This window comes from Chroococcidiopsis cubana SAG 39.79 (assembly GCF_003991895.1).
Taxonomy (GTDB): domain Bacteria; phylum Cyanobacteriota; class Cyanobacteriia; order Cyanobacteriales; family Chroococcidiopsidaceae; genus Chroococcidiopsis; species Chroococcidiopsis thermalis.
This window is the reverse complement of record NZ_RSCK01000007.1, coordinates 115,344-173,014: the sequence shown is the minus strand read 5'-3', so window position 1 is coordinate 173,014 and position 57,671 is coordinate 115,344. Positions and strand designations below refer to the sequence as shown.

At 43.0% G+C, this 57,671-nt stretch carries 54 protein-coding genes and 1 pseudogene (2 of these 55 cut by a window edge); 35 read left to right on the top strand and 20 right to left on the bottom strand.

Annotated features, from left to right (window positions below; all coding sequences use genetic code 11):
• Positions 1–521: the start of a CTP synthase gene (locus tag DSM107010_RS07275; protein ID WP_015156635.1), read on the bottom strand. It extends 1,117 nt beyond the left edge of the window; 521 of the gene's 1,638 nt are visible here — the first part of the coding sequence; it begins with the start codon at positions 519–521; the stop codon falls past the left edge of the window.
• A gap of 265 nt (positions 522–786) precedes the next feature.
• On the opposite strand from DSM107010_RS07275, the gene DSM107010_RS07270 reads away from it, so the two are divergent.
• The gene (locus tag DSM107010_RS07270; protein WP_199755431.1) at positions 787–2,634 is read left to right on the top strand and encodes an N-acetylmuramoyl-L-alanine amidase; all 1,848 of its coding nucleotides are present in this window, start codon (positions 787–789) and stop codon (positions 2,632–2,634) included.
• Between the two features lie 63 nt (positions 2,635–2,697).
• On the opposite strand, the gene DSM107010_RS07265 is transcribed toward DSM107010_RS07270, so the two are convergent.
• From DSM107010_RS07265 to DSM107010_RS07230, 8 genes are all read right to left on the bottom strand, one after another.
• Positions 2,698–3,516, bottom strand: coding sequence for a glucosamine-6-phosphate deaminase (locus DSM107010_RS07265; protein WP_106166533.1), 819 nt, complete (start codon positions 3,514–3,516; stop codon positions 2,698–2,700).
• A 52-nt stretch (positions 3,517–3,568) separates the two neighbouring features.
• On the bottom strand, positions 3,569–3,943 hold the full coding sequence (locus DSM107010_RS07260; protein ID WP_106166532.1) for a hypothetical protein: 375 nt from the start codon (positions 3,941–3,943) through the stop codon (positions 3,569–3,571).
• 195 nt (positions 3,944–4,138) lie between these two features.
• Positions 4,139–5,026, bottom strand: a complete 888-nt coding sequence (locus DSM107010_RS07255) for a hypothetical protein (RefSeq protein ID WP_106166531.1) — start codon at positions 5,024–5,026, stop codon at positions 4,139–4,141.
• Between the two features lie 83 nt (positions 5,027–5,109).
• Positions 5,110–5,625, bottom strand: a complete 516-nt coding sequence (locus tag DSM107010_RS07250) for a hypothetical protein (protein ID WP_015156630.1) — start codon at positions 5,623–5,625, stop codon at positions 5,110–5,112.
• A 70-nt stretch (positions 5,626–5,695) separates the two neighbouring features.
• Positions 5,696–6,340, bottom strand: a complete 645-nt coding sequence (locus tag DSM107010_RS07245; protein WP_015156629.1) for a class I SAM-dependent methyltransferase — start codon at positions 6,338–6,340, stop codon at positions 5,696–5,698.
• Between the two features lie 82 nt (positions 6,341–6,422).
• Entirely contained in the window at positions 6,423–6,725 is a 303-nt protein-coding gene (gene ureA, locus DSM107010_RS07240; RefSeq protein WP_015156628.1) for an urease subunit gamma, read from the bottom strand.
• 12 nt (positions 6,726–6,737) lie between these two features.
• The gene (locus DSM107010_RS07235) at positions 6,738–7,604 is read right to left on the bottom strand and encodes an urease accessory protein UreD (protein WP_106166530.1); all 867 of its coding nucleotides are present in this window, start codon (positions 7,602–7,604) and stop codon (positions 6,738–6,740) included.
• Positions 7,605–7,607: 3 nt separating this feature from the next.
• Entirely contained in the window at positions 7,608–8,765 is a 1,158-nt protein-coding gene (locus tag DSM107010_RS07230; RefSeq protein WP_106166536.1) for a metal ABC transporter substrate-binding protein, read from the bottom strand.
• Between the two features lie 160 nt (positions 8,766–8,925).
• On the opposite strand from DSM107010_RS07230, the gene DSM107010_RS07225 reads away from it, so the two are divergent.
• The 3 genes from DSM107010_RS07225 to DSM107010_RS07215 all read left to right on the top strand — a co-directional run bounded on the left by DSM107010_RS07225 (position 8,926) and on the right by DSM107010_RS07215 (position 11,079).
• Positions 8,926–9,681, top strand: coding sequence for a metal ABC transporter ATP-binding protein (locus DSM107010_RS07225; RefSeq protein ID WP_106166535.1), 756 nt, complete (start codon positions 8,926–8,928; stop codon positions 9,679–9,681).
• A complete protein-coding gene (locus tag DSM107010_RS07220) occupies positions 9,681–10,547 on the top strand; it encodes a metal ABC transporter permease (RefSeq protein ID WP_015156624.1) in 867 nt (288 codons plus the stop codon). Before DSM107010_RS07225 ends, DSM107010_RS07220 begins: the two co-directional genes overlap by 1 nt.
• 130 nt (positions 10,548–10,677) lie before the next feature.
• A complete protein-coding gene (locus DSM107010_RS07215) occupies positions 10,678–11,079 on the top strand; it encodes a fasciclin domain-containing protein (RefSeq protein WP_015156623.1) in 402 nt (133 codons plus the stop codon).
• 38 nt (positions 11,080–11,117) lie between these two features.
• Here DSM107010_RS07215 and DSM107010_RS07210 read toward each other — a convergent pair whose 3' ends face one another.
• The 5 genes from DSM107010_RS07210 to DSM107010_RS38220 all read right to left on the bottom strand — a co-directional run bounded on the left by DSM107010_RS07210 (position 11,118) and on the right by DSM107010_RS38220 (position 15,764).
• Positions 11,118–12,155 carry a threonine aldolase family protein gene (locus DSM107010_RS07210; protein ID WP_106166529.1) on the bottom strand — a complete coding sequence of 346 codons (1,038 nt, stop codon included), beginning with the start codon at positions 12,153–12,155 and terminating at the stop codon, positions 11,118–11,120.
• Positions 12,156–12,170: 15 nt separating this feature from the next.
• The gene (locus DSM107010_RS07205) at positions 12,171–13,613 is read right to left on the bottom strand and encodes a RecQ family ATP-dependent DNA helicase (protein WP_106166528.1); all 1,443 of its coding nucleotides are present in this window, start codon (positions 13,611–13,613) and stop codon (positions 12,171–12,173) included.
• A 157-nt stretch (positions 13,614–13,770) separates the two neighbouring features.
• A complete protein-coding gene (locus DSM107010_RS07200) occupies positions 13,771–14,841 on the bottom strand; it encodes a 3-deoxy-7-phosphoheptulonate synthase (RefSeq protein ID WP_127022663.1) in 1,071 nt (356 codons plus the stop codon).
• A gap of 221 nt (positions 14,842–15,062) precedes the next feature.
• Positions 15,063–15,341, bottom strand: coding sequence for an acylphosphatase (locus tag DSM107010_RS07195; protein WP_015156618.1), 279 nt, complete (start codon positions 15,339–15,341; stop codon positions 15,063–15,065).
• Positions 15,342–15,536: 195 nt separating this feature from the next.
• On the bottom strand, positions 15,537–15,764 hold the full coding sequence (locus DSM107010_RS38220; protein WP_015156617.1) for a hypothetical protein: 228 nt from the start codon (positions 15,762–15,764) through the stop codon (positions 15,537–15,539).
• 71 nt (positions 15,765–15,835) lie between these two features.
• Here DSM107010_RS38220 and DSM107010_RS07190 point away from each other — a divergent pair, with 71 nt between their 5' ends.
• Both DSM107010_RS07190 and DSM107010_RS07185 read left to right on the top strand, forming a co-directional pair.
• Positions 15,836–16,093, top strand: coding sequence for a hypothetical protein (locus tag DSM107010_RS07190; RefSeq protein ID WP_106166526.1), 258 nt, complete (start codon positions 15,836–15,838; stop codon positions 16,091–16,093).
• Positions 16,094–16,175: 82 nt separating this feature from the next.
• Complete coding sequence (locus DSM107010_RS07185) at positions 16,176–17,435, top strand: MFS transporter (RefSeq protein WP_106166525.1); 1,260 nt, start codon at positions 16,176–16,178, stop codon at positions 17,433–17,435.
• A 3-nt stretch (positions 17,436–17,438) separates the two neighbouring features.
• Here the strand turns inward: DSM107010_RS07185 and DSM107010_RS07180 are convergent, their stop codons facing one another.
• Both DSM107010_RS07180 and DSM107010_RS42855 read right to left on the bottom strand, forming a co-directional pair.
• The gene (locus DSM107010_RS07180; protein ID WP_106166524.1) at positions 17,439–17,780 is read right to left on the bottom strand and encodes a polyribonucleotide nucleotidyltransferase; all 342 of its coding nucleotides are present in this window, start codon (positions 17,778–17,780) and stop codon (positions 17,439–17,441) included.
• 169 nt (positions 17,781–17,949) lie between these two features.
• Positions 17,950–19,989 (bottom strand): annotated as a pseudogene (locus DSM107010_RS42855) (aconitate hydratase).
• Positions 19,990–20,158: 169 nt separating this feature from the next.
• Between DSM107010_RS42855 and DSM107010_RS07170 the strand changes: the two are divergent.
• From DSM107010_RS07170 to DSM107010_RS07090, 17 genes are all read left to right on the top strand, one after another.
• Entirely contained in the window at positions 20,159–20,386 is a 228-nt protein-coding gene (locus tag DSM107010_RS07170) for a hypothetical protein (RefSeq protein WP_127022660.1), read from the top strand.
• Between the two features lie 2 nt (positions 20,387–20,388).
• Complete coding sequence (gene codB, locus DSM107010_RS07165; RefSeq protein WP_015156612.1) at positions 20,389–21,681, top strand: cytosine permease; 1,293 nt, start codon at positions 20,389–20,391, stop codon at positions 21,679–21,681.
• A gap of 452 nt (positions 21,682–22,133) precedes the next feature.
• Positions 22,134–24,350 carry a GumC family protein gene (locus tag DSM107010_RS07160; RefSeq protein ID WP_127022657.1) on the top strand — a complete coding sequence of 739 codons (2,217 nt, stop codon included), beginning with the start codon at positions 22,134–22,136 and terminating at the stop codon, positions 24,348–24,350.
• 11 nt (positions 24,351–24,361) lie between these two features.
• Positions 24,362–25,702: a flippase gene (locus DSM107010_RS07155; protein WP_106168343.1), complete on the top strand. Its 1,341-nt coding sequence runs from the start codon at positions 24,362–24,364 to the stop codon at positions 25,700–25,702.
• Positions 25,699–26,910, top strand: a complete 1,212-nt coding sequence (locus DSM107010_RS07150) for a hypothetical protein (RefSeq protein WP_106168342.1) — start codon at positions 25,699–25,701, stop codon at positions 26,908–26,910. The genes DSM107010_RS07155 and DSM107010_RS07150 overlap by 4 nt, the downstream gene beginning before the upstream one ends.
• On the top strand, positions 26,907–27,809 hold the full coding sequence (locus DSM107010_RS07145; RefSeq protein ID WP_106168341.1) for a glycosyltransferase family 2 protein: 903 nt from the start codon (positions 26,907–26,909) through the stop codon (positions 27,807–27,809). Before DSM107010_RS07150 ends, DSM107010_RS07145 begins: the two co-directional genes overlap by 4 nt.
• Positions 27,810–27,840: 31 nt before the next feature.
• Positions 27,841–28,791, top strand: coding sequence for a polysaccharide pyruvyl transferase family protein (locus DSM107010_RS07140; RefSeq protein WP_015156607.1), 951 nt, complete (start codon positions 27,841–27,843; stop codon positions 28,789–28,791).
• 9 nt (positions 28,792–28,800) lie between these two features.
• A complete protein-coding gene (locus tag DSM107010_RS07135) occupies positions 28,801–29,622 on the top strand; it encodes a class I SAM-dependent methyltransferase (protein ID WP_015156606.1) in 822 nt (273 codons plus the stop codon).
• Positions 29,623–29,683: 61 nt separating this feature from the next.
• Positions 29,684–30,931, top strand: coding sequence for a glycosyltransferase family 4 protein (locus DSM107010_RS07130; RefSeq protein WP_015156605.1), 1,248 nt, complete (start codon positions 29,684–29,686; stop codon positions 30,929–30,931).
• A 51-nt stretch (positions 30,932–30,982) separates the two neighbouring features.
• A complete protein-coding gene (locus DSM107010_RS07125; protein WP_106168340.1) occupies positions 30,983–32,263 on the top strand; it encodes an O-antigen ligase family protein in 1,281 nt (426 codons plus the stop codon).
• A gap of 32 nt (positions 32,264–32,295) precedes the next feature.
• Entirely contained in the window at positions 32,296–33,327 is a 1,032-nt protein-coding gene (locus tag DSM107010_RS07120; RefSeq protein WP_158631746.1) for a glycosyltransferase family 2 protein, read from the top strand.
• Positions 33,328–33,437: 110 nt separating this feature from the next.
• A complete protein-coding gene (locus DSM107010_RS07115; RefSeq protein ID WP_106168992.1) occupies positions 33,438–34,532 on the top strand; it encodes a glycosyltransferase family 4 protein in 1,095 nt (364 codons plus the stop codon).
• Between the two features lie 152 nt (positions 34,533–34,684).
• Positions 34,685–35,575, top strand: coding sequence for a glycosyltransferase (locus DSM107010_RS07110; protein WP_106168991.1), 891 nt, complete (start codon positions 34,685–34,687; stop codon positions 35,573–35,575).
• Between the two features lie 51 nt (positions 35,576–35,626).
• Positions 35,627–36,784: an ISL3 family transposase gene (locus DSM107010_RS07105; protein WP_106168993.1), complete on the top strand. Its 1,158-nt coding sequence runs from the start codon at positions 35,627–35,629 to the stop codon at positions 36,782–36,784.
• Positions 36,762–37,073, top strand: coding sequence for a glycosyltransferase (locus DSM107010_RS07100; RefSeq protein ID WP_322506032.1), 312 nt, complete (start codon positions 36,762–36,764; stop codon positions 37,071–37,073). Before DSM107010_RS07105 ends, DSM107010_RS07100 begins: the two co-directional genes overlap by 23 nt.
• A gap of 567 nt (positions 37,074–37,640) precedes the next feature.
• Positions 37,641–39,077 (top strand): sugar transferase, encoded by a 1,437-nt coding sequence (locus tag DSM107010_RS07095; RefSeq protein ID WP_106168989.1) that lies wholly within the window; start codon positions 37,641–37,643, stop codon positions 39,075–39,077.
• 232 nt (positions 39,078–39,309) lie between these two features.
• Positions 39,310–39,663: a DUF6464 family protein gene (locus DSM107010_RS07090; protein ID WP_015156599.1), complete on the top strand. Its 354-nt coding sequence runs from the start codon at positions 39,310–39,312 to the stop codon at positions 39,661–39,663.
• Positions 39,664–39,683: 20 nt separating this feature from the next.
• Here the strand turns inward: DSM107010_RS07090 and fmt are convergent, their stop codons facing one another.
• Together fmt and DSM107010_RS07080 are read right to left on the bottom strand one after the other, a co-directional pair.
• Positions 39,684–40,676: a methionyl-tRNA formyltransferase gene (fmt, locus tag DSM107010_RS07085; protein WP_106168988.1), complete on the bottom strand. Its 993-nt coding sequence runs from the start codon at positions 40,674–40,676 to the stop codon at positions 39,684–39,686.
• A gap of 142 nt (positions 40,677–40,818) precedes the next feature.
• Positions 40,819–41,343, bottom strand: a complete 525-nt coding sequence (locus DSM107010_RS07080) for a DUF937 domain-containing protein (RefSeq protein ID WP_106167500.1) — start codon at positions 41,341–41,343, stop codon at positions 40,819–40,821.
• Between the two features lie 222 nt (positions 41,344–41,565).
• On the opposite strand from DSM107010_RS07080, the gene purH reads away from it, so the two are divergent.
• Positions 41,566–43,149, top strand: a complete 1,584-nt coding sequence (gene purH / locus DSM107010_RS07075) for a bifunctional phosphoribosylaminoimidazolecarboxamide formyltransferase/IMP cyclohydrolase (RefSeq protein ID WP_106167501.1) — start codon at positions 41,566–41,568, stop codon at positions 43,147–43,149.
• Between the two features lie 149 nt (positions 43,150–43,298).
• Complete coding sequence (clpB, locus tag DSM107010_RS07070) at positions 43,299–45,926, top strand: ATP-dependent chaperone ClpB (protein ID WP_106167502.1); 2,628 nt, start codon at positions 43,299–43,301, stop codon at positions 45,924–45,926.
• Between the two features lie 78 nt (positions 45,927–46,004).
• On the opposite strand, the gene DSM107010_RS07065 is transcribed toward clpB, so the two are convergent.
• A complete protein-coding gene (locus DSM107010_RS07065) occupies positions 46,005–46,649 on the bottom strand; it encodes a helix-turn-helix domain-containing protein (RefSeq protein ID WP_015156594.1) in 645 nt (214 codons plus the stop codon).
• A gap of 152 nt (positions 46,650–46,801) precedes the next feature.
• On the opposite strand from DSM107010_RS07065, the gene DSM107010_RS07060 reads away from it, so the two are divergent.
• The 9 genes from DSM107010_RS07060 (at position 46,802) to DSM107010_RS07025 (ending at position 56,548) form a co-directional block, all read left to right on the top strand.
• Positions 46,802–48,043: an FAD-dependent oxidoreductase gene (locus DSM107010_RS07060; protein WP_106167503.1), complete on the top strand. Its 1,242-nt coding sequence runs from the start codon at positions 46,802–46,804 to the stop codon at positions 48,041–48,043.
• 2 nt (positions 48,044–48,045) lie between these two features.
• Positions 48,046–48,303 (top strand): sarcosine oxidase subunit delta, encoded by a 258-nt coding sequence (locus tag DSM107010_RS07055; protein ID WP_127022654.1) that lies wholly within the window; start codon positions 48,046–48,048, stop codon positions 48,301–48,303.
• A gap of 12 nt (positions 48,304–48,315) precedes the next feature.
• On the top strand, positions 48,316–51,216 hold the full coding sequence (locus DSM107010_RS07050; RefSeq protein WP_106167505.1) for a 2Fe-2S iron-sulfur cluster-binding protein: 2,901 nt from the start codon (positions 48,316–48,318) through the stop codon (positions 51,214–51,216).
• A complete protein-coding gene (locus tag DSM107010_RS07045; protein WP_106167506.1) occupies positions 51,213–51,866 on the top strand; it encodes a methylglutamate dehydrogenase in 654 nt (217 codons plus the stop codon). The genes DSM107010_RS07050 and DSM107010_RS07045 overlap by 4 nt, the downstream gene beginning before the upstream one ends.
• A gap of 56 nt (positions 51,867–51,922) precedes the next feature.
• Complete coding sequence (gene glnT, locus DSM107010_RS07040; RefSeq protein ID WP_106167507.1) at positions 51,923–53,251, top strand: type III glutamate--ammonia ligase; 1,329 nt, start codon at positions 51,923–51,925, stop codon at positions 53,249–53,251.
• A gap of 216 nt (positions 53,252–53,467) precedes the next feature.
• Positions 53,468–54,358 (top strand): class II glutamine amidotransferase, encoded by an 891-nt coding sequence (locus DSM107010_RS07035; protein WP_127022651.1) that lies wholly within the window; start codon positions 53,468–53,470, stop codon positions 54,356–54,358.
• A gap of 2 nt (positions 54,359–54,360) precedes the next feature.
• The gene (locus DSM107010_RS07030) at positions 54,361–55,041 is read left to right on the top strand and encodes a GltB/FmdC/FwdC-like GXGXG domain-containing protein (RefSeq protein WP_127022666.1); all 681 of its coding nucleotides are present in this window, start codon (positions 54,361–54,363) and stop codon (positions 55,039–55,041) included.
• Entirely contained in the window at positions 55,025–55,150 is a 126-nt protein-coding gene (locus DSM107010_RS42090; RefSeq protein WP_277871316.1) for a hypothetical protein, read from the top strand. Before DSM107010_RS07030 ends, DSM107010_RS42090 begins: the two co-directional genes overlap by 17 nt.
• Positions 55,151–55,183: 33 nt before the next feature.
• Complete coding sequence (locus tag DSM107010_RS07025; RefSeq protein ID WP_106168076.1) at positions 55,184–56,548, top strand: FMN-binding glutamate synthase family protein; 1,365 nt, start codon at positions 55,184–55,186, stop codon at positions 56,546–56,548.
• Between the two features lie 17 nt (positions 56,549–56,565).
• Here DSM107010_RS07025 and DSM107010_RS07020 read toward each other — a convergent pair whose 3' ends face one another.
• A complete protein-coding gene (locus tag DSM107010_RS07020) occupies positions 56,566–56,985 on the bottom strand; it encodes a fasciclin domain-containing protein (RefSeq protein ID WP_015156585.1) in 420 nt (139 codons plus the stop codon).
• Positions 56,986–57,132: 147 nt separating this feature from the next.
• Here DSM107010_RS07020 and DSM107010_RS07015 point away from each other — a divergent pair, with 147 nt between their 5' ends.
• Positions 57,133–57,671, top strand: partial view of an ABC transporter substrate-binding protein gene (locus DSM107010_RS07015; RefSeq protein ID WP_106168077.1) — the beginning only. It continues 721 nt past the right edge of the window; 539 of the gene's 1,260 nt are visible here — the first part of the coding sequence; its start codon is at positions 57,133–57,135; its stop codon lies off the right edge, out of view.

The window sequence follows — 57,671 nt, the reverse complement described above, 5'->3', positions numbered from 1 at the left end:
TGCATGTACAAGACGTTTTGTCGCCCTACATCCTTACGAAACTGGCGAATTGCTTCGAGAAATGGTAGCGATTCGATGTCTCCCACCGTACCGCCAATTTCGGTAATGACGACATCGGGATTCGTATTTTTGGCAACGCGCTGAATCCTTTCTTTAATTTCATTCGTAATGTGGGGAATGACTTGTACTGTTCCCCCCATGTAATCACCACGCCGTTCTTTATTAATTACTGCCTGATAAATTGAACCAGTCGTGACGCTATTGAGGCGCGACATGGAAGTATCAGTAAAGCGTTCGTAGTGTCCTAAGTCTAGATCTGTTTCCGCGCCATCTTCGGTGACAAAAACTTCCCCATGTTGAAAGGGACTCATCGTACCTGGATCGACATTAATATAGGGGTCGAGTTTGAGAATAGAAACTGAATAATCTCGCGATTTGAGCAGCCGTCCCAAGCTTGCCGCTACAATACCCTTACCAATGCTGGAGACTACGCCACCAGTCACAAACACAAATTTAGTCATAGTAGTTTTTCTTAATCTTGGGCAACTTCCAGCCATTCACCCCGATAATTGTGACATATTCTTGAGGGGGAAGGGAGAAGTTAAAAGTCAAAAGTTGAAAGTCAAAATCCCCGACTCCCCACTCCTGTACAGGCGGATTTATTAAGCATACTTATTAGATAACAGGTATTCTAGGTAAACCCGCCCCTACGATACCCTATTCTCCTATTTTGGCGTGAAAAAACTTTTCGGATTATTCTTTCTCGGAACTATCTTTGTCCTGCTTATGGTACGTCCAGTTGGGGCAGAACAGCAACTATCAGTAGTGTATCCCCCTGCTAACCATCAAACAGTAGCCGATCGCATCTTTTTGGTAGGAACAGCGCCGCCAACGGGTAAAGTTTTGGTTAACGGTAAACCGATAGAACGCAGTCGCGCCGGACATTTTGCCCCTAGTTTTCCCTTGCGAGTCGGGGAGAATACTTTTATATTGCAATATCAAGATCGACAGGTGCAACTAAAGGTACAGCGACAAGATACAACCCCCGTACCACCTGTAGGATTGGCATTTGGTAAAGATTCCTTGACTCCTAATGTCGATATTGCCAGAATGCCAGGGGAACTGGTTTGTTTTAGCGCGATCGCACCTCCTCAATCTACAGTTTCCGTTCAATTAGGCAAAGATAACATTCGCCTTTTCCCTCAAATACAACAAGTCCAACTGCCTGCTAACTCTGCACTTTTAACCGGACGAAATCAGCCAACTCGACAATTAACATCTGGGCAATATCAAGGTTGTACCACTCTACCAGAATTAGGGAATTTCGTAGATGGCAATAATACTATTACTAGCGGTTTCACTCCTAGTTCTGGAATTCAACCACAGTTTCAACTAATATTAAACGGTCAAACCGTGACTCAACCAAGTCCAGGTAAAGTTACAGTTCTCTCACCTGCAAATTTAGAAGTCGTCGAAGTCACGGCAAATGAGGGAGTAGCGCGAACTGGTGCGAGTACCGACTACTCTCGCCTCACACCTTTACCCAAGGGTACGCGGGCAGCAGTTACAGGGAAAGAAGGAGAATGGCTGCGCTTAGATTATGGCGGTTGGATTAATAGTAAGGAAACCAGAACTATACCAGGAGCAATCCCACCGCGATCGCTCATTCGGAGTGTCAGCGCCCGTCGCGTACCTGGGGCAACAGAAATCGTATTTCCGCTACAAGTCCCCGTACCCGTAAGCATACAGCAGGGCGATCGCACCTTAACACTAACTCTATATAATACCACCGCTCAAACAGATACAATCCGCCTCGACGACGATCCCACAATCTCTCGCCTCGATTGGCAGCAAGTCACACCCAATCGCTTGGAATATATTTTTAACCTCAAATCCCAACAGCAATGGGGTTATAAATTGCGCTACGAAGGAACGAGTTTGGTGTTGACACTGCGTCATTCTCCTAAAATTCAAAATTCAAAATTCAAAATTCAAAATTCAAAATTCCAAGTTTCCGACTCCCGACTCCCCTGTACGGGCGCACAGCAGTGCGCCCCTACCGACTCTCCTCTTTCTGGAATCAAAATTCTCCTCGATCCCGGACATGGAGGGAAGGAAACTGGGGCATTAGGACCAACGGGTTATCCTGAAAAAGATATCAATTTATTAATCTCTAAATTAGTTCGGGAACAGCTAGAAAAACGAGGCGCGGAAGTTTACCTGACGCGGGAGGAAGACGTAGATTTATCGTTACCAGATCGAGTAGACATAATCGATAAAATTGAACCCGCGATCGCAATTTCTCTACATTACAATGCTCTACCAGATGCAGGTGATGCCATGAAAACGCAAGGATTAGCTGCCTTTTGGTATCATCCCCAAGCACACGATCTCGCCAGTTTTTTACATAGTTATTTAGTCCAAAAACTGAACCGCCCAGACTACGGACTGTACTGGAACAATCTCGCTTTAACTCGTCCCGCTTCAGCCCCAACAATCTTATTAGAGTTAGGCTTCATGATTAACCCCCACGAATTTGAATGGATCGTCAACCCGCAAGCACAACAACAACTAGCCAGCGCGATCGCCCAAGGAATAACACAATGGTTTAGTAATATTGAGATAAACTCTTAGCCTTCTTCTTTGCGCCTCTGCGTCTTGGCGCGACAAAAAAACTAAAACTTAAGTTTTTAACTTTTAACTTTTAACTTTTGACTTTCCCAAAAGGCTTGCTGAATCCGCATCTAAAAACAATGTTGCCTGAGCTTGACTTCTAAGTATAGTAGCAGGACAACTCGTAGCGATCGCACCTTCTAAAGACTGCTGTACTGCTTGAGCTTTATGTTTCCCAAGAGCAAAACAAAATATCTTGTGTGCTAAACAAATTGCTGGAATTGTTAATGTAAAAGCGTATTGCGGTACGGCTGCAATATTATTAAAATAACCTTGGTTAACTTGTTGCTGACGAGTAGATAATTCTAACTTTACAAGTTTTATATAGTCAGGATCTTGAAAATCTGCTACTGATGGTTCGTTAAAAGCTAAGTGTCCGTTGCCTCCCATTCCCAAACAACATAGATCGATAGGCTGAGACAATAATAACTTAGTATAGCGATCGCATTCTGCTAGCGGTTGTACGGTATCGCCATCAATATAGTGAAATGCTGCTGGATGAACTTTCTCTTCGACTCTTTCGCACAAGTAACGCCGAAAACTCGCCGGATGGTTAGCATCAATTCCTAAGTATTCATCCAGATGGAAAAAGACAATTCGTGACCAGTCTATCTCACCTAAATTTACCAATTTTGAGAGAAATTCAATTTGAGAATTGCCAGTTGCTAATATTACCCTAGCAGTCTCTTGCTGCGTCAGTAAGTTTTGTAAATAGCGTTGCGTAATTTTAGCTGCGTCTGTGGTAAGTTCATCAGCGCGATCGTACAAACGTACTGTCAGCGCATCTACTGGCAAAATTTTAGCGAGTGTGTCGGTTTGGAAGTTGTGAGGAAGATCGGACATTTAAACAGCCTGACAAGCGTACCGCCACTTTATAACAATCCTCAACAATTTTTCAAGCTCGTTCGCTACCGTACGAATTAACTAATAGCTCGAACTTAATTTGTTTATGCCGAAATAGTGCTGCTTGACAAATTGCTAGAGGCGCAGTTTCACCGTAACCCCAAACACCATTTGGGATAAAGCTAGCAACAAAAGGTAATCCTGGTAAGGAATGTTCCTCAACTCGAAATAACTCAAAGTGAGGTGCATCTGAATTTTCTAAATCCCAAGCCACTAATTCTAATGCAGCTCTGATGTCTGTAGAATAGGGACGCACGAAAAGGTTGAATTTTTCTGCTATTAAACTATCTAGATCTGCTAAAGAGTCAACCTTAATTGTTTCTAAATCTTCAGGTTGTAATTCCGTTAGTTCAAATGTTTCTTCCATATTATTTACTACTAGCTTTAGTTTGGTATAATTTGATATAGCAAATACAAGCAAGGCTTATTGATAGGAGAATGTAGAGGATAGATTGCTAAAAAGCAATCCCCCTACAGAGTGATTTTGCTAGCAATATTCTGTGGAAAAAGCTGAGAATGTAGAGACGCTATGCGTACGCCTCTACAAACACCTGTACAGGACTTATATTTCTGCTACTGCTCTTTCAATTAACCGTCGTGCTAATGTTTGGGTTCCTGTATGTTCGTAATAATTGGTCGAGACATCGAGAAAAGCAGCAAGGTAGTCTAATTTATCGTCAGCAACTTCCATAAAACCTTGTAGATTGCTCACGACTTTCTGCGGTGTCAACCCACGAGAAACAACTAAATCGTTCATCCAACCCGTGACAGAGTTGAAACTTTCACCGATAAAGTTCAACTTACTGGCGGAATTATTTCCTGGAATGTCGCTATTAATATTTTGGAAAGTAGAGCTTTGCTCTAATTCTTGGGGACTCGTTTTATCTAAAGTTGCTAAAGCCTTTTGGATAAAATCAGAACCAAAAGGAATCAATCCATCGACGCAAACTAAGGCTACCATGCGCATCAAGGATTCACCACTGTAATCTGCCAGGGAAGTAACGAAATCACCAATACTATCGCCAGGAATACCATTAATTTGACAAAAAGCTAGCAACTCGACGACTAATTTTAAAGTTAGGTCGATAGTTTGAGCTTTATCAGCTTTAGGAGTGACTTTATTTAAGAAACCCAAAAGCGGAATTTTTTCCCCTACCTTATTCGCAAAAGCTGCTGCACCCAAGGCTTTATCGGTTCTATCTACAGTTTGATATAACCACATCGCCCTCTGATATCCTTGAGAGCGATCGTTGTAGAGATAGATAGCCCGTTCGCCAACTTGTTGAATGATACTTTCGTCAGTTTCGCCTGTAACGGTACGAATTGTATTTTCAAAACCAACTAAATTATTCCACTGCCCGGGAATCACAAAATCGAGCGATCGCAGCATGGAAACGGTTAGATTATTAGTGGGAAGTTCGTCCACTAATTGAATAATTGACTTGCTCACAATATTCTCCTTATACGCTAATAGTTAATAGTCAATGGTTAAGAGAAAAGTACAATTAACAATTAACAATTAACTATCGACATTTATTGCAATTTTGAGAGTCCATTGAGGTTGAATTTCTTTAACCACGCTTCGCGATCGCTAGCTGTAAAGGATGGATCGCGAGATAAAACTTTAACTTGATAGCGATCGCCGACTAATACTGCTGTTTGTGTCGTACCAACTTCTACGGCGGGATAACCGTTAATTTGTTTTGTACTCGTCTTAAATTTTGCTGCGGCAGTGGGCAAGCTTGTAGTATCAGAAATAGACAGCATTGCCAGATCTTTACCACCTCTTTTCAATTTTGCCTCAGCAAAACCTTTTTTCTCTTGGGTATAAACTCGTTGAAATTCACCGCTCGCAGCTGGGAAAAATCGATTGAACTCGCTGCCTTGAGTCGCTTCTTTGACTACTGCTTGACCGCTTTTTTGCCGATTGCTGACCTGTTGTGCTTGGTCAAACCGCCCTGGAGTTTCTGTAGCCGTACATGCTGTAGTAAATAGTAACAATGACAGCATTAACGCCACTAAAATTTTACGCCCTTGACGAAAAAACATAACGCCTCCTGCTCGATGCTTTACACTTATCATTTATTCTGGCGATCGCTTGCTTTAGTTTCGGAAGATTTTAGATGCGTTGGGCAATGACAGCGTAAAACGGATCTTTCACACCGACACCCAACCACTGAATGAAATTATTAGTGCCGGACTGATGGGTAATAACTTCGGGTTCGGAGAATCCTGGTATGGCTTGAAAATACTGTTTGACTAATTCTACCCGGCTCGACTCCGTTCCATCGCGCCAAGCTTGAATTGCTTTTTGGTAAAACATGCGGTTGGAAAAGCTGATGATAACAATTCCGCCCGGTTTCAGAATCCGATGAATCTCGTTAAACACTGCTTCTGGATACTGCAAGTATTGTATCGAAACAGTATTCAATACTGCGTCGAAATCTTGGTCTGGTAGCGGAAATTTAGGATTCTGATTCAAATTTTGCACGAAATAATGATGCAATCGAGGATTACGGGCTAGTTCCTCTTCATTCATCCCGTGTCCCTCTACATGAGCAAACTCCATTTCCTCTGGAAGGTGGGACACCCAGCTACTCATCATGTCGAAAATTCGGGTGTGGGGTTTGAGGCGTTCTCGATATAACTGAGTCAGTTGTTGAATAAAATTATCGTCTACATGGGTGACAAATCGCGGAAAAGAATAGAACTGCTGGTCGTTGGTATCGTCTAACTTGATCCGGTCGTGAGGGCGCAAAATCATAATTCGAGCGTTTAAATACCTCTACTCTTCTCAGTTTAGAAAAAATTACGAAGTGTAAAGCTATTCTTCCACCCATTTCTAACTAACGAATCGGGTTGTGGACGGTAACTAATTTCGTTCCATCAGGGAATGTTGCCTCTATCTGGACTTCATGCAACATCTCCGGTACTCCTTCCATGACTTCATCTCGCATCAGGAGAGTTGCGCCAAAACTCATCAACTCGGCGACAGTACGTCCTTCTCGCGCCCCTTCTAGAATAGCGGCAGAAATATACGCCACTGCCTCTGGATAGTTTAGTTTTAGTCCTCTAGTTTTACGGCGTTCTGCTACCAAAGCAGCGGTGAAGATGAGTAGTTTATCCTTTTCCTGCGGCGTAAGTTGCATTGAGTGTCCTTTTTATTGTTGCCAAACTCTAGGTAAACAGCTAGACCTGTCTAATAATGATAAGCGTAGTAACTGCCACACAGATGTAAACCAGTTTCGCACCTCAATTGAACTAGAGCCACGGTAGCGACATAATAATCCATGTGGAAGGCGAGTGACTCCATAATTAGTAATTGGTATGGTTGTAGAGACGTTACATGTAACGTCTCTACACTTTGTTACTAACTCCGGTGAGACTTCGCATCCGATCCAGGTAAGGCTGGCGACAATAGAATGTCCGGCTAAACCGTGGGGACTGTTGAGAATTGCTTCTTCTCCTGGCAACCATTGTCGGTCGATCCATAAAGGTTGTCCTTGTTGCCAGACTTCGGTATACGATCGCCATTCTCCTTGTAAAAATCTTTCGCCTCTAGCGCTGCGTCCAAATCTGGTAATTTCCCAACCCAACCAGCTAGCACCTGGGGCTAGTTCTACGCGCAAGTCTTGACGATAATTTGCGCCGTTAAAGACAATTGTTTCTTGGGGCAACCACTCCAAACAAGCACCTTCATCAATCTGAATCTCGACTATTTGTCTAGCTTGTAAGCCGTTGCTGCGATAAATTTTACTCGCTGCTGTTGTCGTGACTAAAGCTTGCGATCGCGGTTGGAGTTGCAGGTTAATGGAAAGGCAATCGCCCCCCACAATTCCCCCAGCCGTGTGCAAGATAGCAGTATGGCATATGTCTCCTTCTGGGTAAAACGGACGCTGCACTTTTAACGGTGCTTGAACGCGATCGCTTATTGGTTGTGTCTTACCGTTGCGCAGAGCATACACGATATCTAAATTGCCATGCCAGGTAGAAGGAATATTTTTGGCGATCGCAGTATCTTGATACATAGATTACCTACCCTCCTCAAATGGCTGATATTTTCCTCCCAGTGCTTCTACAATCGTTTGCGTATTTGCTACCATCATTTTGATATACGAATCTCCATTACTACCAGCAGCGCCGATCGAGTCAGAGTAGAGTTGGCGCGGTGCTAATTTGACTCCCGCTTCCTGAGCAACAGTAGTAATTAAAGCAGGGTTAATTGTGGTCTCGGCAAAGATAGCGGGAACTCCAGCTTTTTTCACAGCTTCGACTAATTTTTGGATAGTTTGGGCGCTGGGTTGTTCTTCCGTACTGATCCCAATTAGAGTCCCGGCGATCGCCATTCCATAGGCGCGACCGAAGTATTGAAATGCATCGTGCGTCGTAACTAATTTTCGTCGTTCTATGGGGATGGTTTGAATTTGCCGAGTCATCCAAGTATCTAATTCCTGCAACTGGGCGATCAGTTGTGCGGCATTTTGGGTAAACTTCTCTTTATCTTCCGGTGACAATTCAATCAAAGCGTCGCGAATTCGGTTCACCATTTGAATTGAATTTTCCACATCGCCCCAAACATGAGGATCGGGGACAATTTCCCCTTTGCCTTTATCTAGCTGTAAAGGTTTCACAACTTCCCCTACAGCCAATTTACGCCCTTTCAATCCTGCTGCATTCATCAGCTTAATTAGTCCTGGCTCCAAATTGTAGCCGTTATACAAAATCAAGTCCGCATCTTCCAATGCCTGACTATCGGCTGGGACTGGTTCGTAAACGTGGGGATCGTCCCCTGGCTTCAAAATTCCCCGCAGTTGAATTTCTTCTCCTCCTAGCCGTTCTGCCAAATCGTTAATGATGGTGCTAGTCGCCACGACTTGCGGCTTTTCTGTCCCCGGAGAGGTGCGGCTTGCATCTGGTTGGCTACAACTAGATAGAAGGGCAAGAGGCAACAAACAAAGGAGAAGTCGTAAGTCGTAAGTCGTAAGTCGGAAGTAATTTTTCTCCCTTGTCCCCCTTGTCTCCCTTGTCTCCCTTGTCTTCCTTGTCTCCCTTGTCCCCCTTGTCTCCCTTGTCTCCCTTGTCTCCCTTGTCCCCCTTGTCTCCCTTGTCTCCCTTGTCCCTCTCAGCCCTCTTCCCCCGACTCCCGATTCCCGACTCCCGACTCCCTTATCATTACGCCCGCTTATCATCAACATTATTTCCTTTTATAGATGTTTTCATATTCTTTTCATTTTTACAGTATGCTCAAAGTAGACAAAAAAAGTTAGTGTTATGAAAACTTTTAATTTGAAACTCCAGCCCAGAATAAATACTCATGGGTTTGTGCCAACTGCTGCGAACGTACAGAAAATGGATATGAATATCGCCAGCGCCGCAAATATTAATATCAGCCATTTAGGGGTGCAGTACCGCACGCAGGAAGCACTACGCGATGTTAACTGTACGGTGCGACCTGGAAGGCTGACCGGAGTTTTTGGTCCAAATGGTGCGGGTAAAAGTACTCTGATCAAAGCAATGTTGGGACTGGTTCCTCTGTCTAGTGGTAACGTGCTTTATCAGGGAAAGCCTTTGGTGCAGCAGTTGGAAAAAGTTGCATACGTTCCCCAGCGATCGCAAATTGACTGGACTTATCCTGCTACGGTGTGGGATGTGGTGATGATGGGCAGAGTCAAGAAAACGGGTTTATTTCAGCGTTTTTCTACTGTCAGTCGTAAAGTCGCCCAATCTGCATTAGAACGGGTGGGAATGGACGCATATAAAAATCGTCCCATCGGACAGCTATCGGGAGGACAACAGCAACGGGTATTTTTAGCACGGGCTTTGACTCAAGAAGCCGAAATCTTTTGCTTTGACGAACCATTAGTAGGAATTGACCAAAAAACCCAAACTGTAATTTTTGATGTTTTCCACGAATTAGCCCAAGCTAGAAAAATCGTATTAGTTGTGAATCATGACTTGGGAGAATCGATTCAGCACTTTGACGATTTGATTTTGCTCAATCGCGAGATAATTGCTACAGGCGATCGCGTTTCAGTGTTAACTGAAGATAATCTTTATCGCGCCTACAGTGGTAAGGTGATGTATTTTAGTGGAACTGCTGCTTGATGCTTGAGGCACTCATTGAGCCGTTGCAGTATGGATTCATGCAGCGATCGCTGATTGTGGCGATTCTTGTTGGTTTATTGTGTGCTGTCGTCGGCAGTTACTTGATGGTACAACGCTTAGCTTTGTTGGGAGATGCCATCAGTCACTCTGTCCTGCCAGGACTCGCGATCGCCTTTTTAGTTGGGGCAAATATTTTTGTTGGGGCGTTTATTGCTGGGGTAATTAGTACGCTGCTGATTGCTTGGATACGCACGCGATCGCCAATTAAAGAAGATGCAGCGATGGGAATAGTATTTTCAGCTTTTTTCGCCTTGGGAATTACCTTAATCACGACAATTCAGAAGCAAAATAAAATCGATCTGAATCACTTTTTATTTGGCAATATTCTCGGCGTGACATTTGATGATGTCCGCGATACGGCAATTATTGCCACTGTAGTATTAATTGTTGTTTTCCTCTTATACAAAGAACTCCTATTTTACACTTTCGATCCGCTAGGCGCTCAAGCTGCTGGCTTACCAGTGAATCAGCTAAATTTTGGTTTGATGTTGTTAATTGCTTTAACAATTGTCGCCAGCATGAAAGCAGTAGGCGTGATTTTAGTATTATCCCTCCTCATTACACCTGGGGCAACAGCTTATTTACTAGTCACTCGCTTGCATCAAGTGATGATTTTAGGTGCGGCGATTGGGATTGTTTCTAGTATTAGCGGCATGTATCTCAGTTACTTTTTTAACTTACCATCCGGTCCCGCGATCGTTTTAGTTGTTTCGGGATTATTTGCCTTAGCTTTTTTATTCAGTCCCAATTATGGGGTTTTTATGCGTTGGCGACAAGTGAAAACCAAGCAGTTGAGTAATGAATAATAGTAGAGTCAATTCTATCATTTGAATAATATATATCTTATAGGAGCGGACGGTTATGCGTCCCTACCTATGATATGTTCGTAATTGGTAATTGCTATACGAGCATTTTTTTATACTCTAGGTAAGATACATGGCTGACATTGTCGATATTGCTGTTGGTGCGGGTTCTTTCAATACTTTAGTAGCGGCAGTACAAGCAGCAGGGTTAGTAGACACCCTCAAAAGTCCTGGTCCCTTCACGGTGTTTGCACCTAACGACGAAGCATTTGCACAACTACCACCTGGAACTATTCAAACCTTACTACAAAACATTCCTCAATTAGCAAGAATTTTAACTTTCCATGTTGTTTCTGGTAAGTTGATGCAAGCTGACTTAGCAAAAGTCGATTCTGTCATTTCGGTGGAAGGTTCGCCAATTCCGATTAATTGTACTGATGGCTTTGAAGTCAAAAATGCCACAGTATTAGCACCAGATATTGAAGCTGATAACGGCGTGATTCATGTAATTAACCGCGTGATTTTAATGGGGTAATTTATATCTGTAGAGACGTTACATGTAACGTCTCTACATCAGGCGATCGACGTTTTAATATCCGCAACCAACTCATCAATTCTTTCTTTAGTCGTTCCCCAAGAACACATAAATCTTACACCACCAGCACCGATAAAAGTGTAGAATTGCCAGTTTTTAGCACGTAATTGATTAATAGTATGTTCTGATAACTGCACGAAGACACCATTAACTTGCCTGGGAAATAGAATTTCTACACCTTCAATGTTTAAAAGTTGATTTTCTAAATATTCCGCACATTCATTAGCGTGACGCGCATTTCTTAACCAAGCACCTGTTTCTAATAAACCCAGCCAAGGTGCGGAAATAAATCGCATTTTTGATGCTAATTGTCCCGCTTGCTTGCAGCGATAGGCAAAGTCTTCTGCTAAGCTTTTATTAAAGAAGATAATTGCTTCACCCATTGCCGTACCGTTCTTCGTTCCGCAAAAACACAAGACATCAACCCCACTTTTCCAGGTAATTTCTGCTGGAGTTTTATTCATTGCGACGACAGCATTGGCAAAGCGTGCGCCATCCATGTGGATTTTTAAGTTGTATTTTTGGGCAACTGCTTTAATTGCTAAAAGTTCGTCGATAGAATATAAAGTTCCTAATTCTGTAGCTTGTGTCAAGCTAATAACTTTAGGTTTGGGAAAGTGAATATCTGCACGTTTGCTGACAATCGCTTCTACTGACGCTGGGTTTAGCTTACCCACTTCGCCTTTTGCTAGTAATAACTTAGAACCATTAGAAGCAAATTCTGGCGCGCCGCATTCATCGGTTTCAATATGTGCGACTTCGTGACAAATGACACTGTGGTAAGACTGACAAAGTGCAGCTAGAGAGAGTGAATTAGCAGCCGTGCCGTTAAAGACGAAGAATACTTCGCAGTCAGTTTCAAAGATTTGCCGAAAATAATCTGAGGCTTTTTGCGTCCATTCATCGTTACCATATGCAGGCGAACTTCCTGCATTCGCTTTCAGCATATATTCTAAGGCTTCTGGGCAAATTCCAGAGTAGTTATCGCTGGCAAATTGTTCTGGATTGTTTACCATAATCTATCTACATAATTATTGTTTTTTGCATCGATCGCAATGTCCGCAACCTGAAGATGGTAATTCTTGACTGAAACCAAAACATTTTAACAAATACTGCCAGCGACACTGTTTCGTTGTAAGATACTGACTCATCTGCTGTACGGCAAGAAATTGTTTAGGTGGCTTTAGTTTAATTGGTTGACGGATCGTGTAATGAAATGGATCTTGCCAATCTAACAAATTGGCACTGTGGAGGAGAGATAACGCAATCGCACCATCAGAAAATTTGCGTGCTACAGCTTCTACTTCTCCCTTCACTGAAAGTTTTTTTGCTAATTGCTGTGCTGATAAATATTGCGATCGCATTTTATTTTCAAAAAACTGCTGACGCTGCTTATCTTCTGGATCTAGCCATCCTGTAGGTTCGCTAATTAACGTCAATGCAATACTCGGTTTTCCATCTCTGCCAGCACGTCCAACTTCCTGTACGTATTCTGATAATAATAAGGGAGAGTGGAAATGTATCACCCATCTCACGTTAGGTTTATTAATCCCCATACCGAACGCGCTAGTACAAACAACAAATTGCATTTCTCCATTCAACCAGCTAGCTTCAATTCTACGACGTTCTGCTGGACTCAAACCTGCATGATAAGCCGCAGTAGTATATCCTTGTTGCATTAACCATTCTGCTAAACTTTCGCTATCGCGGCGCGTACGCACGTAAACTAACCCAGCTTCCCCCTGTTGTGACTGAATAAATTTCTCTAATTGTTGTTTCCGTCCTCTTGGTGTCCAAACTATTTTTACCTGAAGCTGGAGATTGGAACGGTAGGGATTTTGACGAAAAATAGCTGGTTGTTGTAGTTGTAAGACTTGCTGAATTGTTTGCTGAGTTGTCGGATCTGCTGTTGCTGTAAAAGCCGCGATCGCAATTTTTGCTCCAACTGGTTTAGACTGAAGTAAAGCCGATCGCACTGTACCTAAACGGCGATAAGCTGGACGAAATGTATCGCCCCATTGAGATAAACAGTGAGCTTCATCTAAAATTAGACTATCAATTTTTAATTGTGGTTGAGATAGCCTTTCCCAAATCGGTTTACTGAGTAAAGTTTCTGGCGATAAATAAAGTAGTTTTAACTGTTGCCGTTCTAATTGTTGTAGAGTTTCAAAACGACTATCCTTTGGTAACTCACTGTGTAATAAAGCAGCTGGAAGATGGCGATCGCGCAATTCTTTAACTTGGTTTTCTATCAACGCTACTAGAGGAGAAACAACTATAGTTAACCCTGTTTGTAGTAGCGCTGGAAGTTGAAAACAAATTGACTTACCTCCACCTGTAGGCATAATTATCAAAGCATCTTGCCCTGACAATATACTACGAATAATTTCCCCTTGGGGTGGACGAAAATCTGCATATCCCCAGATTTTTTGTAAGGTAGCGCGAATATGTTGCCCAGATTCAGAGTCATTCATTGTTGTTCAGCAATTTTTTGACTCTGAATATAACTGTTAGTTGGTGAGGAAGCGATCGGTAATTTCACTGTAGAGACGTTACATGTAACGTCTCTACATTTATTAGGGGATTAAAGGGAGATCTAGCCCCCCTTTTTTAAGGGGGGTTGGGGGGATCTCAACCACCCACCGCGATCGCTTCCTTACTCAATTTCTCATAAGCTGCCAAAATAATTTCCTCAGTTTCTGCCCAACCGATACACTGATCTGTCACTGAGATACCATATTTCAATTTTGACAAATCGCAAGGAATTGACTGATGACCCTCATACAAATGAGATTCTAACATCATTCCTAGAATTGATGTATTTCCTTCTACAATTTGCTCGATCGCGTCGTTCAAAGCCACAGTTTGTAATTTGTAGTTTTTGTTCGAGTTACCGTGACTGCAATCGATGACAATTCGTGGTGGTAAACCTGCCTCTTTTAACTTTTCTTCTACTTTCTTAACATGGGCAATTTCGTAATTAGGTTTGCCACCACCACCCCGTAAAATAATATGACCGTAAGCATTTCCTTTTGTTTTGAAAACGCTCACTCGTCCTCTTTGATCGATCCCCAGAAAATTGTGTGGCGTACTTGCTGCATGGAGGGCATTGAGAGCAACTTGAATCCCCCCATCAGTCCCATTCTTAAATCCTACTGGCATTGATAGCCCGCTGGCAATTTCTCGGTGAGTCTGAGATTCAGTTGTTCTCGCCCCGATCGCCGCCCAAGACATGAGTTCGCTGATATACTGCGGTACGATTGGATCGAGTGCTTCTGTTGCCGCAGGAATACCCATTTCTGCTAGCTTTAATGATAAGCTCCGGGCTAAATGCAAACCTTTTTCAATATGGAAAGAATCATCCATATCGGGGTCGTTAATTAACCCTTTCCATCCTACTGTCGTGCGAGGTTTTTCAAAATACACGCGCATGATCAGCAGTAATTTATCTTGAACTTTATCTGCTAAATTTTTTAATTTCCCTGCATACTCTTCTGCTGCTGCAACATCGTGAATAGAACAGGGACCAACTACAATAAACTTTCTATTATCTATACCATCTAATATATTTTCTAATTCTTTCCGAAAGCGGAGGACAGTTTTTTCTGCTTTTTCCGTCAAGGGTAATTTTGTTTTTAATTCTTTCGGGGTAATTAAGATATGTGAATTATCAATGCGGATATCGGCAATACGATCGTGCATAGTAAAAATTACCTATTTTGAAGAACGACTACAGATAAAACCAATATTCAGTATAGTATTTTCTAAATAGAGGCAGACGAAACAATTTGGGAGAAAAACTCCCTTAAGCGTTCTAGATGGTCTAAAAAAAGACTACACCAGGAGCGATCGCGATTTCCACATCGCTGTCATTGTCTGTCATAAACCTAAACAGTAGCGCACGGCTGCCTCCACTTGCCAAATCAACGCCGGATCTCAAAATTGCGTAATCCTTCTGGTGTTTCGTACTCAACCGCCACGTCTTTAACAACAGCAGGCGGGTTTCCCTGGCGACACCACGCGATCGCCTCTTCTACTAATTCTCTCGTTCCTTCAAATACGGCTTCCACTCGTCCGTCAGGTAAGTTTCGCACCCAGCCATGTAACCCCATCTCAGCAGCCATCTCAGCCGTTGACATTCGGTAGCCTACTCCTTGAACTCTACCAGAAACGAATACATGGGCGCGAAGTCGATCTTGCATTATAAAGTCAAAAGTCAAAAAGCTGAGACACAGTATATCTGATGCTGGTTAATTGCATAGTGCAAAATTAGATATGCAATAGTTTAGAGCGACAAAAATGGCGCTAACTGAGAAGCTAACGCCAAACGAAGCCTTACTTGGTTCATTCTAAGCAAAAATGGTGCTGCAATCTAGCTCAAACTCAAGACGACGGTTTTAGTCATCATCATCGTCATCATCATCATCGTCATCGCGTTTACGGCTTCTATATCTGCGATCGTCATCGTCATCATCGTCGCGCCTTCTATACTCGCGATCGTCGTCTTTGTACCTGCGATCGTCATCGTCGTCATCATCGCGCCTTCTGGATGTGCGATCGCCATCATCATCGCGGCGGTCTTGCGGAAAGCCAGGAATATTTTTGAGAAAATCGCCTATCTCCATAAAAACTCCTTGGGAGATCGATTAAGAGTATTTTCTAACAACTTGTCTCGATCGAATCACAAGAATTTTTAATGGCACGGCGACAGTTTCATTCATCCGAACTTATAGGAATAAAACTTATAAATAGAGAGGATGTATTTATATATAGTTTTCCTATTGTATTGGTAAACTTCAAACGTAGTGCAAAAATTCACCTTACTACTAGAAACACATCTATTACTTGTATTGAAAGCTTTAGAGCTGCTGAAGTTGAGTCGCAAATTCTCTTCTTTTCTATTTATGAAATAGACAAAGTTGCTACAAGTTTCTATCTTAAAGTAGATTCTTGAGTTTAGTCGTTTGTTTTAGTCTGTAATCTATCTTAACAAATAACTTAGTCCTTTTTTCTACTGAGAAAGGGACTGTGATTCTATGTCTAAAAACTCTCTTAGATCGCCGAAAAAAAGTTTGAAATCGCTCGATTGGCTCAATTTCTTCCTTGCTGACGTGCGGGATGGAGTCGGACCTTATTTAGCAATCTACTTGCAAGCTTCCCATAAATGGAGTCCAGCCAATATCGGGATTGCCATGTCTGCTATGGGAATTGCTACAGTAATTGCCCAAACCCCAGCGGGGGCTGTGGTCGATCGCCTGCGACAAAAACGGTTGTTAGTTGTGGTGGCAGCGGCGCTAGTTGCGGTAGGTTGCATCGGCATGATACTGTCGCCAACCTTACCGACAGTAGTTTCAGCTCAGGCTTTAATTGGTGTAGCAGCAGCAATTTTTCCTCCAGCTATAGCAGCAATTACGTTAGGGATAGTCGGATATAACAAACTAGACCGTCGCATCGGTCGCAACGAGGCTTTCAATCATGCCGGAAATGTGGCTGCGGCAGCTTTAGCGGGTACTATCGGTCATTTCGTTGCTAGAGAAGGAATCTTTGTTCTTGTCGCAGTCACGGCGATCGCGAGTGCGATCTCCGTACTCCAAATCCGCAATCGAGACATCGATCCCGACTTGGCACGGGCTGCAAAAGATGGGCAAGATGGAGAGGGGCAGGAAAAGCGATCGCATATTTCTGGCATCGGTCAAATCTTAAGCGATCGTCGCATCCTCATATTTGCCGTTTCTGCCGTGCTATTTCACTTTGCTAACGCTGCAATGTTACCCCTTGTCGGACAAAGACTTGCACATGGTAAGGCTACAGGGGCTTCCCTGTACATGTCAGCTTGCATCATTGTGGCGCAGTTGGTGATGATCCCCGTGTCAACTTGGGCGGGAAGTTTAGCCCACGCAGGACGCAAACCAGTCTTCTTGTTAGGCTTTGCGATTTTGCCAATTCGGGGCGTACTCTACACTTTTAGCGACAATCCCTTTTTTCTCGTCTCCGTACAAATTTTAGATGGAATTGGCGCTGGTATCTTTGGAGTAGTATCTGTGTTAATAGTTGCAGATTTAACTAAAGGGACTGGTCGTTTTAACCTGACTCAAGGGGCAATTAGTACTGCTGTAGGGATTGGCGCTTCCCTGAGTAATTTGCTGACAGGTTTTGTAGTACAAGAGGCAGGGTACAATGCAGGTTTCCTCACTTTAGCAGCGATCGCCTCTGTTGCCCTCGCCTGCTTTTGGTTACTAATGCCAGAGACAAATAGCCTTCAACAGGAAAGGATGGGGCGATCGCTAGTAGGTTGATCGTTAATCGTCATCGTCATCGTCGCGATCGCGGGATCGATATTCCCGATCGTCATCATCATCCCGACTGCGACTTCTATACTCTCGATCTTCATCGTCATCGTCGCGATCGCGCCTTCTATATCTGCGATCGTTGTCGTCATCCTCTTCGTCGTACCGATCTCTATATTCTCGTTCTTCTTCTACCCGCGAACGATATCTGTACTCGCGATCGTCGTCCTCATCTTCATCGCGATTGCGATATCTGCGATCGTCGTCGTCATTGCGATTTCGATAGTCTCGATCGTCATCTCGTCTGCGATCGCCTACACCAGGAATGTTTTTAAAAAAATCGCCTATACCCATAATCTTTCTCCTAACGGTCGAGCAAGATTTTTTTACTGAATTAATCCGTAGTCTGTCACAGAAGTTTTGATTGCTATCTCCTCCAAGAGTTATAAATAGCGATCGGTAAATAGAATGAGATCGAACGGGGAGAAGGGTTAACTTACAACTACCAACTACCAATTACCAATTACCCCAATACATCCTGTTTATCAGCCAAAGATTCTTGTTTGGCAGAAATGCTAGGAGCTTCGCTTAAATCTTGTCGCTCGCTCAATTTTTCTCTAAATTCGTTAATTACACCTCCGTGTAAAAGGATATGAATTTGACGCGGGCTGATGCTGTGAGTCATTTCATAAACGAGATTTTTTGTCTTATTTTTAGCCACAATTGGTTGTCCAGAAGTTAAAGCATCGCGCAATCCTACAATTTCGATTTCATCATCGCGATCGATAGTATCGTAATCATCAGAATTGACAAATTCTAGCGGCATAATGCCGAAATTAACTAAATTTTGCCACCCAATTCGAGCGTAGGACTTAGCTAACACCGCTACTTGTCCTAAATATTTGGGTGCGATCGCGGCGTGTTCTCGACTCGAACCTTGGGCGTAGTTGTCGCCTGCAACGATGACATGACCGCCATATTCTTTCTGAGCAACTTTAGCTCGCTCCGCAAAAGTTTCATCTACCATATAGTAGACAAACTGACTGATCCCAGGAATGTTACTCCGAAATGGTAGTACCCGCGCCCCTGCCGGCATAATTTCATCAGTAGAAATATTGTTACCAACTTTAAGTAAAACGGGAGTAGTAACCCGATTTGGTAATTCTGGAAAATCTGGTAGAGATTTAATATTTGGTCCCTTTTCTAACTGAATCTGACTCCCATCTGTAGGAGGTGGTACGAGCATTTATGTATTAATTATCTCTTTTTCTGGAGCGACAAATTGAGGATAATTCATGCCGTAAATTTGTTCTAAATCTCGCGGATCTGTAATTACCCCCGTTAAAGCTGCCGCTGCTGCTGTTTCAGGACTGCACAAATATACCTGGTCGTCAGCAGTTCCAGATCGCCCAGGAAAATTGCGGGGAAAGGTGCGTAAAGAAATTTGATTCGAGGCGGGGGCTTGTCCCATACCAATACAACCGAGACAACCCGCTTGATGAAACCGCGCCCCAGCGTGAATTAGATCTAAGAAAGTCGTTCCCATCGCAGCTAAATTCTCGATTCCCTGGCGCGAGGTAGGATTAACGTCAAAGGAAACGCGATCGCTTGCTGTTTTACCTTTGACAATTTGACTCACAATCCAAAAATCTCGTATGCCTGGATTTGCGGAAGAACCAATTACCACTTGCTGTACCGATCTGCCTTGCACTTCTCGCACGGGGACGACATTACCAGGACTGCTGGGACAAGCAATTAAAGGGACTAATTCAGATAAATTAATTTCGTCATGAAGGTCGTATTCTGCGCCAGCATCGGCGATCAGTTCTACCCAATCTTCACCCCGTCCTTGGGAAGCTAAAAACCGTTTTACCTCAGCATCGGATGGAAATACCGTCGTTGTCGCCCCCATTTCCGTACCCATGTTGGCAATAACGTGCCGATCCATTGCACTCAAGTTTTCCAGCCCCGCTCCGTAGTACTCGATAATTGTATTGCGACAGCCGTGGACATCGTAGCGCCGCAGCATCTCTAGCACGACATCTTTGGCGCTTACCCAGTCAGGCAACTTTCCGGTTAGCTTCACGCCCAAAACTTTTGGCATTTTAAGATACATCGGTTCCCCTGCCATCGCCATACCTACGTCAATTCCACCCGCGCCGAAAGCTAACATTCCCAAAGAACCAGCGGCGGGGGTGTGGCTGTCGGAACCGATCAGAGTTTTCCCAGGAATACCGAATCGTTCCATGTGGACGGGATGACTGACACCATTTCCAGGGCGACTGTACCAAATACCAAATCGCTGACAGGCAGAACGCAGAAATAAATGGTCGTCGGCGTTTTTGTAATCTGTTTGTAATAAATTGTGGTCTACATATTGGGCAGAAAGTTCGGTTTTGACGCGATCGATTCCTAAAGCTTCCAACTCCAGCATCACCATCGTACCCGTAGCATCTTGGGTCAGAGACTGATCGATTTTCAGACCAATCTCCTGCCCTGGAATCATTTTTCCCTCAATTAAATGAGACTGGATCAGCTTTTGAGTGACGTTCATTGGTATCATGGCTCCTATGAAAAAGTCAAAATTTAAAAGCTAAAAGTCAAAAATTAGAAACTTGTATCAGGTGCAACTTTTAGTTAATGAATGGGAAGAATTAAATATAAACTTTGTTTCTTCTTTGCCTGCTATCTTCTGTCGATTCATACTACTTAGCAGTTACAGTTATTAATATATGCAAAAGTATATTCAGGCGATCGCGCATCTTCTCAAGGTAAGATTTTCTGTTATTTTCGCTTTTTTCAGTCGGCTATATGTTGTAGTTTCGATATTAATTTATACAGTCATATCACTACAGTTCGATCGGCTGGGAAGGCAAAATTCAGCGCAGATCGTGTTAACTATGATACATTTACTCGATCGCGATCGCCCTGAGAATAATTTCAACCTTTTATTCGCTTGAGTATGAGTAGCACGTCAGAAGAACAGCAATTCGTAGCGCGATCGCCTGTTAGTGAAGATTATCCCCTCAGTGCTGTCCCCGCCTCAGCACGCAAATCAATTTGGTCTTTAGCTCCCTTGCTGATGGGTTTTACCTTATACTCAGGAACGTTATTTGCTGGGGGTAGGGTAGGTCCATCGTTTCGATTTTTCCCCGATCTTGTCTCGCTGATTGTCATCGGCAATTTAATTTTAGGCATCTACGCGAGTCTACTAGCTTATATTTCTGCCAAGACAGGTCTGAGTACGGTCTTGATGTCGCGGTTCAGCTTTGGCAATGTGGGTTCTCGTTGGGTTGATTTTCTGCTTGGTTTTACCCAAATTGGTTGGTATGCTTGGGGATCGGCGCTGATGGCAGAGTTAGCAAATAAGCTTTTAGGCGTTCCGGCTGGCTGGAATTGGCTGATTATTCTATTTTTTACTTATTTCTTTTGTTCTACAGCGTATATTGGCTATCGGGCGATGGATTGGCTGAGTCGAATTGCCGTCCCAGCAATGTTAATTTTAATGGTTTGGAGTTTGGCGATCGCCACCACGAAAGTCGGAGGGTTTACAGGGTTGCAGGCGATCGTCCCTAAAGAACCCATGCCAATCGGTGAAGCTATTACAATTATTGTCGGGACGTTTATTTCAGGCGGAACTCAAGCCACAAACTGGAGTCGATTTGCCAATTCGGGACGCACGGCATGGATAAGTACCCTCACTGCCTTTTTCTTTGCCAATGGCTTACTCATATTTAGCGGTGCATTCTGCGCTCTAGTTTACGGTAATGAAGACATCGTACAAGTCATGGCGCAACAAGGATTGCTATTTTGGGGTTTGGTGCTGTTGTTCTTAAATATGTGGACGACACAAGACAACACCATCTATGCATTCTCGGTTGCAGGCGCGCATATGTTCCGTACTAACAAACGGACGGCTTTCGTGTTGGGTGGTGCGACTGTTGCTTTAGTGTTAGCCTGGGGCGGAATTTACAATTTACTCGTCCCCTACCTCATTTTACTAGGAACGTTTATTCCTCCCATTGGTGGGGTCATAATGGCAGATTACTGGTTGCATCATAAAGGACATTTCCCTGCACTAACAGAGAAACAGCCTGCATTGAATTGGGCGGGAATTATTGCTTACGTGTTAGCGAGTGCAGTCGCCTACTTCTCTCCAGGTGTCAAGCCCATTAACGGCATTATTGCAGCTGCGATCGCCTATTTTATTTTGAGTAAATTTCTAATTCCCAAAAACAACAGAGTGAAGGAATGAGTCTGAAAATTTAGCGGCTAGCTTTCGATTCTTCGCCATTTTTTCTATTCAAATTTGGAATTGCTAATTGTTCTCCACTAAAAGAGCGATTTCTGATAACGTTTCTCTTTGCGATCGCCAATATATTTGTAGGGGCGCACGGCTGTGCGCCCCTACTCGCCTATCTCATTCAATTGAAAATGGCTATGATATATAATCCTTGATTTCCTTCGTCTATACGTAAATCCACGGAAGAAGTTTTAAAAGTAAATTAGCCTGAAATAAAGTTATCGGTGAAAACTCGCTTGGATATCCTGTATTACTCAAGTTAGCTTTTATTTGAAATTTAGATTACTGAACTGTAGTATCTCAAAACCTTAATAACTTTGTAAAGATTCGCGTTGTACTGAGAACTTATAACTTGGTATTTCAGGAATTTTTACCCGAACTATTCTCTCTACTATTTTTGAGTTATGCAAGAGCGACTTATTGAAACCTCGGAAAATCTAGATTTAGATTTTTCAAAATTATGGATAATTTTAAAACGCCGTTGGCTACCTGGTACGGGCGTGTTTACTGCCATTCTGGGTTTAGCAATTATAGCTGTATGCTTGCAGAAACCCGTTTATGAAGCGACGGGGAAACTGATCGTTAAGAAAAACGATCAAACGGCTGCTCTCACAGGTTTGGGACAGGGAATCGGAGACTTAGAAGGTTTAAATCTTCAAAGTAATCCTGTCAATACAGAAATTGAGGTAGTACGTTCCATTCCTCTCTTACAAAAAACTATAGCTGCACTAAATCTCAAAGACGATCGCACAAGTGAACCACTTAAGCCAGCAGATATTATTGGCAAGCTAAAGTTGAAAAATATTGGTGGCACTGATGTGATGCAAGTGACGTATAAAAGCATCAGTCCTGATGAAGCTGCTGCCGTCGTCAATAAATTGATGAACGTTTATTTAGAAAACAATATTCAAACTAATCGAGTTACGGCAACAGCAGCCGGAGATTTTATTGCTAAGCAAATTCCTGATGTTGAAGCCCGCGTGCGTCGAGCCGAAAGCGCTCTGCGTCGCTTTAAAGAACAGAATCACCTAATTGCATTAGAAGTAGAGGCACAAGGTGCAGTCACGGTTATCCAAACTTTAGAAGGACAAATCGCCCAGGTTCGAGCAGAATTGGCAAATGCTAATACTAAGCTGGCAAAACTGCGCCAACAAGTCGGTATGGATACAGATACTAGCTTGAACCTCAACGCGCTCAATCAGGCTCGCGGCGTGCAAAGAGTTTTAACAGAATATCAAAAAACCGAAGCCGAACTAGCACAACTGCGGACGCGCTATGCCGAAACCTATCCAGGAATTTCCAATCTCAAGCAAAAGAGAACAGCTCTCAAAGCCTTACTCAGCCAACGGATCTCCCAGGCTGTAGGAAAGACGCGAACCCTAGCTGATGGTAAGTTACAAATCGGTGAAAGCAAACAGAAACTAACTGAGGCATATATTCAGCTAGAAGTAGAGCGTCTGGGTTTAGCAAGTCGTTTAGCTTCTTTATCGGGTGAATACAACCTCTATAAACAAAGAGCTAACATTCTGCCCAAATTAGAACAGCAACAACGGGAACTCGAAAGACAACTCAAAGCGGCTCAATCGACATACGAAATTCTGCTGCAAAAGCTGCAAGAGGTGAGAGTAGCAGAGAATCAAAATATGGGTAACGCTCGGATTATTGAATCTGCATTAGCTCCCGAAAAAGCTTTGTCGCTCAAACCGATGATAATTTTGGCAGCAGGTATATTGTTGAGCGTAGTGTTGTCAAGCGGTACGGTTGCAGTCTTAGAAATTAAGGATACATCGGTCAAAACTCTGAAGGAAGCAAGAGAGTTATTTGGCTATACCTTTTTAGGAGCTATTCCTTCTCTGACAAAGAAAGCTGCTGCCGATGGAAAAAATGCGGAGGCAACTACGATCGCCCTCCCAGTCAGAGACACTCCGCGTGCGCCAATTGCGGAAGCTTTCCGGATGCTTCAGGCTAACTTAAAATTTTCCAGTTCGGATAAATTGAAAGTGATTTTAGTCACTAGCTCTGTTCCTGGAGAAGGTAAATCTACGGTTTCTGCTAATTTAGGAGCGGCGATCGCTCAACTGGGAAACAGAGTCTTAATTGTTGATGCAGACATGCGCCGTCCCAGACAACACCACATTTGGGAGAAAGCTAATACAGAAGGATTAAGCGATGCGATCGTCGGTCAAGTAGATTACCAGTCTGCAATTAAAGAAGTTCTGCCTAAATTGCATATTCTCACAGCTGGCGCGACTCCTCCCAACCCCGTAGCACTGCTCGATTCCGTGCAAATAACTTCCTTAATCGATAATTTTGCTAAATCGTTTGATTTTGTAATTATTGATGCTCCTCCAGTTTTAGTAGCTGCTGATGCTCTCATGTTGGGTAAGATGACAGATGGTTTATTGATGGTAGCAAGACCTGGTGTTGTGAGTTCTAATACTGCTACTACTGCTAAAGATTTGTTGCAGTCTTCCGGTCAGAAAGTCTTGGGTTTAGTGGTCAATGGCGTGATTTTGGAAAATGAATCTGATAGTTATTACTACTATGTGAAGGACTATTACATGGAGGAGGATTCCACTAATCGTCAGCGTTCTACAGCTAATCGTAAGGCAGCATCATAACTCAGATTTGTATGTTCAAATCTATTGTGTCAATCCGCGAAAGATTTAGCCCTCAGTTACGTAAAGTTGCGGTAAATACTAGTTGGCTGTTTGCTGACCGTATCCTTCGCATGGGTGTTGGGCTTTTTGTAGGTGTGTGGGTAGCTCGTTATTTGGGACCAGAACAGTATGGGCTTTATAATTACGCGATCGCTTTTGTCTCTTTATTCAGTGCATTTGCTACGTTGGGCTTAGACAGCATTGTTGTGCGCGATCTTGTCAGATATCCAGCTTGCAGAGATGAAATTCTTGGTACTACATTTGTACTCAAACTCATTGGTGGACTTTTTACATTACTCTTGACGGTTGGAATAATTTCTCTACTGCGACCTAACGAAACTTTGACTCATTGGTTAGTGGGAATAACAGCAGTAGGAACGCTCTTTCAAGCTTTTGATGCGATCGATTTTTGGTTTCAATCTCAAACTCAATCAAAATATACTGTCTATGCCAAAAGTACAGCTTTTCTATTAATTACGGTTGTTAAAGTCATCCTAATTTGGATGCAAGCCCCTCTCATTGCTTTTGCTTGTACAGGATTGGCAGAAACTATTATAGGTGCAGTTTGTTTAATAGTTGTTTATCAAGCAAATAGGTACACGTTAGGAGTATGGCAGCTTCAGCTTCAACGCTCAAAGCAATTACTCAAAGAAAGCTGGTCTTTAATACTATCTGGTTTAACTGTTTATGTTTATTCCAAAATAGATCAGGTAATGCTTGGTTCAATGCTAATTAAACAATCAGAACTTGGATTTTATGCAGTTGCAGTAAGACTTTCTGAAGTGTTTGACTTTTTGCCGATGATACTAAGTATATCTGTTTTGCCAAAATTAACAGAAATTAGACAAAGAGATTATAAAGAATATATAAATAAATTTCAGAGTTATTTTGACTTAATGCTAATTTTGTGGCTGTTAGTTGCTATTCCAGTTTCCCTACTTGCACCGTTCATAGTCAATTGTTTGTATGGTGAATCTTATACAAAATCAGCACATATATTATCAATATATGTTTGGGCGCAGTTTGGCAGTAATCTAGGAATTGCAAGAAGTGGCTTCTTACTTCTGGAAGGTAAGCAAATATTTTCTCTTTATCTCAGTGCTAGTGGTGCAGTATTAAATGTGGTACTAAATCTATTTCTGATACCCAAATATGGAGCAATGGGAGCCACAATAGCAACTTTAATTACCTACTTTTTAGTAATCGTTGCAATTATTTTTTTTGTAAATGAACTTAAAATAATTAGCAAAATTTTGTTGCGATCCTTCAATTTACCTCATGCAATTATAAGATTTTTAGAGGTAGTAAAATGATTCAAATTAAACCATTTATCAAACATCAAGCTATCTGTTGTCATTGCGGAGCCACTATTAATAGCAATGATATCATCTGGCAAGGTATGCAAATTTTATACAAATTCAGTTGTGTAGCATGTGATAGTGAAATTCTTGAAGATTTAAAGTTTGGTCATGCTATTAACTACCCATGTCAAGTTAATTTAACGCAAAATAAGTATTGGTGTAATTCTAGCTCGAATAATCATATTGCTAAAACTTGGTTAGGAGAACCTTTATTAAAGTCACTAAAATCTCCTATTGAAGATTTAAAAATAGCTGTAGAAATTTTTAATCGCTGTAAAAATACAATAATTTTGAATTGTATTGATAGTTACTATGGTCATTGCATTTTAAAACTACTGAATGCCCAAAGACATTTAGAAAATAAATCAGATAAAGGTTTGATAGTTATTGTGCCTAAATTTCTCCGCTGGATGGTTCCAGAAGGCGTTGCAGAAGTATGGACAGTTGATATATCGCTAAGGAATGGGCAATGCTACTATCCCAAACTCAATGACTTTATTCAAAAGGAATCTACTCGTTTTGAAGAAATTCACATTAGTGAAGCCTATTCTCATCCTAGTAGGTTTGACATCACAAAGTTTACTAAGATTCTTAAACATAGCTTTACTAAAGAGAGCTACAAAGTAACGTTTATTTGGCGTGAGGATAGATTGTGGAGTAATTTTCTTCTCTTCCGCATATTGAAAAAGCTTAAATTAACTTGGCTATTGGTATGGATTCAAAACTGGAGAGTGAGAACATTATTTCAACAGATGCGATTTAAACTACCATTAGCAAGCTTTGCAGTAGTGGGACTAGGAAAAAAAACTAAATTTCCACAATGGATTGAAGACTTAAGAGTAGAAACATTCGATGAAGCAACTGAGAGGGCAGTGTGTCAAATATATTCGGAAAGCCGCTTAGTCATTGGCATTCATGGATCTAATATGTTGTTACCATCTGGTCATGCTGGTATGACGCTCGATCTAATGCCACTTGAGCGATGGGGTAATTTTGCTCAGGATATCCTCTACCAGGAAAATGACTCTAGGCTTGCTGCTTTTAAATATCGATATTTGCCACTCCAAACCTGTATACCAGATTTAGCACATATTGCTTCAAGTATGATTTTGAAATCTTCAGGATTTAATCTTTCTATGACAGTTGATAAGACATTATGAACACCCCAGTTACCTTTATCATTTTTAATCGACCTGACACGACTGCAAAAGTTTTTGAGGCAATTCGTGAAGCTAAACCTTCAAAGCTTTTTGTTATTGCTGATGGACCGCGTGCAGATAAACCAGGTGAAGCAGAAAAATGTGCTGCTACCCGTGCAATTATTGAACAAGTCGATTGGAAGTGTGAAGTAATAAAGAATTACTCTGACGTAAATTTAGGATGTGGAATACGTCCAGCTACAGGTATTACTTGGGTATTTGAGCAAGTAGAAGAAGCTATATTTCTTGAGGATGACTGCTTACCTCATCCGAGTTTTTTTACGTTTTGCGAACAAATGTTGAATAGATACAAAGATGACGAGCGGATTATGATGATTAGTGGTACAAACTTTTTAGAAGAATGGAAATTTAATATTCAAGACTATCACTTTTCATACTATGGTGGGATTTGGGGTTGGGCATCTTGGAAAAGAGCTTGGAAATATTACGATCATGAGATCAAACTATGGGGACGGAAGGAAATAAGAGATAGAATTTGTGATGTGCTTTCAAGTGATAAACAATTTAAGGCAAGAGCAAAAATATTTTGGATAACTTATCAAAATAGCTCTTGTTTAAATGCATGGAATTATCAATGGAGTTTTGCTCGTCTAGCTCAGTCTGGTTTGTCGGTTGTCCCTGCGAGAAATTTAATCTCTAATATTGGTTTTGGAGAAAATTCTACTCATACTAAATCTAAAAATTCAAAAATAGCAGAGCTTAAGTTATTAGATTTAAAATACCCTATTAAAATGAATGATTTCACAGCAGTCGATCGAAACTACGATCGAAAATTTTTTAAAAAAGTAATAGAAAATAATTTGCTTGCCAAACTGAAGAAAAAATTTAATATTCTTTAACTATTTTATATTCACAATCAAAGGAAGCTGTATGAAAATGATTTCAATTCTAGATACTAGTATTTGTAGTTCTAATCTTGGCGATCGAATCATTATGGATGCGATTACAAATGTCATGGAAGACATTTTTGATAATATTTTAACTATTCATATTCAAACCCATGATGTAATATCAAAAACTTCCTATCAATATATGAGAGGAAGTGAATTAAAATTATTAGGTGGTACAAATTTATTGTCATCTAATATGAATTGGTATAACCAATGGAAAGTTAGTTTATGGGATTCAATGTTTGTCAAAAATATAATTTTATGTGGTGTAGGTTGGTGGCAATACCAAAACAAACCAAATCTTTACACTCAAATCTTATATAAAAATTTACTAGATAAAAATTACTTACATTCTGTTAGAGATAGCTATACTGAACAGAAATTGAACTCTATTGGCGTAAAAAATGTAATTAATACTTCTTGTCCGACAATGTGGAAATTAACAGAGGAACATTGTCGTAGTATTCCACAAGAGAGAGCAGACTCGGTATTAGTCACTTTTACTGAGTACAATCAACATCCAGATTTCGACTCAAAATTAGTTAACTTACTGGAGAAAGAATACAAGCAGATTTATTTTTGGACACAACAACCAAAAGACTATGAATATATGCGAAGTATTTGTAGTGACAAAGTTATCTATCTTCAACCTAGCTTAAAAGGGTTAGATCGGTGTTTGTCTGAAAATAAAGTTGATTACTTGGGTACGCGGTTACATGCAGGAGTCCGAGCTTTGCAACATAAAAAAAGAACGCTAATTCTTTCAGTAGATAATAGAGCTACTGAGATAGCTAAGAATACTAATTTACCTGTCATTGAACGAGATAATTTAATAGCAATAGCTAGTTGGATTAACTCAAAGTACGAAACTAAAATAAAGCTTCCTTTACAAAATATTAATCAATGGAAAAATCAATTTCTCAATACATAAGATAAACAAATGCAACTTCTAAATATTGGCTGTGGCTCTTCTTTTCATCAAGCATGGACAAACATTGATTTAGTGTCCTCCTCACCAAATGTTCAAAGCCACGATATACGCAAAGGCTTGCCTTACCCCAATGGATATTTTGATGCTTGCTATAGTTCACATGTACTGGAGCATCAGAGCCAAAGTGACGCGAAGAGTCTGGTATCCGAATGTTTCCGCGTACTGAAGCCGCATGGTGTCATCAGAATAGTTGTACCCGATCTTGAATCAATAGTAAAAAGCTACCTTTATACCTTAGAGCAAGTTGAGGCTGGAGTTACGGAGGCAGAGGCAGACTATACTTGGATGACTTTAGAGCTTTTGGATCAAATGGTTCGCACTTCTAAAGGTGGAGAAATGATTAATTATTTGAGCAGCCCCAATCTGCAAAATAAACAATTTATTAAGTCTCGAATTGGCTGGGAAGCAGAACAAAATTGGCTTCAACAGGAAGAAAAGACAAATTGGCAAAAGTTGAAGTCAAAAAATTGGTCGTGGTTATTACATAACTTGAGAATTTACTTAGCACGAAATATAGTAACAATAACCGCAGGTAAGGAAGTAAGACTTGCATTTGATGAAGGGTTGATGAGAAATACAGGTGAAATTCATCGCTGGATGTACGATCGTTTTTCGCTAAGACAGCTACTGAGTAAAGTTGGATTTAAAGATGTATTAGTTTGTCGAGCTGACGAAAGCCGAATCCCAGATTTTAATACTTATAGCTTAGATACTATTAAGGGGTTATTGAGAAAACCAGATTCTTTATTTATAGAAGGAATAAAACAATGAAATTTTTATTAATGCTGGGCTGGAATCAGAGAAATTATTCATCATTTAAATGCTGCATTAGATGAAACCTTTAATTCTTAGCACTGCCGATATAAATGGAGGAGCAGCTCGTGCTGCTTATCGCTTGCATCAAGGGTTACAGTCTATTGATGTTTCTTCCCAGATGTTGGTACAAACTAAGACAAGTGATGACGTAACTGTAATTTCTCCAAGAAGCAAAATAGATAAGGGTATTGCTAAACTCAGGTTAACCTTAGATAGATTGCCCTTACTTGCTTATAAGAAATCTGAGCGCGAAATTTATTCACTACAATGGTTACCTGAACGGGTAGCTGCGAAAGTAGCTCAGATCGATCCAGATGTGATTAATCTGCATTGGGTATGTCATGGATTTTTGAATATTGAAACTCTCACTAAATTTACTCAGCCTATTGTTTGGACATTGCACGATATGTGGGCTTTTACGGGAGGATGTCACTATAACCAAGAATGCGATCGCTACATTGACTCCTGTGGTGCTTGTCCGCAACTTTCGAGCAGTAGCAACCATGACTTATCTCATTGGGTTTGGCAACGGAAAGCAAAAGCTTGGAAGAATATTAACTTGACGATTGTTACTCCTAGCAAATGGCTGGCGAAGTGTGTAAGTTCTAGTTCTCTGTTTAAGGATTTAAGAATTGAGGTGATTCCAAATGGTTTAGATACTGACAGATATAAGCCGATGAACAGGCAACTAGCAAGACAACTCCTTGGACTACCTGAAGATAAACTTCTTGTCTTGTTCGGAGCAATGAATGCAACAAGCGATCCAAGGAAGGGTTTTCATCTTCTTCAACAAGCATTGCTGAGCCTGAGTAAATCTGAATGGAAAGAGCAGCTGTCTCTAGTTGTTATGGGTGCAAGCCAGCCTAGTTCACAACTTGATTTTGGGTTTAAGACTCACTACTTAGGTAAATTAAGTGACGATATTTCTCTTGCTTTGATCTACGCAGCAGCAGATGTTTTTGTTGCTCCTTCGATTCAGGATAACTTACCTAACACAGTGATGGAAGCACTTTCTTGTGGAACCCCCTGTGTAGCTTTCAATATTGGAGGTATGCCAGATATGATCGAACATCAGAGAAATGGTTACCTCGCTCAGGCTTATAAAACAGAGGATTTAGCACAAGGAATTGCCTGGGTATTAGTAAATCTTGAGAGACATAGCAAGCTGTGCAAAATTGCCCGTGAAAAAGCAGAGTGCGAATTTACGTCAGCAATCCAAGCACAACGCTATACGTCTATTTTCACTGAAATAAGTCCCTCTTAATAAAGCAAATTTCAGCAATATAATTAGACTCATTTTCTCTATCAAAAAACGATGAAGAATAAAGCAAATTATTTAAAACTTATAAAAAACGTTTTTATTGTATGTTCATTGTGTATGTTCATGGGAATTTCGTTAGAAAAACCAGACCCAAGTACTAGATTATTAGAAGCTTATAATCCCTTTACAAGCTTAATTCACTATTGTATCTACGGATTAGGAGTTCTCCTAGCAAGTCTTAAGTATAAGCAAACATTAAAGTTAGTATTTAAAGATATTTTTTTATGCGTACTTCTTACCCTATCACTTCTTTCTACAATTTGGTCAGCAGTACCTATAAGTACTTTTTTTCATAGTATTTCACTTTTAGCAATAACAATTTTTGGCATTTACCTTGGTACTAGTTATAGCTTAAATGAAGTACTGAAGCTATTTCGCTGGTCGCTTGCAATTATAGCAATTTTAGGCTTAGTATTTGCTCTATTTATGCCAGCTAATGCCTTTTTGCTTGACTTGCGTACCGGGTTGCGTTTTCAAGGCTTATTAAGTCATCCAACAAATTGCGGACGAATAATGGTACTAGGTATAGTTCTATGGTTAATTCATGCGTTGCATACGAAACATTATAGAGCCATCAGCTGGAGCATTGTTGCCATATGTACAGTTTCGTTAGCAATTACAAATACTGTCAGTGCCTATTTATCACTATTGGAGATCTTAATTATTTTGTTATTATTACGAACTCTCAAAACAAAAAACGTTGTTTTAATTTCATTTATTTTATTTTTTATTACTTCAGTAATTACTTTATTAGCTACAAATCATGAAACCGTCCTCGACTTTTTTCGCCGTGATACTACGGGTACTGGGCGGACAATTCTTTGGGGAATGGTTTGGGAAAAAATTATGGAACGTCCAGTATTAGGCTATGGACTGAATGCTTTTTGGACAGGTTTAGATGGTCCTTGTGCTGATATCTGGCAAAGAATCAGATGGCAAGCACCTCATGCCCACAATGGATTATTAGATGTAGGTTTGCAATTGGGCTTACTTGGTATGTTAGCTTTATTAATATCATTAGTGAGAAATATTTTTATAGCCATAGGTGAGTTACAACGGTTTAGTAAGCTTGAATCTATCTTGCCGATAACTCTGATTACTTTTGTAATCATTTCTAACTTAACTGATGTTGGAGTCTTGTCTGCAAGGCAAAGCATTATTTGGTTTTTGTACGTATATCTATCTACTTACTTAAGTAGATGTGTTCTTGTTAAACGTAAAATCTACAAAAAAGATCGAAAAATAGATGAGGCATACACGCAGTTTAACTCTTAACTAGTATGTTGAATTTTTGCTACCAACATCAAGTGAAAATAAATTCTAACTTAGAGGCTAGCTATTTAATGTCTGAGTATGGTTTGTTAAAAGCTAAAACTAATTTATCTCTACCCTTGGTTAGTATTATTACGCCATCATACAACCAAGGAAAGTTTATTAGGAAGACGATTGAAAGCGTTCTAACGCAGAATTACGAGAAAATTGAGTATTGGGTAATCGATGGAGGTAGCACAGATGAAACAATATCTATTTTAAAAGAATACGAAAGCGATTCACGTTTTCATTGGATAAGTGAAAGCGATCGCGGTCAGAGTGATGCTATTAACAAAGGACTTGCTAGAATTAAAGGAGAAATTTTTTCTTGGCTTAATTCTGATGATGTTCTAGTTCAGAATGCACTTTTTAAAGTAGTTTCCGCATGGATGGAAGCAGAGCAACCTAGTATTATTTATGGATTAGCCAGATTTATTGATGAATGCGATAACGATCTTGGTCTCTGTCCTCGCCAGTGTCCAAATATGACACTTGAAAAAATTCTAGCTTGGAAATATCACTTACCGCAACCAGCTGTCTTTGCTCCAGTAGAGTCCGTTCGTGAAGTTGGAGGAATAGATTTATCACTCCATTATGCAATGGACTTTGACCTATGGATTAAGTTAGCTGAAAAAATACCATTAAAACATATTTCTTATAACTTAGCTCTATTTCGCCTACACTCAGCATCGAAAACATTTACTATCACTACAAGCTTGGTTAATGATATTGCAGAAGTATTAAGTAGAGCTAAGAAAAGAGGAATTTTAGATGATAAGCAAGCACAAAGTTGCGTGAATCTTTTGTCTGCCAAAATGTATATGGAAATGGGAGATTTTTCTACAGCAATGGTTAAACTTAAGTCCGCAGTAATGATTAATCCCTCTGTTACTTTAGAATCAGCAACTTTAATAGTAAGGTGTGTAACTCGTTTTCTCATAGGTGAGAAGAAATGGTTACATTTGCGGTTTATTTTAATGAGTTTTTTTGAAGCTAACAAAAGTTTGAGAAATAACAATTGGGCATGATTTCTGCTATATAACTATATTTGTATCGACGTACTCACAAAGATACAATCTTATGTGTGTAAACTTAACATGCATCTAAATTTTCTCAAAAAGAATATCGGAGTATATTAGTGAAGATTGCTATTGATGCTAGGCATATTTCTAAAGGTGGTATTGGAGAATATATCAGAGAAATTTTAAATAGAATAACTCATGAAAAAAATCTAAGTTTTTTGGTTATAGCAATTAACGAGGAAGACTTCAGCACAATTAAAGCTCTTAAACTAGAGGGTGTGAATATAATTAGAGGACCAAAAATGTTCTCTATAAGAGAACAGATATGGTTGGCAAAGTTTTGTCGAACATACAAACCAGATATATTTTTTAGTCCCCATGTAACTTTTCCTGTTTTTTCATCTTGTTCAAAAGTTCTCACTGTGCATGACACAATTTGGCTAAATTATCCTCAATATGCTACCTCTCAGTTAGCTCGATTGTACTTCTTAGTCATGCTGAAACTAGCAGCTTGGAAGTGTAAAAGAATTATTTGTATTTCAAAAAGTACTGCATCAGATTTTTCTCATTGGACAGGTGTAAATTCCAATCGAATAGAAATAATTTATAACGGAGTCAACCTAACACGCGAACATCCTAATATATCACAACAACTAGATCTGCCATACTTCGTTTACGTTGGAAATTGGAAACCTTGGAAGCGAGTACCCGATTTGATAGCAGCATTTGAATTAGTAGATGTTGCTTGTGCAAATCAGAAAGTTCGTCCGAAATTGATTCTTGCAGGTAGGCATAACTATAACCATTCAGATGACATAGCTTCTAGAATTCAATCCTCCACCGCAAAAGAATACATTCAGGTGCTTGGTGAATTGAATAGAAGTCAGTTAAATAGTCTTATTGCTGGTTCAATAGCTTTAGTTAATCCATCTGAATACGAAGGGTTCGGGTTAACTCTTGTAGAAGCAATGGCGCTAGGAACTGCTGTCATAGCAGCTAACGGCGGTTCAGTACCGGAAGTTATGGGTAATGCAGGGATTTTAGTTCAACCCAGAGATGTCAATAGTTTAAGCCATGCAATGTTATCGGTGATGAACAATGCAGAATTACGAAATACTTTAACGGAGTGTGGAAAAAATAAAGTAAACGAATTTAGCTGGGAAAAAACTGCACAACTTACATTGAATGTTTTATTAGATGCAGGCAAATGATTAAAGTCTATTAGAGTCATTGAAGTTAACCATTGCTCACATTCTCAGTACACAATATGGTTATGCTGACAGGCTATCAGTCAAGATAGTGCCTAGTACACGTTTGATTTATTGTTCGTTCAAAAACTTTCATTCTTATAACAATATTGAAAATGAAAATTGCCTTTATTGTTGAGTCATGTCTTACTGGAGTTGGTAGTCATGTCTGCATAATTTGCAATAATTTAGCTAAAAACCACGAGGTTCACTTGCTTTATTCATCTGCAAGAGCGGATGCCTCTTTTCAAAAAGAGTTATTACATTTTAGTAATATTGGTGTACGGCTTCAAGAAATTCAGATGTCACGCAATATCAACTTAGTATCAGACTGGAAAACGATTCAAGCAATTTCAAACTATATGCGTGAAAATGGTCCTTTTGATATTATCCACTGTCATAGTTCAAAAGCAGGAGTGACTGGACGGATCGCCTCAATATTGAATGGCATGAGTCACAAAACACTCTATACTCCCAATGGTTTAGCAACATTATCGACTGAAGCGGTAGGATTTAAAGCATTACTAATATGGCTAGCTGAATTATTGCTAGGTTATTTAGCGTGTCAAAAAGTTATCGCTGTATCTCAGGACGAACAAGCTTATATGTTAAAAACTTTTAAATTCAATTCTAATAAAGTTAAGGTTATAGAAAATGGTATTTCCTTGCCTCGTCCTTCTCATCCTCGTCAGGTGATTCGACAAGAGTTAGGTATTCCTGACGATGCTTTAGTTTTTGGCTTTACAGGTCGATTAACATATCAAAAAAATCCCGAACTTTTACTCACAGCCTTTCACAATCTCAATCATCCCCAAAGCTATCTTCTATTTGTTGGTACTGGAGAGTTACTAGATAGCCTCAAACAAACAACTAATCCTCGCGTAATTTTTACAGGTGAGAGAACTGACGTTCCAAACTTACTTAATGTTTTTGATGTTTTTGTTTTACCAAGTCGCTATGAAGGACTCTCTCTATCTGCTATGGAGGCGATGGCGGCGGCTCTCTAGGAAAGTTGGGGTAAAATGTATTTGGGGCGACCAAATACTCCTGTAAAAGTGATGGACTTTCATTTAGATAGACTCCTTGCCTTACCCGATGTGACTGTCGAGAGCTGTCAGGAAATCGAAGAAGATATTTGCCTAAATTTGAGACTATTAAATGAGGGAATTAATTGTCCTCATTGCCAGCATTATACAGAAGATATTCACCAAAATAGACCAGGTTTAATTAGAGACCTATCCATTTGTGGTAGAAGAGTATATTTGAAAGTTCCTCGCCGTCAATTTAGGTGTAGCCACTGTGGGAAATCGCCACGAGAACCGCTGTTATTCCTCAAACCTTATCGTCGTCATACTAAACGTTATGAAGAGTATATTTACCAGCGCGTAGTGGCGACAAACATTGAGCAAGTCAGCCGTGAAGAAAAACTTAATTATGATGAAATCAAAGGAATATTTGACTACATTAGCCGTCAACATCTAAAAAAAAACTGGCAACCAGCTAAACGAATAAGCATAGATGAAATTAGTAGCCATAAAGGGCATCAAGACTTTAAGACAGTCGTGAGTGACATCGACCGAGGAAAACTGTTGGAAGTAATTGATAGCCATACTCAGGCTGGTGTGGCAGAAGCATTGAAGTCACAGCCGTCTCAACTGAGGAACCAGGTAGAAGAAGTAAGTGTAGATATGTGGGGTGGTTTTCCTAAAGTCATTAAACAAGTCTTTCCCAATGCCCAGATTGTTTTCGACCGATTTCATGTGATGAAGACAGTCAATGATGAACTAAATAAATTGAGAAGACGATTAGGAGTAACCAGTAAAAGAAGTCGGTATTTACTCCTGAAAAATGCAGCAAACTTAACTTTAGAAGAACAGACAGAGTTAGATAGGGTACTAGCCCCATCTCCCTGCTTAAGAATTGCCTATGAACTTAAAGAAGAGCTGCACTTAATTTATGAAACCAGTCGGACTTTCACTCAAGGCAAAAACAAAATCACCAAATGGTTGCGGTTGGCACAATTATTTTATCACTCAGCAAGCCGGACTATTCGCCAACATCTAGATGGGATTTGTAACTACTTTATCCATCGAACAACTAGTGGCACCATGGAGGGAATCAACAACAAAATTCAGTTAACTAAACGTCAAGCTTATGGTTTTACTAACTTTAATCATATGCGCTCGCGCTTGATTGCTGCCTTTGATTGTAAATAAAAGTCATCCCCACAAACCCAAAAGAGCCATGGCGGCTTCATTACCAATTATTTGTACTCGAACTTTTGGAGCTTGCGATTTAGTAATTGAAGGAGTCAATGGTTTTATTGTAGAATCAGAAAATGTAACTGAATTAGTGTACGTAATGAGAAAACTAGCTACATCTTCGCCATTACGTCAATCTATGAGTCGAGCATCAAAACTTCGATTTGAGGAAATTTTTTCAGCAGATCGCATGATGCAGTCTTTAAATAAGTTATACACATCTCTTTCTACAATCCAGATCTAGGCATATTAGGAGGAGAGTCAGCCGTCGCTCAGCTCTCAGGTAAACTTACTCTCAGTGCTAGCGATTTTATTATTGCCTAAGTGAGTCTTAACTATTCTAAGGTTAAGCTGAGTGCAAAATAGAGGTGCGCAGCGAACCACGCACCTCTATTTTGTATCTTTTCATTCTACATACTTGAATTCACCGAGTTTCTTGATAAATCATTTATCTAAAAGCAAAAATTTTCCGTATATTTGCTGCACTGAAAAATTGGCAGCCGACTTTACTATTAATTTATCACTTATATGGCAATCCTATTTGATTCATGAACGTGGAGTAGGCTTCTAGCCTGCCGCAGGCTAGAAGCCTACTTTACAAATTATTTAGAACTGCTATATACACACTACAAACAACCATCTCAATCAGAAATAGAGGCTTAATTCGATCGCAAATCAAATTGTATTCTGACAAGCAATAGATATATTAATTCTTCTCGATCTTTAAGCCAAAGCAGAGTATATGAGATCGAATGCATCAATCTCTATTCTCAAATATATTTCCCAATTTTCAGTTTACCATTCATAGATTATGACATCTACTAGTAGTGTTTTATCCGATCGGTACGCTCGGGATTTACGCGCTCCGTTATTTAGCCAACTCGGAAAAAGAATAGGTCAGCGCTGGAGAAGACTGATTACATTATTGCTATTTGATATTTTTGCTTTACTGATATCCTGGCAAGTGACAGCAAGCTTTGGCGAGCCTTTTTATTTACTTAATGACAATAAAGATAGTTTACTCGCGATCGCCACAATTATTGCATTTCAAGTTAGTCTACTAGCTTCACAAGAGCTATATCAAGCTGGGGACAAACGCCGAGATTATATTAATATTGCTAAAACTCTGACAATCGCTCATTTACTACTATTATCGGTCGTCTTCTTTTTTCAAGATTCAAGAAATATTTTGCATCAATCTTTAATCCTCTCTGGAGTTTTAAGTGTTACTTTGGTTTGCAGCTTTAGATATAGCATAGATATTGCCATTGACAATCTGCGAGAACAAGGCTTTCTTCGTTATCCTATATATTTAATCTCTAAGCTCGAAGATAAAAACTCAGCTATTAAGTTGTTAGATAGCGATCGAAGATATGATTTTGCTGGTTGGGTAGATATTACTACTATAAATGAACGAGATAGTGTCTTACAAGATATTTATAGATCGAAAGTGTCAGATGTTTTGATCTATTCTTGGGAAGGTATTACTTCTCAACCTCTTTTCTATATCAAACTCAAAAATGCAGGGGTTAATATACATGTTTTACCTACGGCATTGCAAGTTGTTGAGCAAAAGATTAAGTTGAGATTTTTAGGCAGTATTCCCACTTTTGAACTCAGCTCTTACTTAACCATAGGCGGCGATTTTTTAATCAAAAGATGCTTTGATTTCATTTTTGCGATCGCACTTATTTTGCTGTTAATCCCCGCTTATTTGTTGATAGCATTGCTAATCGCCATAGATTCATCTGGTTCTATTTTTTATAAGCAGAATCGTATGGGGTTGCACGGCAAAACTTTCCAAATCTGGAAATTTAGGACTATGAAAACTGATGCAGACCGATCGCAAAAAAGTGTAGAGTTCAGTCATCAGTGGAAAGATGGTGCTTTGTTTCAAACAAAAAACGACCCACGTATTACTCGTATAGGCAAATTTTTGAGGCGCTATAGTTTAGACGAACTACCACAACTATTTAATGTCGTGCGCGGTGAGATGAGCTTAGTTGGACCGCGACCAGTACCAAACTCAGATGTAGAGAAATTTGCCGATCGCCATTTTATTCGCTACCAAGTTTTACCCGGTATGACTGGCTTATGGCAAGTTAGTCGGTCTAATACTGATGATTATGAAATCGATAAGGTTGTCAATTTAGATGTCAAGTATATGGAAAACTGGTCGCTGGGGTTGGATATCCAAATCCTACTCAAAACGATCGCGGTAGTGCTGGGTCGCAAAGGTGCGTATTAAGTAAGTCAAAAGTTAAAAGGCAAAAGTCAAAATGTCTGGGACTGATAGTGGCAAGCGGTTCAATCGCGCCAATCGCGCAAGTTAAATGCATGGCGACTTAGTATTGCGATCGAGGCTTTAAGCATGATGTTTCTAGTTTACCAATCCTAAAACATCGTCTCAAACTGCCCAGACAAAGGTGATTGTGCGATACCATCCAAAAAGTAGTCGGCATTACACCTGAATGTGAGTTATGGAACCAGATTTACTAACCGAGGTTATTCTGACGCATCCGCGTCAGTCCCTCGGCAAAGTTATGCTCGATTGGACTCCCCAACCAGGGAACTATTTAGATTTAGAAGGAAAAACCTACGCTGTTTTAGAACGTCGCCACCGCTATCAATTGAAAGCGGGGCGTTATCGTTTAAATAAGATTGCTCTTTACGTACAGTCAGCGGCGCGACCAGCAGAGAAAAGTTTTGTAGAGGGACGTTGGGTGATTGGCGATGCTAGCTGTCGCTTCAACGCCCATTCTGAGTTGATCCGTTGTGCGGTAAACCCAGAGGGACCGTGCGATCGCTGTCGCTATTATGAAACCCATATGTAGAAAGGCAAAATATTGCACCTCTACAAGAATACCTCTCCCACAGTTAAGCGGTTGCCGTTGACAAAATCCCAGCCTGACTGAGGGCGTTTTCCTGCTGGCTGGACTTCCCGTAATAATATTAAACCTGCACCAGTTTGAATGATGGCTCCTATACCCTTAACCGTCTGAACGATTTCCCCAGGACGGCGATCGCTTGACAAATCGGCAAATTTATGAATTAGCTGCTGCAACTCTGGTGATAGCTGCGACGTATAGGCAGCATCTAAAGGTACAGTAGCAAGTATTTTGAGAGCGCGATCGCGAAAGGTAGCCGTGCAATTGGGATAGAAACCTCTAATTTGATTGTGCAGCGCGATCGCAGTTTTTGACCAATCGAGGGCATAATTCTCTTTTTTAATCAAAGGCGCGTATGTGGCTTCGTCGTTATTTTGGGGAACGGGTGCGATCGCCTGACTTGCTAATTGCAACAGCGTTTCTATTAATAAATCTGCCCCCAACGTTGATAGTCTGGCGGCTAACTCGTAGGCATTGTCTAGGATATGAATTGGCGTATATGCTTTCAGCAGCATTGCCCCCGTATCCATTCCCGCATCCATCAACATCGTCGTGATTCCGGTTTCCGTCTCGCCGTTATACAAACACCACTGTATGGGCGCAGCACCGCGATACTTGGGTAAAATCGAGCCATGCACGTTAATACAACCCAAGCGTGGCAGATCGAGAATCTGCTGAGAAAGAATTTGTCCGTAGGCAGCAACAACAAAAAAATCTGCCCCAGACTGTTCTAATAAATTCAGAGTTTCAGCATCCTTTTTCACCCTTGAAGGTTGCCACACAGGTATTTGCCGTGCTGTCGCAACAGTTTTTACGGGTGAGGGTGTTAATTCATTGCCTCGTCCTCGACGCTTATCTGGTTGAGTGACAACCGCTACAACGTCAAACTCTGGATGACTGAGTAGCTTTTCTAGAGTTGGAACGGCAAATTCGGGAGTACCGAAGAAGATGATTTTCATCAGGGAATGCTTGGGGGCGAGGGGGACAAGGAAGACAAGGAAGACAAGGGAGACAAGGGAGACAAGTCACAATTAACTGACTGCACCCCACACCCCACACCCTACACCCTACAACCCACACCCCACACCCCACACTCTTGTATTACCGACTCAAGTAGCGACTTGCCATTTGCATTGCATCAGCTACATCCACATCTCCATCGCGATCGGCATCTAGAAAAGCATTGAGGACGGGATTAGCGCCGCCTTGGGGGTTTTGAGTCTGAGTCCCAGATTGCAGCAAATTTAATACTAGCGGTACGAGTACGGGTAGCATCTGCTGGATCGAACCTAAATTCAGTCCTGTCATCTGGGCAATTTGTTGAATCAGTTGTTGCTGTTGGTTAGAAGAAAACAGAGTATTCACAGCTTGAGGGCTGGGTTGCGTGCCGCTATATTGATTGACGATCGCCTGTGCTTGTGCTTCGCCATTCACGGCGCGTTGCTGTTGTAAGGATGAGCGTACCTGACCACCCACTAATGATAATACTGATTGTAGGGTAGAAGGGTCTGCACCAGTATTGTTGCTGAGCTGTTGGATCGTGTTGACAATAGCACCAATTTGACCTGCGCTACCAGCTTGGTTAGAGTTACCGACTGCACTGACGATTTGATCGAAGAGTCCCATTTACTCTAATCCTCCATTTAACATCTCCATAATGTCTAATACCATGAATTGGTCATTGGTCATTGGTCATTGGTCATTGGTCATTGGTCATTGGTTATCTGTATTTTTACCACGACTCCCGACTCCCGACTCCCCGATCGCTGACAATTGATAACTGTCAACCAACAACTAACAACGTACAATAGTTCTTTGTCTGAATTGAATTGCAAAGGACTGGGAACTATGGCACGTTTGGCGCTGCTGAGTGTATCTGATAAAACAGGGCTGATCGATTTTGCCCGTAGTTTGGTAGAAGAATTTGGTTTTGAGATTGTGAGCAGCGGTGGAACAGCTCAAGCGATTCAAGCAGCAGGAATACCAGTAACTAAAGTTGCAGATTACACTGGTTCGCCAGAAATTCTCGGCGGGCGGGTCAAAACTCTTCACCCTCGGATTCATGGTGGCATTTTAGCACGACGGGACGTACCGCAAGACGTGTCAGATCTGGAGGCTAATGATATCCGCCCTTTCGATCTAGTGGCAGTCAATCTCTATCCTTTCGAGCAAACGATCGCCAAGCCTGACGTAACTTTAGCAGAAGCGGTAGAACAAATCGATATTGGTGGACCCGCAATGATCCGAGCAGCGGCTAAAAATTTTGCCCATTTAACCGTGTTGTGCGAACCAGCAATGTACGCAACATATTTGCAGGAATTACGCCAACAAGGGGAAGTCTCATTTGAATTCCGCGCTGCTTGCGCCCAAAAAGCTTTTTGGCATACATCGAATTACGATCGCGCGATCGCTTCTTTTTTGGGGAGTCGGGAGTCGGTAGGGGCGCGCAGCAGTGCGCCCGTACAGGGGAGTCGGGAAGAATTACCGCAACAGCTTGCAATTTCAGGCAAGCAAGTTCAATCTCTACGCTATGGGGAAAATCCGCATCAGCCTGCGGCATGGTATCAAACGGGAACGAGTGCAACGGGTTGGGCGGCTGCGACAAAACTCCAAGGGAAGGAATTGAGTTATAACAATTTAGTCGATCTAGAAGCAGCAAGGCGCATAATTACAGAATTTACCGATCTCCCTGCGGCGACAATTATTAAACATACAAATCCCTGCGGTACGGCGTTGGGAACTACAATTTCTGAAGCTTATGAAAAGGCTTTTAACGCAGATTCAGTTTCAGCTTTTGGGGGAATTGTTGCCTTAAATCGGGCAATTGATGCAGCTACAGCTACAGCGTTGACAAAAACATTTTTAGAATGCGTCGTTGCCCCAGAATGCGAACCAGAAGCACGGGAAATTCTGGCTAGTAAATCTAAAGTTAGGGTTTTGATATTACCAAATGTAGAGACGTTACATGAAACGTCTTTACATACAATAAAAGCGATCGCGGGTGGTTTCTTGGTACAAGCATCTGACGATCTTGTTGCCGATACTAAACAGTGGCAGATGGTGACAGAAAAACAACCAACTCCCGCCCAGTTAGAGGAATTGCTATTTGCTTGGAAGGTGTGCAAGCACGTTAAATCAAATGCCATTGTCGTGAGCCGCGATCGCGCTACTCTGGGTGTAGGGGCGGGACAAATGAATCGCGTCGGTTCGGTACAAATTGCTTTAGAACAAGCCGGAGAAAAAGCGCAAGGTGCAGTATTAGCTAGCGATGGGTTCTTTCCTTTTGATGATTCAGTCAAAACAGCCGCCGCTGCTGGCATAACTGCGATCGTTCAACCTGGTGGAAGTCTCAGGGATGCAGATTCAGTTAAGGCAGCAAATGAATTGGGAATTGTGATGGTGTTGACAGGTGTAAGGCACTTTTTGCATTAGGTCACTAATCATTCGGGAATACCCCGTATGGATTGCGTAAACACCGATCTTGCATCCTATGTCTGTATTTCTACAATGACGATAGAGGGAGGCATGAGCCAGAAATAGCTCTAATGGTTAGTAGATTTTAGCGGAGGGGAGAGTAACGGATGCAACCCACTAATCCCAATCAATTTACCGAAAAAGCCTGGGAAGCGATCGCCCATACCCCAGATATTGCTAAAGCCGTTCCGCAGCAGCAAATTGAAAGCGAACACTTAATGAAAGCGCTGCTGGAACAAGAAGGCTTGGCAAGTAGTATTTTTAATAAAGCTGGTGTTAATGTCACGAAGTTACGCGATCGCATCGAGCAATTTATTAAACGTCAGCCCAAACTTTCTGGTAGCGTTAGCTCTGTTTATCTAGGACGCAGCCTCGATACCCTATTAGATAGAGCTGATGCTTACCGTCAGGAATTTGCTGACGAATACATTTCGATCGAGCATTTGTTGTTAGCTTACGCTAAGGACGATCGCTTCGGTAGGAGTTTATTTCAAGAGTTTGGGTTAGACGAAAACAAACTAAAAAATACAATTAAACAAGTGCGTGGAAATCAGAAAGTGACCGACCAAAATCCAGAAGGCAAATACGAAGCACTCGAAAAGTACGGACGTGACTTGACTGACGCTGCCCGTCAAGGTAAGCTCGATCCCGTAATCGGACGGGACGATGAAATTCGTCGCACAGTCCAAATTTTGTCTCGCCGCACTAAAAACAACCCCGTACTGATTGGCGAACCTGGTGTCGGTAAAACTGCGATCGCCGAAGGCTTAGCACAGCGGATTGTCGCTGGTGACGTACCCCAGTCGCTTAAAGACCGCAAGTTAATCGCCTTAGATATGGGAGCATTAATTGCAGGGGCGAAGTTTCGGGGTGAGTTTGAAGAACGTCTAAAAGCGGTATTGAAAGAAGTCACCGAGTCTAAAGGTAATATAGTCCTATTTATCGACGAAATTCATACCGTTGTCGGTGCGGGTGCTACCCAAGGGGCGATGGATGCAGGGAACTTGCTCAAACCAATGCTAGCGCGGGGTGAACTGCGTTGTATTGGGGCGACAACTTTGGATGAGTACCGCAAATATATTGAAAAAGATGCGGCGTTGGAACGACGTTTCCAACAAGTTTATGTCGATCAACCCAGCGTAGAAGATACAATTTCGATTCTGCGCGGTTTGAAAGAACGGTATGAAGTTCACCACGGGGTAAGAATTTCCGATAGTGCTGTGGTTGCAGCAGCTACTCTGTCAAATCGGTACATTAGCGATCGCTTTTTACCCGACAAAGCAATCGACTTGGTAGACGAGGCGGCGGCGCGGCTGAAAATGGAAATCACCTCAAAGCCGGAAGAATTAGACGAGATCGATCGCAAGATATTGCAATTAGAAATGGAACGCTTATCTTTAGAAAAAGAGAGCGATCCGGCTTCGCGAGAAAGGTTAGGACGGTTAGAAAAAGAAGTTGCCGATCTCAAGGAAGAACAAGCGGCGCTTAACGCTCAATGGCAGTCTGAAAAGGATGTTATTAATAAAATTCAGTCTGTCAAAGAAGAGATCGATCGCGTCAACGTCGAAATTCAGCAAGCAGAAAGAGATTACGATCTCAATAAAGCGGCAGAATTAAAATATGGAAAATTGACCGATTTGCATCGACAATTGGAAGCCGCAGAAAGTCAGTTAACCCAAACGCAAACAACGGGTAAATCGTTGCTACGGGAGGAAGTTACTGAAGCCGATATCGCTGAAGTTATTTCTAAGTGGACGGGTATTCCAATCAGTAAGTTAGTCGAAACTGAGAAAGAGAAACTACTCAACTTAGAAGACGAATTGCACCATCGTGTCATCGGGCAAAATGAAGCAGTGACAGCTGTAGCTGATGCGATTCAGCGATCGCGTGCTGGTTTAGCCGATCCAAATCGTCCGATTGCTAGTTTTATTTTCCTCGGTCCCACGGGTGTAGGCAAGACCGAATTGGCGAAGGCTTTAGCCGCATATCTCTTCGACACCGAAGAGGCGTTGGTACGGATCGATATGTCGGAGTACATGGAGAAACACGCCGTATCGCGTTTAATTGGCGCGCCTCCTGGTTATGTAGGTTATGACGAAGGGGGACAACTGACTGAAGCGATTCGCCGTCGTCCGTATTCTGTCGTGTTATTCGACGAAATCGAAAAAGCACACCCAGATGTTTTCAACGTCATGCTGCAAATTTTAGATGACGGTAGGGTGACGGATGCTCAAGGTCATACGGTGGATTTCAAGAATACCATTGTGATTATGACCAGCAACATCGGTTCGCAATACATTTTAGATATTGCCGGGGATGATTCGCGCTATGAAGAAATGCGCGGTCGGGTGATGGAAGCGATGCGCAATAGTTTCCGTCCAGAATTCCTCAACCGAATTGATGAGATTATCATCTTCCACGCTCTACAACTACAAGAATTGCGGCAGATTGTCAAGTTGCAAATTCAGCGACTGGAACAAAGACTGGGCGATCGCAAGATGTCGTTGCGTCTTTCTGATGCTGCTTTAGATTTCTTGGCAGAAGTAGGTTACGATCCCGTATTTGGTGCGCGTCCTTTAAAACGAGCAATTCAGCGGGAATTGGAAACGCAAATTGCTAAGTCAATTCTGCGGAATGAATTCAACGACGGCGATACGATTTTTGTTGATGTGGAAAACGAACGTCTTGCTTTTAAGCGTTTGCCCGTGGAGATATTAACGACACAATCTAATTAATTAATAGGTGGGTAAATGCCCACCTATTTTTTTACACTTGTCCTATAAGATCGAGTTTTTTCTGTACATCACTGCTCCCTACTCCCTGCTCATGCGATCGCCATCAGATGTGGCATAGTGAATTATCGCAAGAAAGCGAATCGGTAACTCGATCAGTTTTTCAGGACCATGAGGAATATCACCGCGAAAAGTCAATGCGTCACCAGGTTCTAGTAAGTAAGTTGATTGTCCGTGACGGTATTCAAGCTTTCCTTCCAGCATATAAATGAACTCAACCCCAGGATGCTCGAAGGTGGGAAACACTTCGGAAGCGTCATCCATAGCGATCAGAAAAGGCTCAAATAGTTTTGTCGAACCGCGATCGTATGCCAGCAGGTGATAGGTATGTCCTCGCTTTGTACCGCGACGCACGACTTCCATCCCTTCACCGTTTTTCACATGCTGGGCGCTGCCTGTGGGTACGTCGTAATTGCGAAAGAAGGCTGACAGAGAAATGCCTAAAGCACGGGCAATTTTGGTTAATGTTTCCAAACTCGTAGCAGTTTGAGCGTTTTCAATCTTGGACAACATCCCCCGCGAAATTCCCGTCTGTTCCGAAATTTCGGCAATGGTGAGTCCGAGTTTTTGACGCATTTCTCGAATCGTACTGCCGATGTAGCGTTCGAGCGGATCGACGGCTGGTACTTGGGAACGCTCCAGTCCATTTGCCGTGGCATCTGTCATGCGCTTACCTCACAGTATGGGAGCAGTGTAGAGAAACAGCGCTGGCTACCATTTCACCTTACATCGTTTTGAATCATAGCAGGAAACTTTGTTGACACCCAGAAATCTTTGATGCATGATATTCAGCAAAGGTTCCTGTCAGGAAACTTACGATGCCTCTGAATCTGCTGAAATTTGCGCTGGCGAAGCAGCATCCAGAACCCGCAATGTTCCGCCATCGCGATCGCCTCAAACCAAATTACGATGCTGTCATCATTGGTGCAGGCGGACACGGACTGGCAGCCGCTTATTATCTGGCGCGAGATTATGGCATGACCGATATAGCCGTTCTCGAAAAAGGTTATCTTGGCGGCGGAAATACGGGACGCAACACGACGATTATTCGCTCCAACTATCTCACCCCAGAAGGCGTAAAGTTTTACGATGAATCGCTGCGACTCTGGCAAGACTTAGCGCAAGATTTTGACCTGAATTTGTTTTATTCCACGCGGGGACATTTCACTCTAGCTCATACTGACTCTGCGGTAAGAACTATGCGTTGGCGGGCGGAGGTTAACAAGCATTTCGGCATTGAGAGCGAATTAGTCGAGCCGGATGAAATTAAAAAAGCTTGCCCGCACATGGATTTGACGTGTGGTGGCAAGGCTCCAGTCATGGGCGCACTCTATCACGCACCCGGGAGCATTGCCCGTCACGATGCGGTAGCGTGGGGTTACGGTCGTGGTGCAGATCGGCGGGGAGTCGAAATTCACCAGCAAACAGAAGTTTTGGGTATTCAAGTTGAATCGGGCAAAGTGACAGGAGTACAAACAACTCGCGGCAACATTTCGACACCGCGAGTCTTGTGTGCGGTTGCCGGATTTACACCACGCCTGTTGCAAATGGTAGGACTGCGATCGCCCATTTACGTCCATCCATTACAAGCAATGGTCAGCGAACCAATGAAACCCTGGCTCGATCCGATCGTTGTTTCGGGTAGCTTGCACGTCTACGTCAGTCAAACCGCACGGGGAGAGTTAGTCATGGGAGCCTCACTCGATCCTTATGAATTACATTCCACGCGATCGACCTTGGATTTTGTAGAGGGATTAGCAGCGCATATGCTGGAACTCTTTCCGTTTCTCTCTCATGTTAAAGTTGTGCGGCAATGGGCAGGGATGGCAGATATGACACCTGACTTTGCGCCAATTATGGGTAAAACCGCGATCGCGGGATTTTATCTCGATGCTGGTTGGGGGACTTGGGGCTTTAAGGCAACTCCGGTGTGTGGCAAAACGATGGCGTATACCGTGGCGAGCGATCGCACTCACGAATTAATGACAAAATTCTCTCTCGAGCGATTTAAAAATTATGCGTTGGTGGGTGAAAAGGGTGCAGCATCAGTGGGGCATTAACGATGAAGATGATGACCTGTCCGATTAACGGAACAAGACCGATTTCTGAGTTTATCTGTGGTGGGGAAGTTCGCTCCATGCCCGATCCGCAAACAGTTGACGATGCAATGTGGGCGGAGTACGTATTTAATCGCACTAGCGTACCTGGAATGAAACAGGAATGGTGGTGTCATACACCAAGTAATACCTGGTTTATTGCAGAGCGCAATACGCTGACTGATGAGGTCTTGCGTACCTACTTATATTTATTTATTCGGTGAGGAGGGAGTTGGATGAGCAATCGCCTACCACCCATCTCCGGTGAATGGATCGATCGCAGCCAGCGAATTGATTTCACCTTTGAAGGAAACCGCTTTTGGGGTTATGCCGGAGACACGATCGCGAGTGCGTTATGGGCTGCTGGACAACGAGTACTGGGACGCAGTTTCAAATACCACCGTCCGCGCGGAATTCTGAGTTTGGCGAATCGTGATATTAATGCTCTGATGCAAAATGGGCAACAGCTCAACGTCCGAGCCGATGTCACGCCATTAGAGGCGGGGATGTCTCTGTATGCAGTGAATACGCATGGTGGAGTGATGGGCGATCGCCACAGCATTTTAGATTTTTTCTCGCCGTTCCTCCCAGTTGGATTTTACTACAAAGCCTTTCACAATAAACGACTGTTTCCCTTCTGGGAACGCACGATTCGCAATCTAAGCGGATTGGGCAAAGTCGATTTCTCTACACCGCATATTCGCACGGCAAAGCAGTATGATTTTTGCGACGTGCTAGTCATTGGCGCAGGTGTGGCGGGATTGTCAGCAGCATTAGCCGCAGCCGATGCAGGGGCAAATGTAGTGATTGTGGACGAGAATGCCAGGGCAGGCGGTTCTGGCGAACGATTGACGCAGACGCAAGAACTCGTGGAAGCAGTTAAAAATTGCGATCGCATCCGTCTTTACACCGAAACTGTAGCTGCTGCGTATTATGCCGATCGCTGGATTCCCTTAGTGGATCGAGAACGTCTGACTAAATTGCGGGCAAAAGCGGTCATCATGGCAAATGGGGCATACGAACAGCCTGCCGTGTTTCGCAATAACGACTTACCAGGAGTGATGTTAGCTTCGGCAGCGCAACGGTTGATTTATCGCTATGCTGTCAAACCGATGCAGCGAGCTGTAGTATTGACAGCAAACAGTGATGGTTATCAGGCTGCTTTAGATTTAGCAAAGCATGGCGTTGAGGTGAAGGCGATCGCGGATTTACGATCGACCTACACGACGAACTCAACAACTCAAGCCTTACAAGCGCTTGGTATTCCCATCTTCACCAGCCATTGTATTTACGAAGCCAAGACGAATCCAGCAAGCGATGGCGTTTCGGGTGCGGTAATTTGTCCGCTTGATGCCAACGGCAAACCGCAGACAGAATTCAAACAAGCGATCGCCTGCGATGGGATGATTATGAGTGTCGGCTGGGCAGGCGCGGCAAATTTGCTCTACCAGGCAGGCACAAAAATGCGCTTCGATGAAGGCTTGCAACAGTTCGTTCCCGATCGCTTACCTGCGGGCGTATTTGCCTGCGGACGGGTGAATGGCGTGTACGAGTGCGATCGCAAGCTACTCGATGGTCGTCGGGCGGGATTGGAGGCTGCTGCTTTTCTGGGATTGACAGAACCAGTCGAAATCGCCGCCGCTTCTGGTTCAGAATCCCCCTCACATTCGTGGGCGATCGTAGAACATCCAGCAGGTAAGAACTTTGTCGATTTTGATGAAGACCTTCAGTTGAAAGATTTTCCGAATGCGATTCAGGAAGGATTTGACAATATTGAATTGCTGAAGCGATTTACCACTGTAGGCATGGGACCGAGCCAGGGTAAGCACTCTAACATGAATGCATTGCGAATTTTGGCACGCATTACGGGAAAATCTCCTGCTGAAGTGGGTACAACCACCGCTCGACCGTTCTTTCATCCAGTCCCCTTATCTCACTTAGCCGGACGGGGCTTTACGCCAGAGCGCTATACTCCTTTGCATAGTCGTCATGCTGCCTTGGGTGCTGAGTTCGTGCTGGCAGGGGTATGGCGACGACCTGAATTCTACACCCAACCTGGAAAGAGCCGCGAAGATTGCATTCGGGCTGAAGTGAAAGCCGTGCGGACTCGCGTAGGTGCGATCGATGTTGGGACGTTAGGAAAATTAGAATTGCGCGGGGCGGATGCTGCCGAGTTTTTAGAGCGAGTTTACACTGGACGCTACAGCAATTTGAAATTGGGGATGTCGCGCTATGCACTGATGCTAGACGAGACAGGCATAATTATTGACGATGGTGTCATTGCGCGACTGGGAGCCGAGCATTTTTATTTCACGACGACGACTTCCGGTGCAGCGACGATTTACCGAGAACTGTCGCGGCTGAATACGATGTGGGGGTTAGATTGCGGTTTGGTAAATTTAACTGGAGCGCGATCGGCAATTAACCTTGCTGGAGTTTATGCTCGCGATGTCTTGGCACAACTGACGGATTGCGAGCTTTCCAGTGCTGCTTTTCCCTATCTAGCAGTACGAGAAGCATTGGTGGCGGGAATTGAAGCGATTTTAATCCGAGTTGGTTTTGTAGGCGAGTGGGGTTACGAAATTCACGTTGCGGCTGAGTCGGCTGCGGCTGTTTGGGATGCTCTTTTTGCCGCAGGTAAGGCTTACGGGATTGCGCCCTTTGGCGTGGAAGCACAGCGGCTTTTGCGGTTGGAAAAAGGACATTTGATCGTCGGTCAGGATACCGATGGTTTGACAACTCCGAGGGAGGCTAATTTAGGATGGGCGGTTAAATTAGATAAGCCATTTTTCATCGGTCAGCGCAGCCTGCAAGCTATTGCTAAACGACCGATCGCGCAAAAGTTAGTTGGTTTTACGCTCGACCCTAATCAAGGAACTGCGCCCCAAGAGTGTCATTTGGTCATCGATCGCGGTGAAATTGCAGGTCGCGTTACCAGTATTGCTTTTAGTCCCACGCTTCAGCAGTATATCGGACTTGCTTACGTCAAACCAGAATTAGGGGCGATCGGCGATCTCATTTCGATTCGTTTATCTGATGGCGCACTCGTTAAGGCAACAGTCAGTCCCACACCATTCTACGACCCTGAAAACCAACGCCAGCAGGAAACGACACAACGTCAGGAGGCGATCGCATGAATACTCCTTTGCGTCTGAGTCCAATTCACGATTCACTCCAGTCGCTTAACGGTGTGTGGTGCGACACTAACGGTATGCCTTCCTTAGTAAAGCTACCAGGCGATCGCCAGTCTGTTTCTGTGTTGGGGATTGCCGATCTGTCATTTTTGACCCGCTTTGGCGTGAAAGGAGCAAATGCAACCCAATGGTTAGCTGAGTGGGGACTGCCAATTCCCGATCGCCCTAATACTTGGCATCCTCTACCCGAAGGTGGGATTATTGCTCGGTTGGGACTGACCGAATTTCTAATCGAAGATAGCCTCAACAGCGCGATCGCTCCCCAGTTAGCAACTGCCTGTAAGTCTCCACCCGCAAAAGTTTACCCAGTTTTACGGCAAGATCTCGCTTTAGGACTAGTGGGCGCTCGCGTCAACGAGCTTTTACGCCAAACCTGTAGCTTTAATTTTCAGGCATTATCACTTGGCGATCGTCCGGTCGTTTTGACTAATGCAATTGGTGTCACAGTCACCGTTATCCCGCTTGACATCGAGAGAAAGTTATGCGTTCGCATCTGGTGCGATCGCACGTTTGGTACGTATTTTTGGCAAACCCTGGTTCAAATTGCTACAGAGTTAGGAGGTGGCGCGATCGGCACAGAATCATTTTTGTGACAAAGCTACTCTATTCATGAAATTTGAACAGATCGAGTCAACCTGGAGCCAATCGGATGAATTTAGCAGCAGCCAAAACATTTCTCGAATCGCATCAAGTCAAGTTCGTGCTGGCGCAATTTGTCGATATTCATGGGGTTGCGAAAACCAAAGCCGTACCCGTGGCTCACTTTGAAGATATTTTGCATCCAGGAGCCGGATTCGCCGGATTTGCGGTGTGGGGATTGGGTATGGAGCCGCACAGTCCAGATTACATGGCAGTTGGCGATCTCTCAACTCTATCGCTCGTCCCCTGGATGCCTGGATTTGCGCGAATTGCTTGTGTCGGTCACGTTAAAGGCAAACCTTACCCTTACGATGCTCGCTATATCTTGATGCAGCAGATCGAGCGATTGCAGCAGCGAGGCTGGACGCTTAATACCGGAGTCGAGCCAGAATTTGCCTTACTTCGTAAAGACGAACGGGGGCAGATTTACCCGTTTGATGCTACCGATACCTTGGAGAAACCCTGCTATGACTTTCGCGGATTGTCGCGCAGTGCGGTTTTTCTGGAAAAACTCGTCACTCACCTGCAAGCAGCTGGCTTTGACATTTATCAAATCGACCACGAAGATGCTAACGGACAGTTTGAGATTAACTATACCTACACCGACTGCCTCACGACTGCCGATCGCTACATCTTTTTCAAAATGGCAGCGTCAGAAATTGCTAAAGAACTGGGACTAATTTGCTCGTTCATGCCGAAACCGTTTGCCAACCGCACGGGTACGGGAATGCACATTCATATGTCCATAAGCGATGGCAGCTCGAATCTATTTGCTGACGACAACGACTCGCGGCATTTAGGACTCTCGAAACTGGCGTATCATTTTCTGGGTGGCTTACTCGCTCATGCCGAAGCACTCACTGCTATCTGCGCCCCAACGATTAATTCCTATAAGCGGCTCGTCGTGGGGCGATCGCTCAGCGGTGCAACTTGGGCTCCAGCTTACATCACCTACGGCGACAACAATCGTTCCAGCATGGTACGGATTCCCAGCGGACGCTTAGAACTGCGGCTTGCCGATGGCTCCTGCAATCCTTATCTTGCCACTGCTGCCGCGATCGCTGCTGGATTAGATGGCATTGATAAAGAAATCGATCCTGGCGAACCCTATAACTTGAATTTGTACGATTTATCGGAGGTAGACCTTAAAGACAAGGGTATTCGCACTTTACCCCAGAGCTTGCACGAAGCGATCGCCGCTCTGGAATCAGATGAAGTCATCAAAGGTGCGTTGGGCGTGTTGGCAAATGAATTTATTAACTTGAAACGGATGGAATGGGTGGAATATATGCGTCATGTTTCGCAGTGGGAAGTGGAACGATACTTGGAGTTTTTCTAAAAAAGTTTTTGTATAGTGAGATCCCCCAACCCCCTTAAAAAGGGGGCATTTATTCCTCCCTCTCTAAGGTTGGAGCAACCGACGTAAATTCTTCGCTATATTTCCTGAAAAAGAGGCTTCATTCCCCCCTTTTTAAGGGGGATTAGGGGGGATCGAGATCTCTAACTTCAGTGCGTAACTCTCAAGGTTTTCTAATAAATAAATGTAGGTGCGATCGTGTGTGGAATTGTCGGACTACTAATTAAAAAACCAGAATGGCGAGAATCGCTTGGCGAACTCATGGTTCCCATGCTGATTGGCATGAGCGATCGCGGACCCGACTCTGCCGGACTTGCTGTATTTACTGCTACGCTGCCAGAGCCGCATCGCAAATACAGCCTCTATTCAAAAGACAAATTCGATTGGGATTTGAGGCGATCGTTTCAAGCTGTTTTCGGGACTACACCTGAGATTGAGATCGATGGCAATCGGGCAGTGCTAACTTCGGATCGAGAACCGGATCGCGTCAAGCAATGGCTGAAAGCAAAACATCCAAACCTGCACCTGTTGTCAACAGGTCGGACGATCGATCTCTACAAAGACACGGGGAAACCTGCTATGGTAGCCGATCGCTACAATTTCTCAACGCTGAAAGGCTCTCACGCGATCGCCCATACCCGCATGGCAACAGAATCAGCAGTGACTCCCGATCGCGCACACCCGTTTACGGCGGGAGAAGATTTTTGCCTAGTGCATAACGGTTCTCTTTCCAATCCTTACTCGATTCGTCGTCGTTTAGAACCGCTTGGGATTCACTTTGAAACCGACAACGACACGGAAGCAGCTTGTCGCTTTTTGGAATGGCGGATGCGGGAAGGGGACGATCTAGAAACTGCAATTAAACAAGGCTTTGTCGAGTTAGACGGCTTTTATACGTTTCTGATGGGAACGCCAGACAAGCTCGCTCTGGTGCGGGATGCCTTTGCCTGTAAACCTGCGGTGGTTGCTGAAACTGATGACTATGTGGCGATCGCCTCGGAATTTCGCTCTCTAGCACACCTACCGGATGTGAAAAACGCCCATCTCTACGAACCCGCACCGGAGGAGTTATACGTATGGACGGTGTAACTATGGAAAAGGTGACATTCGACCTCGCCCAAACCCCACTACGCGCAGTCAACCACTACCTGCATCACAACCTGACTCAAACTGGGGGACAAGCGATCGAGATCCTCAACCCCGATGGAGCGCATAATATTGCGGTGGGACTGAATGCCCCAGTTGAGGTAAAAATCCTCGGTCATGCAGGCTACTATGCGGCAAGCATGAACCAGCTAGCAAACGTGACGATCGCCGGGAATGTAGGAACGGGTGTTGCCGAAAACATGATGTCCGGTCGGGTGTATGTCAAAGGCTTTGCCTCGGTTTCTGCTGGAGCCTCCGCCCACGGGGGGTTATTAATTATTGATGGTGATGCCAGCCTGCGTTGCGGCATTTCGCTCAAAGGAGCAGATATTGTTGTCGGTGGCAGTGTGGGCAGCTTTGCCGCATTCATGGCACAAGCTGGACGGATTGTAGTCTGTGGAAATGCAGGGGAAGCACTGGGAGATTCGCTTTACGAAGCCGTAATTTACGTCCGAGGTAGCATTAAATCGCTCGGTGCTGATGCTCAACTCGAACCCATGTCTGAAGCTGATTATGCAACCGTAGCCGAGCTATTAGCAAAAGCAGGTTTTTCCCACAATCCCCAAGATTTCAAACGGGTTGCTTCCGCCAAGCAACTCTATCACTGGAATGAAGAAAGGGAGTAGGGAGCGCACGAGCAGGGAGCAGGGGGGAGACAAGGGAGAGGGGGGAGACAAGGGAGAGGGGGGGAGACAAGGGAGAAAAAACTACCAATTACCAATTACCAATTACTAATTACCACCCATCGTTAAAATTAAAGTATTAATCATGAATCTGCCGTCTCAGTCGCATCAATCTATCTCTCGCGAAGAATCCTGGGGTTACGATCGCCGTATTCTCAACTACATTCAAAACGCAGCGGCACACGGTCTGTACGAAATTCGCGGTTTGGGCGCAAAACGTCGGTTGCCGCATTTTGACGATCTGGTGTTTCTGGGTGCGTCTATGACTCGTTATCCTTTAGAAGGATATCGGGAAAAATGCACTACTAAGACGATTCTCGGCACTCGTTACGCCAAGAAACCGATTCAATTGGAGATTCCGATCGCGATCGCGGGAATGAGTTTTGGTTCGCTATCGGCTAATGTCAAGGAAGCCTTGGGACGTGCGGCAACCGCAGTCGGGACTTCTACCACAACTGGGGATGGTGGCATGACACCGGAGGAGCGCCTGTCTTCAAAAACCTTAATTTACCAATGTCTGCCTTCTCGCTACGGCTTCAACCCTGACGACGTGCGCAAAGCAGATGCGATCGAAATTGTGGTAGGTCAAGGGGCAAAACCAGGTGGTGGCGGGATGTTACTCGGACAGAAGATTAATCCCCGTGTTGCCCAGATGCGGACTTTACCAGAGGGAGTCGATCAGCGCTCTGCCTGTCGTCATCCCGATTGGACGGGTCCCGACGATTTAACTATCAAAATTCAGCAATTACGCGAATTGACCGATTGGGAAAAACCGATTTTTGTCAAAGTGGGTGCATCACGAACTTTTAACGATGTCAAGCTGGCAGTTCATGCCGGAGCGGATGTCGTGGTCGTCGATGGAATGCAAGGGGGGACTGCGGCGACGCAAACCGTGTTTATCGAACACGTTGGTATTCCCACCCTGGCAGCAGTGCGGCAGGCAGTGGATGCCCTGGAAGATATGAATATGAAAGGTGAAGTACAACTAATTGTTTCAGGTGGTATTCGCACGGGAGCCGATGTTGCCAAAGCGATCGCGATGGGTGCAGATGCAGTTTCCATCGGTCAAGCAATTCTGATGGCGTTGGGCTGCAACAGTGAAACTTACGTGCAAAAGGGGACGCATCATTCGGCAATAGAAGACTATACGGCGATCGGGACAGCACCAGGTTACTGCCACCACTGCCACACCGGAAAGTGTCCTGTGGGAGTGACAACCCAAGACGAAATTTTGGAGAAACGCTTAGAACCAGAAGTTGGCGCTCGGCGAGTCAAAAACTATCTGCAAACTCTAAATATGGAACTAACCACGATCGCCCGTGCTTGCGGTAAGCAAAACGTGCATCACTTGGAACGGGAGGATCTCGTCGCGTTGACGATCGAAGCTGCTGCGATGGCACGTCTTCCCCTGGCAGGGACAGACTGGATTCCTGGCGTTCAACCTATGTAATCTCTGGCTTAAAGCCCTTAATGTCCAGCCACGATTGCAGGCATCAACACGGTATCAATAGCGTGAATCGTGCCGTTGTCAGTCACGATATCAGTTTTGAGGATGCTGGCATTATTGACTTTAATTGTACCGTTAGCTGACTCAATTGCTAAAACTGAGCCTTCAACTGTCTCTACTTCGTCAATTTGTCCCAAATCATCAGATCTCACGTCGCCAAAAGCAACATGATAAGTCACGATTTTTTTCAGTTTAGGCAGATCTTGCAGCAGCAAATCTAAAGTTCCCTCTGGCAGTTTGGCGAAGGCTTCGTCGGTTGGAGCAAAAATTGTAAAAATGCCGGGACTCCTAAGAGTTTCTCTCAGTTCGAGAGCATCAATAGCTTTTACTAAAGTTTTGAAGTTTCCCGCGTTGGCAGCAGTTTCTAAAAGATCGCTCATGAGGTAATGCAATTTGATTCATGTAGTACAAGATACTTATAAATTGATTGGGTATCATATAGCTTCTATCAAGAGAGAGGTTGCTAAGAATTAGTTATGATGTTTTTAAATCGGTAATTGACTAACTCTACTTCAGTCTGCTACACAGTGTTTAGAAAAGTTTGGTTATTTCTGATTCTCTTCGTGGTTGGGACGATCGCTTTTACAGGTTGCATGACTGCTAGACAGCTAGAACCTGGAGTTGTCACCATCACTCTGAGCGGTTGGAGCAATCTCAACGAAAAACAACTGCTGCAAAAGGTTTTGAGAGATTTTGAAGCCAAGCATCCACGCATCAAGGTGAAATATGATGCGATCGCTGATGAATATATGGATGTGATGAAAACTAGGCTGATTGGCGAAACAGCCGCAGATGTCTTCTATTTAGAAGCTTTTGCTGCTCCAGAAATTATGCGTCCAGGGGTATTAGAACCGCTAAATAGTTATATTTCTAAAAAGTTCAACTTAGCAGATTTTTATCCTCAATTTCTTCAGGCATTTCAAAAAAAGCAAATAATTTACGGTCTACCTAAAGATTATTCTACCCTTGCCCTATTTTATAACAAAAAAGCTTTTCAATCTGTTGGTCTATCTCAGCCGCCTCAAACTTGGGAGCAATTGCGAAAATATGCCAAGAAATTAACAGT

Excerpts from the sequence above, each read along its gene's own strand:
- DSM107010_RS07270 (WP_199755431.1), top strand. The coding sequence starts at position 787 with ATGGTACGTCCAGTTGGGGCAGAACAGCAACTATCAGTAGTGTATCCC.
- DSM107010_RS07265 (WP_106166533.1), bottom strand. The coding sequence starts at position 3,516 with ATGTCCGATCTTCCTCACAACTTCCAAACCGACACACTCGCTAAAATT.
- DSM107010_RS07260 (WP_106166532.1), bottom strand. The coding sequence starts at position 3,943 with ATGGAAGAAACATTTGAACTAACGGAATTACAACCTGAAGATTTAGAA.
- DSM107010_RS07250 (WP_015156630.1), bottom strand. The coding sequence starts at position 5,625 with ATGTTTTTTCGTCAAGGGCGTAAAATTTTAGTGGCGTTAATGCTGTCA.
- DSM107010_RS07245 (WP_015156629.1), bottom strand. The coding sequence starts at position 6,340 with ATGATTTTGCGCCCTCACGACCGGATCAAGTTAGACGATACCAACGAC.
- ureA (WP_015156628.1), bottom strand. The coding sequence starts at position 6,725 with ATGCAACTTACGCCGCAGGAAAAGGATAAACTACTCATCTTCACCGCT.
- DSM107010_RS07235 (WP_106166530.1), bottom strand. The coding sequence starts at position 7,604 with ATGTATCAAGATACTGCGATCGCCAAAAATATTCCTTCTACCTGGCAT.
- DSM107010_RS07230 (WP_106166536.1), bottom strand. The coding sequence starts at position 8,765 with ATGATAAGCGGGCGTAATGATAAGGGAGTCGGGAGTCGGGAATCGGGA.
- DSM107010_RS07225 (WP_106166535.1), top strand. The coding sequence starts at position 8,926 with ATGGATATGAATATCGCCAGCGCCGCAAATATTAATATCAGCCATTTA.
- DSM107010_RS07220 (WP_015156624.1), top strand. The coding sequence starts at position 9,681 with ATGCTTGAGGCACTCATTGAGCCGTTGCAGTATGGATTCATGCAGCGA.
- DSM107010_RS07215 (WP_015156623.1), top strand. The coding sequence starts at position 10,678 with ATGGCTGACATTGTCGATATTGCTGTTGGTGCGGGTTCTTTCAATACT.
- DSM107010_RS07210 (WP_106166529.1), bottom strand. The coding sequence starts at position 12,155 with ATGGTAAACAATCCAGAACAATTTGCCAGCGATAACTACTCTGGAATT.
- DSM107010_RS07205 (WP_106166528.1), bottom strand. The coding sequence starts at position 13,613 with ATGAATGACTCTGAATCTGGGCAACATATTCGCGCTACCTTACAAAAA.
- DSM107010_RS07200 (WP_127022663.1), bottom strand. The coding sequence starts at position 14,841 with ATGCACGATCGTATTGCCGATATCCGCATTGATAATTCACATATCTTA.
- DSM107010_RS07195 (WP_015156618.1), bottom strand. The coding sequence starts at position 15,341 with ATGCAAGATCGACTTCGCGCCCATGTATTCGTTTCTGGTAGAGTTCAA.
- DSM107010_RS38220 (WP_015156617.1), bottom strand. The coding sequence starts at position 15,764 with ATGGAGATAGGCGATTTTCTCAAAAATATTCCTGGCTTTCCGCAAGAC.
- DSM107010_RS07190 (WP_106166526.1), top strand. The coding sequence starts at position 15,836 with ATGGCACGGCGACAGTTTCATTCATCCGAACTTATAGGAATAAAACTT.
- DSM107010_RS07185 (WP_106166525.1), top strand. The coding sequence starts at position 16,176 with ATGTCTAAAAACTCTCTTAGATCGCCGAAAAAAAGTTTGAAATCGCTC.
- DSM107010_RS07180 (WP_106166524.1), bottom strand. The coding sequence starts at position 17,780 with ATGGGTATAGGCGATTTTTTTAAAAACATTCCTGGTGTAGGCGATCGC.
- DSM107010_RS07170 (WP_127022660.1), top strand. The coding sequence starts at position 20,159 with ATGCAAAAGTATATTCAGGCGATCGCGCATCTTCTCAAGGTAAGATTT.
- codB (WP_015156612.1), top strand. The coding sequence starts at position 20,389 with ATGAGTAGCACGTCAGAAGAACAGCAATTCGTAGCGCGATCGCCTGTT.
- DSM107010_RS07160 (WP_127022657.1), top strand. The coding sequence starts at position 22,134 with ATGCAAGAGCGACTTATTGAAACCTCGGAAAATCTAGATTTAGATTTT.
- DSM107010_RS07155 (WP_106168343.1), top strand. The coding sequence starts at position 24,362 with ATGTTCAAATCTATTGTGTCAATCCGCGAAAGATTTAGCCCTCAGTTA.
- DSM107010_RS07150 (WP_106168342.1), top strand. The coding sequence starts at position 25,699 with ATGATTCAAATTAAACCATTTATCAAACATCAAGCTATCTGTTGTCAT.
- DSM107010_RS07145 (WP_106168341.1), top strand. The coding sequence starts at position 26,907 with ATGAACACCCCAGTTACCTTTATCATTTTTAATCGACCTGACACGACT.
- DSM107010_RS07140 (WP_015156607.1), top strand. The coding sequence starts at position 27,841 with ATGAAAATGATTTCAATTCTAGATACTAGTATTTGTAGTTCTAATCTT.
- DSM107010_RS07135 (WP_015156606.1), top strand. The coding sequence starts at position 28,801 with ATGCAACTTCTAAATATTGGCTGTGGCTCTTCTTTTCATCAAGCATGG.
- DSM107010_RS07130 (WP_015156605.1), top strand. The coding sequence starts at position 29,684 with ATGAAACCTTTAATTCTTAGCACTGCCGATATAAATGGAGGAGCAGCT.
- DSM107010_RS07125 (WP_106168340.1), top strand. The coding sequence starts at position 30,983 with ATGAAGAATAAAGCAAATTATTTAAAACTTATAAAAAACGTTTTTATT.
- DSM107010_RS07110 (WP_106168991.1), top strand. The coding sequence starts at position 34,685 with ATGAAAATTGCCTTTATTGTTGAGTCATGTCTTACTGGAGTTGGTAGT.
- DSM107010_RS07105 (WP_106168993.1), top strand. The coding sequence starts at position 35,627 with ATGGACTTTCATTTAGATAGACTCCTTGCCTTACCCGATGTGACTGTC.
- DSM107010_RS07095 (WP_106168989.1), top strand. The coding sequence starts at position 37,641 with ATGACATCTACTAGTAGTGTTTTATCCGATCGGTACGCTCGGGATTTA.
- DSM107010_RS07090 (WP_015156599.1), top strand. The coding sequence starts at position 39,310 with ATGGAACCAGATTTACTAACCGAGGTTATTCTGACGCATCCGCGTCAG.
- fmt (WP_106168988.1), bottom strand. The coding sequence starts at position 40,676 with ATGAAAATCATCTTCTTCGGTACTCCCGAATTTGCCGTTCCAACTCTA.
- DSM107010_RS07080 (WP_106167500.1), bottom strand. The coding sequence starts at position 41,343 with ATGGGACTCTTCGATCAAATCGTCAGTGCAGTCGGTAACTCTAACCAA.
- purH (WP_106167501.1), top strand. The coding sequence starts at position 41,566 with ATGGCACGTTTGGCGCTGCTGAGTGTATCTGATAAAACAGGGCTGATC.
- clpB (WP_106167502.1), top strand. The coding sequence starts at position 43,299 with ATGCAACCCACTAATCCCAATCAATTTACCGAAAAAGCCTGGGAAGCG.
- DSM107010_RS07065 (WP_015156594.1), bottom strand. The coding sequence starts at position 46,649 with ATGACAGATGCCACGGCAAATGGACTGGAGCGTTCCCAAGTACCAGCC.
- DSM107010_RS07060 (WP_106167503.1), top strand. The coding sequence starts at position 46,802 with ATGCCTCTGAATCTGCTGAAATTTGCGCTGGCGAAGCAGCATCCAGAA.
- DSM107010_RS07055 (WP_127022654.1), top strand. The coding sequence starts at position 48,046 with ATGAAGATGATGACCTGTCCGATTAACGGAACAAGACCGATTTCTGAG.
- DSM107010_RS07050 (WP_106167505.1), top strand. The coding sequence starts at position 48,316 with ATGAGCAATCGCCTACCACCCATCTCCGGTGAATGGATCGATCGCAGC.
- DSM107010_RS07045 (WP_106167506.1), top strand. The coding sequence starts at position 51,213 with ATGAATACTCCTTTGCGTCTGAGTCCAATTCACGATTCACTCCAGTCG.
- glnT (WP_106167507.1), top strand. The coding sequence starts at position 51,923 with ATGAATTTAGCAGCAGCCAAAACATTTCTCGAATCGCATCAAGTCAAG.
- DSM107010_RS07030 (WP_127022666.1), top strand. The coding sequence starts at position 54,361 with ATGGAAAAGGTGACATTCGACCTCGCCCAAACCCCACTACGCGCAGTC.
- DSM107010_RS42090 (WP_277871316.1), top strand. The coding sequence starts at position 55,025 with ATGAAGAAAGGGAGTAGGGAGCGCACGAGCAGGGAGCAGGGGGGAGAC.
- DSM107010_RS07025 (WP_106168076.1), top strand. The coding sequence starts at position 55,184 with ATGAATCTGCCGTCTCAGTCGCATCAATCTATCTCTCGCGAAGAATCC.
- DSM107010_RS07020 (WP_015156585.1), bottom strand. The coding sequence starts at position 56,985 with ATGAGCGATCTTTTAGAAACTGCTGCCAACGCGGGAAACTTCAAAACT.